This window comes from Bacillus sp. Brlt_9, from assembly GCF_051948935.1.
Taxonomy (GTDB): domain Bacteria; phylum Bacillota; class Bacilli; order Bacillales; family Bacillaceae_G; genus Bacillus_A.
In genome coordinates this window covers 1,153,181-1,210,305 of the sequence record NZ_JAYJLO010000001.1, presented here as the reverse complement: position 1 = coordinate 1,210,305, position 57,125 = coordinate 1,153,181, and the positions used below count along the sequence as shown (strand labels likewise).

Annotated in this window: 51 protein-coding genes, 3 pseudogenes and 1 riboswitch; of the genes and pseudogenes, 11 read left to right on the top strand and 43 right to left on the bottom strand. The window is 34.2% G+C overall.

Translation table 11 applies throughout. The features are described 5' to 3' along the window. Nucleotides 1–289: 289 nt before the first annotated feature. The 3 genes from VF726_RS06140 to VF726_RS06130 form a co-directional block, all read right to left on the bottom strand. Nucleotides 290–997 carry a pseudouridine synthase gene (locus VF726_RS06140; protein WP_016087950.1) on the bottom strand — a complete coding sequence of 236 codons (708 nt, stop codon included), beginning with the start codon at nt 995–997 and terminating at the stop codon, nt 290–292. A 184-nt stretch (nt 998–1,181) separates the two neighbouring features. Continuing rightward, nucleotides 1,182–1,802 (bottom strand): DUF4937 domain-containing protein, encoded by a 621-nt coding sequence (locus tag VF726_RS06135; RefSeq protein WP_440166666.1) that lies wholly within the window; start codon nt 1,800–1,802, stop codon nt 1,182–1,184. 193 nt (nt 1,803–1,995) lie between these two features. Continuing rightward, the gene (locus VF726_RS06130; protein WP_440166664.1) at nt 1,996–2,370 is read right to left on the bottom strand and encodes a hypothetical protein; all 375 of its coding nucleotides are present in this window, start codon (nt 2,368–2,370) and stop codon (nt 1,996–1,998) included. A gap of 132 nt (nt 2,371–2,502) precedes the next feature. Between VF726_RS06130 and VF726_RS06125 the strand changes: the two genes are divergently transcribed. Further along, nucleotides 2,503–3,078: a hypothetical protein gene (locus VF726_RS06125; RefSeq protein ID WP_440166663.1), complete on the top strand. Its 576-nt coding sequence runs from the start codon at nt 2,503–2,505 to the stop codon at nt 3,076–3,078. A gap of 218 nt (nt 3,079–3,296) precedes the next feature. Next, nucleotides 3,297–3,416, top strand: a riboswitch (glycine riboswitch). Nucleotides 3,417–3,523: 107 nt separating this feature from the next. After that, entirely contained in the window at nt 3,524–4,894 is a 1,371-nt protein-coding gene (locus tag VF726_RS06120) for an alanine/glycine:cation symporter family protein (RefSeq protein WP_440166661.1), read from the top strand. Nucleotides 4,895–4,936: 42 nt separating this feature from the next. Here VF726_RS06120 and VF726_RS06115 read toward each other — a convergent pair whose 3' ends face one another. Together VF726_RS06115 and VF726_RS06110 are read right to left on the bottom strand one after the other, a co-directional pair. Further along, complete coding sequence (locus tag VF726_RS06115; protein ID WP_440166659.1) at nt 4,937–5,461, bottom strand: DinB family protein; 525 nt, start codon at nt 5,459–5,461, stop codon at nt 4,937–4,939. Between the two features lie 14 nt (nt 5,462–5,475). Beyond that, nucleotides 5,476–6,243 (bottom strand): DUF3891 family protein, encoded by a 768-nt coding sequence (locus VF726_RS06110; protein WP_440166657.1) that lies wholly within the window; start codon nt 6,241–6,243, stop codon nt 5,476–5,478. Nucleotides 6,244–6,447: 204 nt separating this feature from the next. Here VF726_RS06110 and VF726_RS06105 point away from each other — a divergent pair, with 204 nt between their 5' ends. Continuing rightward, nucleotides 6,448–6,720, top strand: coding sequence for an HU family DNA-binding protein (locus VF726_RS06105; RefSeq protein ID WP_001043907.1), 273 nt, complete (start codon nt 6,448–6,450; stop codon nt 6,718–6,720). Between the two features lie 37 nt (nt 6,721–6,757). On the opposite strand, the gene VF726_RS06100 is transcribed toward VF726_RS06105, so the two are convergent. The 10 genes from VF726_RS06100 to VF726_RS06055 form a co-directional block, all read right to left on the bottom strand. Next, nucleotides 6,758–7,300, bottom strand: coding sequence for a cold-shock protein (locus VF726_RS06100; protein WP_440166655.1), 543 nt, complete (start codon nt 7,298–7,300; stop codon nt 6,758–6,760). Nucleotides 7,301–7,335: 35 nt separating this feature from the next. Further along, nucleotides 7,336–8,085: a 4'-phosphopantetheinyl transferase Sfp gene (sfp, locus tag VF726_RS06095; protein ID WP_440166653.1), complete on the bottom strand. Its 750-nt coding sequence runs from the start codon at nt 8,083–8,085 to the stop codon at nt 7,336–7,338. 33 nt (nt 8,086–8,118) lie between these two features. Next, the gene (locus VF726_RS06090) at nt 8,119–9,561 is read right to left on the bottom strand and encodes an MDR family MFS transporter (RefSeq protein WP_440166650.1); all 1,443 of its coding nucleotides are present in this window, start codon (nt 9,559–9,561) and stop codon (nt 8,119–8,121) included. Continuing rightward, complete coding sequence (locus VF726_RS06085; RefSeq protein ID WP_440166648.1) at nt 9,561–9,785, bottom strand: MbtH family protein; 225 nt, start codon at nt 9,783–9,785, stop codon at nt 9,561–9,563. The genes VF726_RS06090 and VF726_RS06085 overlap by 1 nt, the downstream gene beginning before the upstream one ends. Continuing rightward, nucleotides 9,782–16,930 (bottom strand): amino acid adenylation domain-containing protein, encoded by a 7,149-nt coding sequence (locus VF726_RS06080; protein WP_440166646.1) that lies wholly within the window; start codon nt 16,928–16,930, stop codon nt 9,782–9,784. The genes VF726_RS06085 and VF726_RS06080 overlap by 4 nt, the downstream gene beginning before the upstream one ends. Before the next feature lie 31 nt (nt 16,931–16,961). After that, the gene (locus VF726_RS06075) at nt 16,962–17,855 is read right to left on the bottom strand and encodes an isochorismatase family protein (RefSeq protein ID WP_440166644.1); all 894 of its coding nucleotides are present in this window, start codon (nt 17,853–17,855) and stop codon (nt 16,962–16,964) included. 29 nt (nt 17,856–17,884) lie between these two features. Beyond that, on the bottom strand, nt 17,885–19,501 hold the full coding sequence (locus VF726_RS06070) for a (2,3-dihydroxybenzoyl)adenylate synthase (RefSeq protein WP_440166642.1): 1,617 nt from the start codon (nt 19,499–19,501) through the stop codon (nt 17,885–17,887). An 11-nt stretch (nt 19,502–19,512) separates the two neighbouring features. Then, nucleotides 19,513–20,712: an isochorismate synthase DhbC gene (gene dhbC, locus VF726_RS06065; protein ID WP_440166640.1), complete on the bottom strand. Its 1,200-nt coding sequence runs from the start codon at nt 20,710–20,712 to the stop codon at nt 19,513–19,515. 26 nt (nt 20,713–20,738) lie between these two features. Then, the gene (gene dhbA / locus VF726_RS06060; RefSeq protein ID WP_440166638.1) at nt 20,739–21,509 is read right to left on the bottom strand and encodes a 2,3-dihydro-2,3-dihydroxybenzoate dehydrogenase; all 771 of its coding nucleotides are present in this window, start codon (nt 21,507–21,509) and stop codon (nt 20,739–20,741) included. A 635-nt stretch (nt 21,510–22,144) separates the two neighbouring features. Continuing rightward, complete coding sequence (locus tag VF726_RS06055) at nt 22,145–23,347, bottom strand: L-lactate MFS transporter (RefSeq protein ID WP_440166636.1); 1,203 nt, start codon at nt 23,345–23,347, stop codon at nt 22,145–22,147. Nucleotides 23,348–23,825: 478 nt separating this feature from the next. On the opposite strand from VF726_RS06055, the gene VF726_RS06050 reads away from it, so the two are divergent. After that, on the top strand, nt 23,826–24,011 hold the full coding sequence (locus VF726_RS06050) for a YkvS family protein (RefSeq protein ID WP_440166634.1): 186 nt from the start codon (nt 23,826–23,828) through the stop codon (nt 24,009–24,011). A 210-nt stretch (nt 24,012–24,221) separates the two neighbouring features. On the opposite strand, the gene VF726_RS06045 is transcribed toward VF726_RS06050, so the two are convergent. Next, a complete protein-coding gene (locus VF726_RS06045) occupies nt 24,222–24,521 on the bottom strand; it encodes an ArsR/SmtB family transcription factor (protein WP_000214798.1) in 300 nt (99 codons plus the stop codon). A 330-nt stretch (nt 24,522–24,851) separates the two neighbouring features. Here VF726_RS06045 and VF726_RS06040 point away from each other — a divergent pair. After that, nucleotides 24,852–25,053: pseudogene (locus tag VF726_RS06040) on the top strand (hypothetical protein). 93 nt (nt 25,054–25,146) lie between these two features. Here VF726_RS06040 and VF726_RS06035 read toward each other — a convergent pair. From VF726_RS06035 to VF726_RS06020, 4 genes are all read right to left on the bottom strand, one after another. Then, on the bottom strand, nt 25,147–28,236 hold the full coding sequence (locus tag VF726_RS06035; RefSeq protein ID WP_440166631.1) for an AAA family ATPase: 3,090 nt from the start codon (nt 28,234–28,236) through the stop codon (nt 25,147–25,149). Beyond that, nucleotides 28,233–29,390, bottom strand: coding sequence for an exonuclease SbcCD subunit D (locus VF726_RS06030; protein WP_440166629.1), 1,158 nt, complete (start codon nt 29,388–29,390; stop codon nt 28,233–28,235). The genes VF726_RS06035 and VF726_RS06030 overlap by 4 nt, the downstream gene beginning before the upstream one ends. A gap of 15 nt (nt 29,391–29,405) precedes the next feature. Beyond that, nucleotides 29,406–29,645 carry a DUF2584 family protein gene (locus VF726_RS06025; protein ID WP_000667351.1) on the bottom strand — a complete coding sequence of 80 codons (240 nt, stop codon included), beginning with the start codon at nt 29,643–29,645 and terminating at the stop codon, nt 29,406–29,408. Nucleotides 29,646–29,828: 183 nt separating this feature from the next. After that, nucleotides 29,829–30,086, bottom strand: a complete 258-nt coding sequence (locus VF726_RS06020) for a hypothetical protein (RefSeq protein WP_440166627.1) — start codon at nt 30,084–30,086, stop codon at nt 29,829–29,831. Between the two features lie 306 nt (nt 30,087–30,392). Between VF726_RS06020 and VF726_RS06015 the strand changes: the two genes are divergently transcribed. Together VF726_RS06015 and VF726_RS06010 are read left to right on the top strand one after the other, a co-directional pair. After that, complete coding sequence (locus VF726_RS06015) at nt 30,393–31,448, top strand: enoyl-CoA hydratase/isomerase family protein (protein WP_440166625.1); 1,056 nt, start codon at nt 30,393–30,395, stop codon at nt 31,446–31,448. A gap of 191 nt (nt 31,449–31,639) precedes the next feature. Beyond that, nucleotides 31,640–32,272, top strand: a complete 633-nt coding sequence (locus VF726_RS06010; RefSeq protein WP_440166623.1) for a LysE family translocator — start codon at nt 31,640–31,642, stop codon at nt 32,270–32,272. A 70-nt stretch (nt 32,273–32,342) separates the two neighbouring features. On the opposite strand, the gene VF726_RS06005 is transcribed toward VF726_RS06010, so the two are convergent. From VF726_RS06005 to VF726_RS05975, 7 genes are all read right to left on the bottom strand, one after another. Next, nucleotides 32,343–33,803, bottom strand: coding sequence for a CoA-acylating methylmalonate-semialdehyde dehydrogenase (locus tag VF726_RS06005; protein ID WP_000633357.1), 1,461 nt, complete (start codon nt 33,801–33,803; stop codon nt 32,343–32,345). A gap of 36 nt (nt 33,804–33,839) precedes the next feature. Further along, nucleotides 33,840–34,730, bottom strand: a complete 891-nt coding sequence (locus VF726_RS06000) for an NAD(P)-dependent oxidoreductase (protein WP_440166621.1) — start codon at nt 34,728–34,730, stop codon at nt 33,840–33,842. A gap of 16 nt (nt 34,731–34,746) precedes the next feature. Next, nucleotides 34,747–36,456 carry an acyl-CoA dehydrogenase family protein gene (locus tag VF726_RS05995; protein WP_440166619.1) on the bottom strand — a complete coding sequence of 570 codons (1,710 nt, stop codon included), beginning with the start codon at nt 36,454–36,456 and terminating at the stop codon, nt 34,747–34,749. Between the two features lie 154 nt (nt 36,457–36,610). Further along, entirely contained in the window at nt 36,611–37,519 is a 909-nt protein-coding gene (prpB, locus tag VF726_RS05990) for a methylisocitrate lyase (RefSeq protein WP_440166617.1), read from the bottom strand. Nucleotides 37,520–37,537: 18 nt separating this feature from the next. After that, nucleotides 37,538–38,974, bottom strand: coding sequence for a 2-methylcitrate dehydratase (prpD, locus tag VF726_RS05985; protein ID WP_440166615.1), 1,437 nt, complete (start codon nt 38,972–38,974; stop codon nt 37,538–37,540). A gap of 98 nt (nt 38,975–39,072) precedes the next feature. After that, the gene (gene mmgD, locus VF726_RS05980) at nt 39,073–40,194 is read right to left on the bottom strand and encodes a citrate synthase (protein ID WP_440166613.1); all 1,122 of its coding nucleotides are present in this window, start codon (nt 40,192–40,194) and stop codon (nt 39,073–39,075) included. Between the two features lie 670 nt (nt 40,195–40,864). Further along, nucleotides 40,865–42,010, bottom strand: a complete 1,146-nt coding sequence (locus VF726_RS05975; protein WP_440166611.1) for an MFS transporter — start codon at nt 42,008–42,010, stop codon at nt 40,865–40,867. A 237-nt stretch (nt 42,011–42,247) separates the two neighbouring features. Between VF726_RS05975 and VF726_RS05970 the strand changes: the two are divergent. Next, a pseudogene (locus tag VF726_RS05970) lies at nt 42,248–42,529 on the top strand (hypothetical protein). 70 nt (nt 42,530–42,599) lie between these two features. Here the strand turns inward: VF726_RS05970 and VF726_RS05965 are convergent. Beyond that, nucleotides 42,600–45,107: a PBP1A family penicillin-binding protein gene (locus VF726_RS05965; protein ID WP_440166609.1), complete on the bottom strand. Its 2,508-nt coding sequence runs from the start codon at nt 45,105–45,107 to the stop codon at nt 42,600–42,602. 468 nt (nt 45,108–45,575) lie between these two features. Between VF726_RS05965 and VF726_RS05960 the strand changes: the two genes are divergently transcribed. Further along, entirely contained in the window at nt 45,576–45,782 is a 207-nt protein-coding gene (locus tag VF726_RS05960; RefSeq protein WP_440166608.1) for a KTSC domain-containing protein, read from the top strand. Between the two features lie 64 nt (nt 45,783–45,846). On the opposite strand, the gene VF726_RS05955 is transcribed toward VF726_RS05960, so the two are convergent. The 5 genes from VF726_RS05955 to VF726_RS05935 form a co-directional block, all read right to left on the bottom strand. Then, a complete protein-coding gene (locus VF726_RS05955; RefSeq protein WP_166704328.1) occupies nt 45,847–46,059 on the bottom strand; it encodes a YqaE/Pmp3 family membrane protein in 213 nt (70 codons plus the stop codon). A gap of 187 nt (nt 46,060–46,246) precedes the next feature. After that, nucleotides 46,247–46,906, bottom strand: a complete 660-nt coding sequence (locus tag VF726_RS05950; protein WP_440166607.1) for a DUF6944 family repetitive protein — start codon at nt 46,904–46,906, stop codon at nt 46,247–46,249. 185 nt (nt 46,907–47,091) lie between these two features. Continuing rightward, nucleotides 47,092–47,820, bottom strand: coding sequence for an SDR family oxidoreductase (locus VF726_RS05945; protein ID WP_440166729.1), 729 nt, complete (start codon nt 47,818–47,820; stop codon nt 47,092–47,094). Nucleotides 47,821–47,931: 111 nt separating this feature from the next. After that, on the bottom strand, nt 47,932–48,132 hold the full coding sequence (locus VF726_RS05940) for a hypothetical protein (protein ID WP_440166605.1): 201 nt from the start codon (nt 48,130–48,132) through the stop codon (nt 47,932–47,934). Between the two features lie 41 nt (nt 48,133–48,173). Further along, nucleotides 48,174–48,509, bottom strand: a complete 336-nt coding sequence (locus tag VF726_RS05935; RefSeq protein WP_097841467.1) for a hypothetical protein — start codon at nt 48,507–48,509, stop codon at nt 48,174–48,176. Between the two features lie 209 nt (nt 48,510–48,718). Here VF726_RS05935 and gerPF point away from each other — a divergent pair, with 209 nt between their 5' ends. Beyond that, nucleotides 48,719–48,934, top strand: a complete 216-nt coding sequence (gene gerPF / locus VF726_RS05930) for a spore germination protein GerPF (protein WP_001141565.1) — start codon at nt 48,719–48,721, stop codon at nt 48,932–48,934. 216 nt (nt 48,935–49,150) lie between these two features. Here gerPF and VF726_RS05925 read toward each other — a convergent pair whose 3' ends face one another. The 5 genes and pseudogenes from VF726_RS05925 to VF726_RS05905 all read right to left on the bottom strand — a co-directional run. Beyond that, nucleotides 49,151–49,486 carry a YolD-like family protein gene (locus tag VF726_RS05925; RefSeq protein WP_440166602.1) on the bottom strand — a complete coding sequence of 112 codons (336 nt, stop codon included), beginning with the start codon at nt 49,484–49,486 and terminating at the stop codon, nt 49,151–49,153. A gap of 394 nt (nt 49,487–49,880) precedes the next feature. Further along, nucleotides 49,881–50,288 carry a hypothetical protein gene (locus tag VF726_RS05920; RefSeq protein WP_440166600.1) on the bottom strand — a complete coding sequence of 136 codons (408 nt, stop codon included), beginning with the start codon at nt 50,286–50,288 and terminating at the stop codon, nt 49,881–49,883. A gap of 232 nt (nt 50,289–50,520) precedes the next feature. After that, the gene (locus tag VF726_RS05915) at nt 50,521–50,739 is read right to left on the bottom strand and encodes a hypothetical protein (protein ID WP_440166598.1); all 219 of its coding nucleotides are present in this window, start codon (nt 50,737–50,739) and stop codon (nt 50,521–50,523) included. Nucleotides 50,740–51,245: 506 nt separating this feature from the next. Continuing rightward, nucleotides 51,246–52,097, bottom strand: coding sequence for a peptidylprolyl isomerase PrsA (locus VF726_RS05910; RefSeq protein WP_440166596.1), 852 nt, complete (start codon nt 52,095–52,097; stop codon nt 51,246–51,248). 221 nt (nt 52,098–52,318) lie between these two features. After that, nucleotides 52,319–52,459, bottom strand: a pseudogene (locus tag VF726_RS05905) (N-acetylmuramoyl-L-alanine amidase); the annotation flags it as partial. A gap of 290 nt (nt 52,460–52,749) precedes the next feature. Between VF726_RS05905 and VF726_RS05900 the strand changes: the two are divergent. Beyond that, nucleotides 52,750–52,944, top strand: coding sequence for a hypothetical protein (locus tag VF726_RS05900; RefSeq protein ID WP_440166594.1), 195 nt, complete (start codon nt 52,750–52,752; stop codon nt 52,942–52,944). Nucleotides 52,945–53,809: 865 nt separating this feature from the next. On the opposite strand, the gene VF726_RS05895 is transcribed toward VF726_RS05900, so the two are convergent. The 5 genes from VF726_RS05895 to VF726_RS05875 all read right to left on the bottom strand — a co-directional run bounded on the left by VF726_RS05895 (nt 53,810) and on the right by VF726_RS05875 (nt 57,103). Beyond that, nucleotides 53,810–54,421, bottom strand: a complete 612-nt coding sequence (locus VF726_RS05895) for a hypothetical protein (protein WP_440166727.1) — start codon at nt 54,419–54,421, stop codon at nt 53,810–53,812. A 106-nt stretch (nt 54,422–54,527) separates the two neighbouring features. After that, the gene (locus tag VF726_RS05890; RefSeq protein ID WP_440166592.1) at nt 54,528–55,064 is read right to left on the bottom strand and encodes a C1q-like domain-containing protein; all 537 of its coding nucleotides are present in this window, start codon (nt 55,062–55,064) and stop codon (nt 54,528–54,530) included. Nucleotides 55,065–55,297: 233 nt separating this feature from the next. After that, on the bottom strand, nt 55,298–55,609 hold the full coding sequence (locus tag VF726_RS05885; protein WP_440166590.1) for a hypothetical protein: 312 nt from the start codon (nt 55,607–55,609) through the stop codon (nt 55,298–55,300). Further along, on the bottom strand, nt 55,591–56,613 hold the full coding sequence (locus VF726_RS05880; protein ID WP_440166588.1) for an anti-sigma factor: 1,023 nt from the start codon (nt 56,611–56,613) through the stop codon (nt 55,591–55,593). The genes VF726_RS05885 and VF726_RS05880 overlap by 19 nt, the downstream gene beginning before the upstream one ends. Further along, entirely contained in the window at nt 56,603–57,103 is a 501-nt protein-coding gene (locus VF726_RS05875; protein WP_440166586.1) for a sigma-70 family RNA polymerase sigma factor, read from the bottom strand. The genes VF726_RS05880 and VF726_RS05875 overlap by 11 nt, the downstream gene beginning before the upstream one ends. Nucleotides 57,104–57,125: the final 22 nt, after the last annotated feature.

The window sequence follows — 57,125 nt, the reverse complement described above, 5'->3', positions numbered from 1 at the left end:
AATGGCTTCTTTTGCGATAACGTCGCTTACACGGCACTAGATACTGTATTTCCCTAGTGCAGCTCTAAGGTGGTAAGTTATTTTTCTGCGTTAGGAAGTTCTCAGCTTTCCTTCCTTCTCTGTATAACCGGGTAAAATAACTCGTGTCCTTTTCTTTGCTTTTATAAGTACATCCATTAATTGTTATTTACTATATCTTATTCATTTTATTTTTGCAAGTGTTTAAAAAAGTTTTTTTATTTAATAAAAAAGAAACCAAAAATAGTTTTTTGGTTTCCCCTTCTCAATTTTACCAATCTTGTGGTTCGTAATTTAAGTCTGAAAATAGACGGCGTTTCTCTTTCTTCGATAAATCTCTCCACTGTCCAACAGGTAAATTATTCAATTCAATATTCATAATTCTCGTACGTTTTAACGTGTATACTTGATAACCTAAAGCTTCACACATACGACGAATTTGGCGATTTAGCCCTTGTGTTAAAATAATTTTGAACTCATATTTTGATAACTGTGTGATCTCACAAGGAAGTGTTTTCGTTCCTAAAATTTTCACACCAGCTGCCATTTTTTCTAAGAAATCAGGTGTAATCGGCTTATCTACTGAAACGATATATTCTTTCTCATGTTTGTTTTCAGCACGTAAAATTTCATTAACAATATCACCATCATTTGTTAACAAAATTAAACCGTCTGAGTCTTTATCAAGACGTCCAATATGACTAATTCGTAAAGGATGATTCACTAAATCGATAATGTTACCTTTTACAGCTTTTTCACTCGTACATGTAATACCTACTGGTTTATTTAAAGCGATATATACGTGATCTCGAGCAATACGAAGTTGCTCTCCATTTACGCGTACATCATCACCTGGATTTACTTGGTCACCAATTTTTGCAACCTTACCGTTTATAATTACTCTTCTCTCATTAATTAATTTATCTGCTCCACGTCGAGACGCTTTTCCAGCTTCACTAATAAATTTATTGATACGCAAATTAGGCACATCCTTTTCAAAAAAATTTCAAGCTCACACTGCTTCTACCGTACAATACAAAAGGGTAAGCCTTCTATTATAACTTAAATATATTAACATGAAAGGGTATATAACGTCTTCTATTAATTACTCATTTATAAGAAAATATCTTTATTATACATTCATTTATGCACGTTTTGTACACTTAATATACAAGCCACTCTTCCTTACATACAGCTTGTTTACCTCTTATATCTTCTAAATCCTCATGAATATTAGCTATTTTATACAACTCTGGGAAAGTCTCTTCTGCATAATTTCGATGCGCCATTTCATCTTTCCAATACGTTAACACGATGTAACGATTTCCATTTTTTAAAGACTTCCCAACAACTCCAGCTAGCATCCCTTTTGCTTTTTCCATTCCTTTATTCCAAATTGTTTCTTGTTTATGTAAAAAATACTTTTCCTTTCCTACCTTTACATCACATATAGCAACTCTTATGAATGTTCCTTCTGTAACAACATCTTTCAAATGCTTATCAGTTATATCATACAACGTTTGAAATAGTTCAATTTCACATGAAAGAAACGTATCCGCTTGATTGCTATTTACATAAATTGTATCGTGTGCACCATTCATAAATGATTGATACGCACTTCTATCTTCCCATAAAGTAAATACACATGCCTCACCCTCATACCATCCACCAAATTGCCCATGAAATCCATCTAGATGCTGTATAGCTTGCCATTTTTCTTGTGCTTTTGAAAATAAGTCCTTTTTCTCTTCTTCTACCTTACAGTAGATTGTTTTTAGTAACATTTTTAACTCCCCCTTAGGATATAATTTATCTTCCACTCACAATTTTTAGTTTACATAATATTTTTATGATCTCTTAAGTACTCTTTATGTGCATATAGAACTAATCATATTTATCACTACATCTATCAAACCATCTATCTGATTTTATTTCAAATAATTCAGAATCAAAAGAAAAGATGTAACCCTTAACGAATTACAGCTTTATCTTATCTCCCTTATTCACCTTTTGTTCAAATACATAATACGTAAGTTCTCCCGGATAATGTAATACAGTTACCTTCCGCTCTCCTTTTTTAAAACTAACAGTATGCCCGTTTTCACCTAAGTTCTCCCATCCACTTACCTTTGTAATAGGCATTACACTTATATATTTATAATCCTCTTCCTTTTCATCGTTAATATGGATTGCTGAAATTGGTACTGGAAAATCTTCAATTTTAGATTCTTTGTCTAAATATATTAGTGTAAATAAACCAACTAATAACATAGCCGTTGAAATATTTGAAACTAGTTTTCTTCTATTCATTTTCACTAAAAACCCTCTTTTCTCACATATTACTTTCATCATTTTACTAATCTTAATTATTTATGTATAGAAAAAATATAATTAAAATCAATTCCAGACTATTTTCTCTATCATTAACAATATTATTGTTATATATTACAATTAAAAGATTTTTATTTTTGGAGGTATTACCTGTTGAAGAAATTATTTTTTAATAAATGGACAATAGTTATTTCTATTTTTATTATTACCTGTACGATTTTCTACGCAACTAAAGATAAAAATAATAATGCAAAAACTACCGTAGAAACAGTTGATACAAAAAGTTTTAAAACTAAATTACAACCAAAAATTGATGAATTGACTACTAATTATAATGACATCATCGAAAAAGATTGGCTGCCTGCTTGGGAAGAAATTAACACGAACGGAGATTCAGTAAATAGAGATAAACTATTAGTTACAATGACTGCTGTTTCCAAACAATATGAAAACATTTTGAACGAAATAGACACTTTGAAAATTAAAGAAAATATATCGGAAGTACAAATACAAGAACAACTAGTTTATTTCACAACTGAGTTTAAGGCTGCTTCTAAATTTATGAAAAATGCAGCAGATTTAATTATAGACGGAGGCATTAACTCTACTCCAAACAGTGCAACAATTGAAAATACTAAACATGCTTTAGGGCTTGCAGATCAACATATTGTCATCGCTTTATCTACTTTAACTGAAGTTGAAGAGAAATTAGGACTTTCGAAAAAATAGAATTCTTTACTATTTTAAAATAAAAAATGATTGCATTTCATTAATTGTATATCTATAATGTTTTTATTGATTCTATACACATTCAATGCGTATAGGTTATTAATTTTATAATTCGGATGAACCATTCAGGAGAAGATCTATTGATCTACCGACGGGGCAAAAAGTTGTAAAACCAACTTTGAAACTCTCAGGTCTTGGTTACAAGTAGAACTGCATGGGGACGAATCTCTGGAGAGACTCCCTCTCGCTATATATAGCGCGGAGGAAAACGAGCACCGAAGGAGCAAATCCGCTACTATAGCGGATAATCTCTCAGGTAAAAGGACAGAGACAAGCGAAAGAAAAAGCCGATTTGTATCGGTTTATTTTTCTATCCCTTGTTTCTCCAGAGACCATTTCATTTACTTGAAGTGGTTTTTATTTTTTCATAAAAAGGAGAATACAGATGGAGACAGTAAGTAAAGTATTAGAACAAATGAATCACTATGTGTGGGGATTACCAACGTTGTTGTTACTCGTTGGTACTGGTATCATTCTCACAGTGCGTTTAAAAGGTTTACAATTTAGTAAACTATTATACGCTCACAAACTAGCATTTAAAAAATCAGAAGATACATCTTCCTCTGGAGATATTAGCCACTTCCAAGCTCTTATGACAGCTATGGCGGCAACCATTGGAATGGGAAATATAGCTGGTGTTGCAACTGCTGTGACGATCGGTGGTCCCGGTGCAATCTTTTGGATGTGGATTACTGCTTTGTTCGGAATGGCAACAAAATATGCCGAAGCCATTCTGGCGGTGAAATACCGTGTTAGTAATGAAAATGGAGAATATTCAGGTGGACCAATGTACTATTTAGAACGTGGTTTAGGTAAGAAATGGCTTGCTATTTTATTTGCGATATTCGGTACAACTGCTTCTTTTGGTATCGGTAATATGGTGCAATCTAACTCAGTTGCAGAGGCCATGCGAATTAATTTCTCTTTCCCTCCTGCTTTAACTGGTATATTAATGTCGTTTCTAATCGCCATTGTTATTTTAGGTGGTGTGAAAAAAATCGGGAAAGTGACAGGATACATCGTTCCTATTAAAGCTTTCTTTTATATCATTGCTGGTCTTATTATTATTTTCTATCACTACGATCAAATTCCAGAAGCATTTTCACTTATTTTTTCTGGTGCATTTAATGGTACTGCAGCTGCTGGCGGTTTTATCGGTGCGACAGTTGCATCAGCTATCCAAATTGGAATGGCACGTGGTGTATTTGCGAACGAAGCTGGGTTAGGGAGTGCCCCTATTGCAGCAGCGGCTGCAAAAACAGATTCACCTGCAAAACAAGCTTTAGTTTCAATGACTGGTACTTTTCTAGATACGTTTATTGTATGTACCATTACAGGACTTGTATTAATTACTACAGGTGCATGGAAATCTGGTAAAACTGGCGTTGAAGCTACAACACTTGCGTTCCAATCTGTATTTGGCACTGCTGGTAGTATGATTCTCGGTATCGCAATTATATTATTTGCCTACTCTACTATTTTAGGATGGTCGTATTACGGTGAGAAGTGTGTAGCTTATTTATTCGGTGAAGGAGCTGTACGATATTATAAAGCAATCTTTATTGTTATGATTGCTATTGGTGCGAATTTAAAATTAGGCATCGTATGGACATTTGCTGATATTGCAAATGGACTTATGGCGATTCCAAACTTAATTGGCCTTATTGGATTAAGTGGTATTGTTGTAGCTGAAACGAATCGATTTTTACAAGAAGAGAAATTGAAAGAAAATCATAAAAAGCAAGTTAATCAATAAAAAAAGAATGGCTTATCTATAGTAAGCCATTCTTTTTTTCACCTATTTCACTTCCTTCTGCACCATATGTAAATACAGCACAAAGTCCGTCATTGTCGATGAATGACCAAGTTGACGAATCATTGCTGTTATATTTCCTCTATGATATGTCCCATGATTTACGACATGTTGTACTAACTCTAAAATTGACGTTTCTAATTTCCCTACATATGGATTCTCGATAACAAATACAGCATTCACATCTTGTATTGTACTTAAAAATTCTTTATATTGATCTGCCATGTTTTCAAACATTTTTTCTAATTCATGTAACGATTTGTTTTCGATTTCTGTTCGTAAATCTTCTCGGTCTTGTATTGCTTCATTCATACCTTTACCATGCAATATGTGTAACCACACTTGATCTGTAATATAAATATGCGCAAACGTATCCTTAATTGATGGAAATACACTCTGTATCTGTTCAGTAAAAATAGTCTCATAGTTTGATAATTCTTTTAGTCGATTGAATAATCGTATATTAGCCCAAGCATGGTAATCCACTTGTTTTAACATGTACTCTTTCAATCAAAATCGCCTCCTTATTGTATGAAACGAATAGTTTGTTTCTTCATTTCTGATTCTCTATCAGTCTTTACAACTCCTTTTTCTTCCATTTCATATTTATTTATAGTTTTATATTTTACATACGTATGAAATTCCGTTTGAAATGGAAACGGTGTGATCCGAATTGTTTCCTCGTCCACCCACTCTGCTTGAACAGGTTTCTCCTCCTTACTATTAAACATTTCTGTTCCTTCAAAACCATCTTTAAACAAATCAATTTCATCTTTCTTTTCTACACCAGGTTTATTCATACATACGTATAAAGAAAGTTCATCGCAAAATTTTAATAATCTATAATGTTTATCAAACATCGCAAATTGTTCTTTTGTTAACGTTTTCAATATTCTTTTTTGTCGTTTCAACTCCCCTGTATAAAATGACATCATCTCTTCATCTTCCTCATTTAATGGAAAGGATAAAAAATGCTTACTACAAAGTAATGCTCCGTATGGATTGGCATCTTCAATTTCATTCAAACCAATCGTATAAAAGACAAAGCGTAATGAACTTGGACAATCCATAAAAGTATATGGAATATTTTTAGCATCATTTAAAATTGGTACTTTATCAAGTTCTATCCATCCTCTATCATGCTCATATATTGCATCAATTGTCTCTTTTAAATATGTGTCAGCTTCAAAAAAATCTTCTTTTATATGCTTCGCAATCTCTCCAGCTAAAAAACCGTGATCTTGTTGACGAATTAATATACTTTCTTTCTCATCTTTTTCACGAAAAATCATCCGTATACTCCCCCTCATCCTCATATTACAGTGTTTTCTATGCATCAATTCTTAATTAATCCCTAATTATTAGCAGGGATTCAGTTTCTTGCAACGAAATTAACATAACTATATAGCATTCTTTCTAACAATATAAATAGCTTTATCTTTACTATCCATTATACTAAATCATTCATTCCAAAAAAATTTTTATGAGGTGAAAACATGAACAAAACAGAATTAATTAAAAACGTAGCGCAATCAGCTGATATTTCTCAAAAGGATGCTTCTGCAGCTGTACAATCTGTTTTTGACACAATTGCTACTGCATTACAATCTGGCGATAAAGTTCAATTGATTGGCTTTGGAACTTTTGAAGTGCGCGAAAGATCTGCTCGTACAGGACGTAACCCACAAACTGGTGAAGAAATTCAAATTGCTGCTGGTAAAGTCCCAGCATTTAAAGCAGGTAAAGAGTTAAAAGAAGCTGTGAAATAAACAAGAAACCAGCCATTTTATAGGCTGGTTTCTTGTTTTAAATAAGTAATTCTTTTATATTTTCTGCATGATATACTTCACAAATATAAAACATACATTTGCAGTTACTTACAATTTGATATTTTCTAGTTGGATACACATTCGCTGTAACAGAACATCCATCAAACAATTCAATAATATTTCCAGATGGCTGATATCCTTCATATAATACGTTCCTTCTTACTTCCATCTTTTCTATAAGTTTTTCAACTGGAATGTTTCCACTCTCTAACTCACTCTTTATTGTATTTGGTAAAAACGAAGTATCCGCAAAAATGAGATTTTCAGATAATATTTTTCCTTTATAACTAACATTGGATACACGGTAAAGAAATGTTCCGTTTTTATCGAAGAAATTCTTTGCTTCTTTCGGGATATACTGTCTATCAATTACCTCTTGTTCAAGAACATCAAACTGGACTGTATCATTCAAAAGCTTTTCTAAAGCATGAATAGATGATGAATCTCTAGAAAATAAAATACTTTTAATTGCTTGTACATTATAAGTGAATTCATTTGTTCTATTTTCCGCTACTAACATGAGGAACACCTCTTCTATAAGATATTTTATTAAACCTATTTATAATTTAAAAGCGCTACTGCGTCTAACTGTGTGATTTTAGTTACTTCTTTACTAAATATTGCAATGGAAGCTAAATAATCTATACTTGGTCTTATATCTTCCATCATTGTATGTTCTACTAACTCTTCTCTATCCTTAAAATCCAACAAATTTGGAGGATCATTTGGAGCTGACACGGTAATATCCATTGGTGGAATCATTAGTCCTTCACCTGTTGCTTTTAACACTGCTTCTTTTCGAGTCCAATATGTTAAAAAACCTTCAATTTTCTGTTCATCTCGTAATTTCATAATTTGCGCTATTTCAATGTCCGTTAATACACCTTCTGCCATTTTCATAACATCTACATTTAGATTCATTTGTTCAACATCAACGCCTACAGGTGCAGATTTTGTAAATGCAACAACAACCCATTCACCCGAATGAGAAACAGATAACTGTGGCATGCCTTCTGGTAATTGTGGTCTGCCATGTTGTAACTTACATACTGGGCACATTCTATCAATCGGTACTTGAACTGGCGACATAGAAAGTATCTTTCCAAGAACTAATCTACTAATTACACAACCTATTATAAATCGTGCACGATCTGCCAAATGGTGATATGAATTTGCTTTCTCTCGTTCAACGTCATTTAGTAAATTGTAATGCCATGATTGTAAATCTGAAATTCTTCCCCACCATATTTGACAATCATTCTCATTAAGAGTTGGTATAGAATCTACAACTTTACTTTCTATCATGTAAACTCTCCTTTATACAACGAATATCAATTGTTATTCATTGACAAGTGCTTTCTGTTTTTTTGATACGGATAACATTTTTTCTTTCTTCTTTGACATTACCTCTTTATCAGAAATACGTAAAGAAAATAGTAATGCTGCGAGTAAAAACATTGCTGATCCAATTAATGCAGCTTGATATGGTAAGAAATCTGACTGTGTATTTTTCTGTATTTCATTACTTCCAAACCCAGATAATATGCTAGCTAAAACAGCAACTCCTATCGCTGAACCTAATCGATTTTGCACATTAAATATAGTCGTCGCCCTCCCCATAGAAGGTGGCGTAATATTGTTAAATGCAGAAAATTGGACTGCTCCAACAGACTGACCTAAGAAAATACCTATGCCAAACAATAATGCCCGTATTTGCCATGGATTCGTATCGTGATTTACAAAACTTAATAAAACGAAGATAATCGCCGTACAAATTAAGCCAATAGAAATTACTTTACGAGCTCCTAATTTCTTATATGACCATGGTATAATCTGTGAAGATATTATTAATCCAATCGCCTCTGGGAATGTCGTAAGACCTGATTCCAATGCTGAAACTCCTATTACATTTTGATACATAAGCGGAAAAACAAATAACATTCCTAGCAAACCAGCGGATGAAAACAATGAAATAAGGCTCATTTTTCTAAAGACTGGCTCTTTTAATAAGCGTAAATCTAACATCGGTTGCTTTACTCTAAGTTCTACAATGATAAACAATATAATGAATACAATCCCAGCTATTCCAGTACTTATAATCTCTGGAGAACCCCAGCCTTTTGACGGCCCTTGACTAAGTGCATAGATAAGCATCGCGAATCCTGGTGCTGAAAGAATAAAACCGAGAGAATCAAAGCGACCAGCTGATTTTTCAATATGCTCTTTTAAAAATAGTAGACCGAATAGTAACGCTACGATTCCAAACGGTAAATTAATATAAAACGCCCAGCGCCAAGACATTTGATCTACAAAGAAACCGCCAATAATTGGTCCAACTGCCGGTGCGACAGCAATTGGTAACACAATAAACCGAGAAATTTTCGGTCTTTCCTCTGGTGAAAATGTTCGGAATAACATCGCCATCCCGACTGGTGTTAAAAGTCCCCCACCAGCACCTTGCATGATACGAAAAATATTCAATGAAGTAATATCGTTCGCTATTCCACATAATGCAGACGCAGTTGTAAATACGAAAAGAGCGGTTAGAAATACTCTTTTCGTACCGAAGCGATCTCCTAACCAACCAGAAATCGGAAGGAAAACAGCTAAGCTAACTAAATACCCAACATTAACTGTCCCCATTGCAGATGGAGGCACTTGTAGTTCTTTACTTATCGTTTGGAGTGCTACATTCACAATCGTTGCATCCATCGCAGCCATAAACATCGCTGTTATATATACGATGCTTACAACTACTTTCGGATTTATTTTTGCCTTCATTATCGTTTTCCTACTAATATTTTTTCGCCAACTTGATTACTTTTTGGATTCAAATCTGTCCAGTTTTTTTCAACATATTGTAAGCAATCGTTCCTGCTAGCTTCTTCATGTACGACATTCCAACCAATAGGTACATCAAGAAAGACAGGCCAGAGAGAATACTGGCCCTCCTCATTTTTTAATACTTTATATGTGTAATTATCATTTTCAAATGGATTCGTCATACTGTACTTACCCCTTTCTTATTCTGCAAATATTTCGCTAATACTTGTCCAATTTCTGTAAGTGGCCCTGGTTGACATAAATCTTTATGTCTACAATCAATATCGTGTTGCACTATTTCCCCGTCTAAATAATTTAGCCACGTATTTGGCGAAATAGGATCAAACCAGTCTGGTATAACAGTAGATCTAAAGAATAATATATCTCCGTTATAAACTTTCGGTACATATCTCCCTAACAATCCAACTGAATTCACATATGTTTCTTTCAAATTTAAAATCGTCTCTTCTTCAAGACTTGCTAATGCACTTCCATCTTTACGAAGTATTTCAACCGCACTTTCCATCGTAAGTGGTTTACCATCCATGTTATCTGGATCATATCCCCCTAAAGCAAGTAATGCGATTAACGCTTCTTCTTCAGTAGGTGCTTCCGTATTCGGTAAGAAGTGACCAGGGTAAGAATCTAGCATAACGAGTAATTCTACTTCTTCCCCTTCATTTTGCAGTTGCGCCGCCATTGCATGCACAACATTTCCCCCAAGCGACCAACCGAGTAAACGATATGGTCCGTGAGGCTGTACTTCACGAACATGTTTTAAATAATCCACCGCCATCTCCTCTAAACTTTTTGGAAGTTCTTCATTTTTAGCGATACCACGTGCTTGTACACCGTAGATTGGATAATCTGTTCCTAAAGATTTCATAAGTCCGGCATAGCACCAACTTAATCCACCTGCTGGGTGCACACAAAATAGTGGTAATTGGTCTCCGCTTGCTCGTAATGGAAGCAACACATCAAGTGCACTTTGACCATTTCCCATTTCAAGTCTTTCCGCAAGCCCAGCAACAGTAGGTGCTGCAAATAAAGTTCCAATATTTAATTCCACACCAAGCGCTTCTTTAATTCGGCTCATAAGCTGCACCGCAAGAAGTGAATGACCACCAAGATCAAAGAATCTGTCATCAATTCCAATTTGAGATACACTTAAAATCTCTGTAAATAAGTCACATAACATTTCTTCTTGCGGTGTTCTTGGTCCACGACTAGAAGATGATGCGATAAATTCTGGAGCTGGCAATGCCTTTCTATCTAATTTACCGTTTGGAGTTAAAGGTAACTCATGTACTACTACAAAAGCATACGGAACCATGTAATCTGGTAAACTACCTCCAGCATATTGACGCATTTCATTCGTATCGATTGTTTCATGATTAGATGCGACGATATAAGAAACTAACCGTTTATCCCCTGGTTGATCTTCCCGTACAATAACGGCTACTTGCTCGACTTTAGGGTGTTTCATTATGACCGCTTCTATTTCACCTAATTCAATTCGGAATCCACGAATTTTTATTTGGTGATCTGCACGCCCTATATAATCTAGCGTCCCATCTTTACGCCAACGCGCTAAGTCTCCTGTACGATACATTCTTGTACCTGGCTTACCAAATGGATCTGCGATAAAGCGTTCTGCAGTTAAGCCCGCCCTTCCTAAATAGCCACGAGCAAGCCCAGCTCCTGCAACGTACATTTCTCCAACTACTCCAGGTGGTACTGGTTGTAAGTAGTTGTCTAATACGTATACTTTAAGGTCTGGTATACTGCAACCAATTAAACTATTCGCGCGTAAAGAAACAATATTCTCATCTAACTCAATATAACTAACATGTACTGTCGTCTCTGTAATACCGTACATATTAATCAGCTTCGGTGCGTTATGAGGATGTCGACTATACCAATCTTCTAATCTACTTAGTTCAAGTGCTTCTCCTCCAAAAACAACATATCGTAAAGATAATGTTTGACCAATCTCTTCATTTTCACGATCCGCTTGCATCAATTGATAGAACGCTGATGGAGTTTGGTTTAATACAGTAACCTTTTCCTTAACTAGAAGTTGTAAAAATTCTTTTGGCGAACGACTTACAGTATGTGGTACTACGACTAGACGCCCTCCATATAATAAAGGTCCCCAAATTTCCCAAACCGAGAAATCAAAAGCATATGAATGGAACATCGTCCACACATCGTTCGCGTCAAACTGGAACCAATGATCAGTTGCTCCTAAAAGTCTTACTACGTTTTGATGAGGTATCATAACACCTTTCGGTCTACCTGTTGAGCCTGACGTATAAATAACGTATGCAATATGTGAAGGAGTTAGTGGCTTCACACGCTCCATTTCATCAATATTGTCCTCACTATATTTCTCAATTTCTTTTATTACTTTTTCATCATCAACTAAAATTTTCAGTTCCTCATCACATTCAATTTCCACATCTGAATTTGTTAAAACACATGATGGTTTCGCATCTTGAAGCATAAATGAAATACGATCAGACGGGTAATCTGGATCTAATGGAAGATAACCTGCTCCTGCTTTAAGAACTGCAAGTAAACTTACAACCATATTTAAAGAGCTCGGCATTGCTAAAGCAACGAGTTGATCAGGACCGATTCCGTTTGCAATTAACAAACGAGCTATTTTATTCGCTTTTTCATTTAACTCTTCATAAGTTAACTTTTCATCTTCAAAGACGACAGCAATAGCATTTGGATTTATATGAGTCTGCTTTTCAAATAATTGTGATAATGTCATTTCTGGTACAATTTGAAAACCACCATTCCACTTTTCTAACACTGTATTTTTCTCTGCTAACGTTAAAATTTCTAATCTACCAATTGATTGATTAGGATTCTCTGCTGCATCATCTAATAACAAAATGTATCGTTCTATTAATTTTTGCACCGTTTCACGTTTATATAAATCAGTACTAAACTCTAATAATCCGTGTAAACCTTTTGGAGTACCATCAACGCCGTTACTCTCGCTAATTTCAAATGTTAAATCAAATTTTGCAGAGCCAACGCTTTGAATTTCAAGGCTCGCTTCTATATCAGGAGCATCAAAAGTTGCTTCTGGCGTATTTTGGAAAGCTAACATAACTTGAAACAGCGGATGACTATTTCGAGTACGTACTGGGTTTAACAATTCAACGAGACGTTCAAATGGGACATCTTGATTTTCATAAGCTGCAAGATTTACTTGCTTCACTCTATTCAATAATTCTTTAAAACTTGGATCTCCTGATGTACTTGTACGTAACACTAATGTATTTACAAATAAACCGACTATATCAGTGAGAGCATCATCGTTCCTTCCAGCAATCGGACTTCCTATTGGTATGTCAGTACCTGCACCTAATCTTGTAAATAGCGCACTAAGTCCCGCTTGCAACACCATAAACAAACTAACTCCGTTTTTCCGTGCAAGCTCTACTAACCTACTATGCATACCCGCATCTATTTGAAAATGAATTGTTTCTCCTTGGTAACTCGTTTCAATTGGACGCTGGTAATCTGTAGGTAACTCCAATTGATCTGGTAGTCCTTTTAGCTCTTTCTTCCAAAACTCCAATTGTGTTGAAATGAGACTCTTTTCTGTAGTTTCATCACCTAACAATTGCTGTTGCCAAAGTGCATAATCTGCGTATTGCACTGGAAGTGTTTCCAGCTGTGCTCTTTCACCTTGACATCGTGCTTTATATGCCGTTGTAAAATCTCTCGTTAACGGTTGTAATGACCAGCCATCCCCTACAATATGGTGCAGTAGAATTAGCAATACATGTTCGTTTTCATTTACTGTAAATAGTTGCAAACGAACTGCTGGTTCAACATCGAGGCTAAAGCTATATCTTACCGCCTCTGCAAGCACATTTTCTAATTCCTCTTTACATGTTTTTGTTTTAATCATTTCTAGATTTAAATTTTCTATATCTAAAATTTTCTGATAGGAACTACCTAATACGTTAGGGAAAATTGTTCTTAGTGTTTCATGTTTCTCGACTACATCATAAAAAGCACCTTGCAATGCTTCCTCGTTCAACTTTCCAGACAAACGAATGACTAATGGAATATTATAAGTAGGGCTTGGACCTTCTAGACAATTTAAGAACCATAACCTACGCTGTGCAAATGAAAGTGGAACTTCACTTGGTCTATTTACTTTCTGAATAGCTGGTCTTGCACTTTTTGCTCCATCCAGTTGCTTCGCTAGTTCAGCAACAGTTGGCGATTCGAATAGTTTTCCAATTCCTAATTCGACACTTAACGTTTCACGAATTCTTGCCATTAAACGAGATGCAAGAAGCGAATGGCCTCCCATTTCAAAGAAATTATCATCAATGCTAATACGAGAAACACCAAGTACTTCTGCAAATAAATCACATAATATTTCTTCTTTCGGATTTCTAGCAACTCTCTCCTTATTCATTTCATTAAAATCAGGAGCTGGTAATTTCTTTCTATCAACTTTTCCATTTGGTGTTAATGGTAATTCTTCTAACAATACAAACGCTGATGGTACCATATAATTTGCTAAACTTTCTGAAACAAAAGAACGAATTTCGGAAAGATTAATCATTTCCTTCTCTTTGGCAACGATATACGCAATGATTCGTTTATCATTTGGGCGGTCTTCTCGTACCATTACTACTGCTTGCTTAATAATTTCATGGCGTTGTAATACCGTTTCAATTTCAGCTAATTCAATTCGGAAACCACGAATTTTAATTTGATGATCTGCACGGCTCACATATTCTAGCACACCATCATTGCGCCATTTTACAAGATCACCAGTACGGTACATGCGCTCCCCTTGCTCTCCATAAGGATTTGCAACAAACCGTTCAGCCGTTAACTCTGTTTTTCCTAAATATCCGCTTGCAAGCCCTTCTCCTGCAATATATAGTTCACCAATTACTCCAGGTGGTACTGGTTGTAATCCTGCGTCTAATACATATACAGCTGTACTCCAAATCGGTTTCCCGACAGGAGGCATAACACTTTCTCTTTCATCGATGTTCATGACAGTAGACCAAATCGTCGTTTCAGTTGGTCCATATAAGTTTGTAATAGTACAACCTAATTCTTTTAATGTTTTTGCTAAATGGGCTGGAAGTGCTTCACCACCTACGAGTACATTTAGTCCTTGTAGCTTCTCTGGATATTCCGTTACTAACGCCTGCCAAAGCGTCGGTGTAGCTTGCATAATTGTCACTCTTTCTTCTTGTAACAATGCCGTTAACGCAGAAGGTTCTTGAATTACTTCTTTTTGTGCGATTGTTAAACTTGCTCCACTAATAAGAGGTAAATAAATTTCGAGAGCTGAAATATCAAACGCAAATGTAGTAACTGCTAATAAATGATCGTTTTCATTTAGTGAAAACATATCGTCCATAGCCAATAAAAAATTACTTAAAGCTTTCATAGGAACAATTACACCTTTTGGATTGCCGGTTGAGCCTGAAGTGTAAATTGTATAAGCTGGGTTTAAAAGTGATTCATCATTTCTAAATGGTAGATTCATATGAGAATATGCTTTTAACGCTTGTTCTGTTTCTTCACGATCTAATTCAATTTTTTTCATACCATTTTCTATAACTAATGTAGATGAATGTGTGATGATACACACTGGTTTTGCATCATTTACAATATAATTGATTCGCTCAGCTGGATATTCAGGATCTATCGGTAAATACGCTGCACCAGCCTTTAAAACTGCTAGCATACTAACTACCATTTCCGTTGATCTTGGAAATACTAAAGCTACAAACTGATTTGGCCCTATTCCTTCTTCTACTAAATAGTGTGCTAGTTCATTCGCTCGTTCATTTAACTCTCTATACGTAAGTTTTATTCCGTTACAAGTAACTGCTATTTTATTTGGATTTTTTTGTACTTGTTTTTCAAATAATATAGGTAGAGAAATTAACTCTTCAGCTTCTTTAGTTTCATTCCATTCGAATAAAACTTTTTGATTTTCTTCAGGAAGAGTAATGTTTATGCTTCCAATCGACGCATCTTTTTCATAATCATTTATCACTAATTCTAATACATTCATAAATCTTTCTTTATGCAATGCTAGCTCCGCGCCATTATATACTTCTGGGTTCGCATCAAAATGAATCATTAATTCATTTTCATCGAAACGTTTATATACATTTATCGATAAATCATCGACAGGTCCTGCTGATAAATTATGTGTAATACCACGATTCCCAGCAAAATTAAGTCCATAATCAAAAGGCATCACATTCACTAACGGCCCAAATAATCTTTGGTTTTCACCTAGTAACTTTAAGTCTCTTCTTAATTCCTCATGACGGTATTTATGATGACGACGTATGTCTCGAATTTCTTTAGAAACTTGCTGTAATAATTCCGCAACAGTTATATTTGGAGTTACAGTGAGACGAAGTGGTACTAAATTCATTACCATACTCGGTGTATAAATAGATGCAGAACCGAGACGCCCCATCATCGGTAAGCCTAAAACAATATCGTTTGCACCTGTTAACTTATGCATATAAATACTTGTTACAGCGACAATAAATTCTGGCCAACTTGTTAGTGAAATATTGATATCTTCTAGTAAAGTTTTCGTGCTAGAACTGGATAAATAAGCTGTTTCTCGTAAAAATCCATTTGATGTTCGCGGCGCTCGTTCTGCTAAGCTTACAACTTCCGGTTCATCTGCAAATTTTTCTAACCAAAAAGTACGATCTTCCTGAAATTGTTTAGACTCACGATACTCCATATCTTCTTGCGCAACTTTTGCAAGAGAACCAAATGGCTTTTCATTCTTGTTTGTTTCTTCTATAAGTGATGTATACTCATTCGCTACCTTTTGGCTAAGAAGTGAAAATCCATAGCCATCCATCATGATGTGATGGATGCGCTGATACCAAAAGAAACGATTATTTTCAACTTGAATAAGTGCTTCAGTAAATAAATTATCTTTTTTCAAATCGACTGGCATAGATAAATCATTTTTCATCCATACTTTAGCAGCTTTTTCAGGATTTTCTTCTTTACGAACGTCAATAAAATGCATATGAAACTGTAATTCTTCAATAACTTGCCATGGTCCAATTTCATCCTCTTCGAAGCGAACATGAAGCGCTTCTGCTTCTGTTACAGCATTACGTACTGCTAACTCGAAAATTTCTTGATTAATATTTCCGCTTATTTCAACATACTCCCCAGTATTATAAATCGGATTCAGCGGATCTAATTGCTGTGCAAACCACATACCAGTTTGCGCAGATGATAACGAATGGCGAACCTTTTGGCTATTAGGCATTCTTTACTACCCCTTTATTATGTAGTCTATATTAAAGTACATGTTCTGTTTGCGGAGATAATAAGCGGTACCACTCAACAATGGTTGGGTTCTCTGCTAAATCCGCAAAAGTGATTTCTTTCCCTTCGCGACGCCACTTCTCCACTAAACTCATAATTCTGACCGAATCAAGTCCTCTATTTAATAAATCTTCATCAGTCTCAACACTTTCTACTGGTTCACGAAGTAATTGAGCAACTAGTTCATGTACTTCCTGTAAAGTGATCCCTTCACTCTTATCGCCTTTTACATTTTTTAAATCTTTTAACAGTAAGTTGGTTGATGTCGTTACTGCACATCTATTAGATGCATACTCTAACGCTTGTTTATGATGCTCTAATGAAAAATCAGCAACTGCATCTGCTACAAAGAACGGTTCTATACCATCCATAAACGCTTCACAAGCTGTTAAAAGGCAGCCAATATGCGCATAAATACCGCAAATAATGAGTTGATCTCTTCCTTGTTCATTTAAAATATCTAATAGATTTGTCTTTTTAAATGCACTATATCTCCATTTTGTTAAGAATATATCATTCTCATCAGGAGTAAGTTCATCAACAATTTTCTTTTTATCTGGTCCAGCAGGAATACCATCACCCCAGAAGTCTTGTAATAATCCGCGTTGTTCTAGTGTTTGTCCACCTGGCTGTGCTGTATAAACAACTGGTATACCAAGTTCCTTACATTTTTCTCTTATTACCTTAATATTTGAAATGAGTTCTACTTTTGGTGATTCTTTATCGCTATATGCATCAAGAAAATATTCTTGCATGTCATGGATTAAAAGAACCGCACGTTTTGGATCTGGCGTCCAGTTCACTTTATTTTTTGGTAGTTCGGATTCAACTGGCATTTTATATACTGAAATAGATGGGATAGCCATCTAATCACTTCCTTCCAATTTTTATATTTTTATCGTTTTACCGTAATAAGTTTTTTAGCAATGACTTTACGTAATTCTTTTTTGCTTACTTTTCCAACACCTGTTTGCGGGAATGAATCAATAAATTCAATTCGATCTGGAATCTTATATGCTGCTATACCGCGTTCTCTTAAAAACATTTTCAATTCACTTACTGCTGGAGCTTGTCCGCGTGCTATTACAAATGCACAAGTCCGTTCTCCTAAATAATCATCAGGCATAGATACAATTGCTGCATCATGTACTGCATCATGTGCTAATAGATGGTTTTCAACTTCTTCCGCAGCAACTTTCTCACCACCACGGTTAATTTGATCTTTATCTCTTCCTTCTACTATGATATAACCTTGTTCATTTACTTTTACAAGATCTCCTGTACGATAAAATCCATCCTTTGTAAATGATCTAGCATTATGCTCTGCTGCTTTATAATAACCACGAATTGTATAGGGCCCTCGTGTTAATAAACTACCTACTTCTCCAGGTTTTACATCGTTATCATTTTCATCAACGACCCTTACTTCATCAAATGTAGACATCGGTCTACCTTGCGTATGAATAATGATTTCTTCAGGATCATTTAATCTTGTGTAATTTACTAACCCTTCTGCCATACCGAACACTTGCTGTAATATACAACCAAATGTAGGGCGTATACGTTTCGCAACCTCAGCGCTAAATTTCGCACCACCTACTTGAATCACCTCTAGGCTCGATAAATCATTATTACGAGAAGATGCAGCATCAAGCCATATCATTGCTAATGGCGGTACGAGAGCAGTAATCGTAACTTTTTCTTTTTCAATAAGTGCAAATGCCTCATCTGGACTACCTCCAGTTGCGAGCACAACTTTTCCACCCGCATAAAAAGTTCCAAATGTCCCAGGAGAGCTCATCGGGTAATTATGTGCTACTGGAAGGACTGCCATATAGACGCTATCCCTATTCAAATTACAAATTTCAGCACTAACACGTAAACTGTAAATATAATCATCATGCGTTCTAGGAATTAATTTAGAAAGTCCTGTTGTCCCTCCTGATAATTGGAGAAACGCAACATCACTTGGCTGAACGTCTGGTAATAAAACGGGATCCATATACAGATCATTTATGTTAAGAAACTCTTCTTCTTCTCCCGCTACAATTACATGTTGTAAAGTTGGCACATTCTCTTTCACTTCTCTTGCTAGTTTTCGATAATCAAAGCCGAGAGCCTTATCTGAAATAACGTAAGCACTCGCCTCACCAAACTCACAAAAATAACTAATTTCACTGCTTCGATGTGAAGGTAGTGCAAAAACAGGAAGTGCCCCAATTCGAAATAGCGCAAAACATACTTCGAAAAACTCGATAACGTTAGGTAGCTGGATTACAACTCGATCCTCTTGTTTTAATCCTAAATTCAGTAATCCTGAAGCTAAGCGATCTACTTTTTTATCAAGCTCACTATATGTTATATGTGCATTACCACTTACAACCGCAATTTGATCTCCATATTTTTCAGCACGCTCCCTTAACACTTCGCCAAATGTTTCACCTAGCCAACATTCTTCCTCTCGATAGTGATCGGCAAATTCTTTTGGCCATCCCGTATAACCTGTTATCATTCTTTCTCCCCCTATTCTTCATTCAATGAGTTATCATTCAAACCTAAAGCTTTCAGCATCGTTTGGAATTTAGCTGAAGTTTCTGCTAACTCATCTTCTGGTTTTGACTCAGCTACAACTCCCGCTCCTGCAAATAATCGAAGTGTATTTTCTTGCACTTCCGCACAGCGAATTGTAACAATCCATTCACCGTCCCCATTTAAATCGCTCCACCCTAGCATTCCTGTAAAGAATTCACGGTCAAATGGCTCAATTTTTTGAATCGCCTCTCTCGCTTCTTCCATCGGCGTTCCGCAAACTGCTGGCGTAGGATGAAGAGCAATTGCTAATTCTAAAGAAGTAGTATTTGGATCCTTTAGTTCCCCTTTCACTTCAGTAGATAAATGCCACATCGCTTCACTATGAATAACGGATGGCTTTTCTGGAACATGTAATGTATGACAGTACGGACGAAGTGCTGAGGCAACCGCTTCCACTACTACCGCATGTTCATGTAAATCTTTTGGAGAAGAAAGTAATTCCTCTGCCCTTCTTTTATCTTCCACTGGATCATCACTACGTGGTCTTGAACCCGCTAATGGATTAGAAGTAACTTGCATACCATTACGTGAAACGAGTAATTCAGGGCTTGCTCCAATTAATGTCTTACTATCCTCGTTTTCCTCTTTCGGTAAATTCACAGCAAATGTATAACCGTGCTTATTATGCTCTGCTAATTCTCGAAGAAGTTTTTGCTTATCAATCTTTTCGGAAGATTTTACATCTAACGATCTAGATAGAACGATTTTTTTAAAATCACCGTCTTGTATTTTTTGAATTCCTTGCTTCACACCATTCATATACACTCCAGGATCTGGTACAGGCGTCATTTCAAAAGTTAAGTTCTCGTTTGTTTCAAACTGATTTGTTGTTTCCAATTGTAAACGCTCAGAAATTCTGCTATCTTCTGGTATGATAAGTTGAACTTCTTTTCTACGATCAAATGGCAAGGCACCAACAACGATAGGATTCGGATTTCCAGCTTGTTTTGCATTACGTAATAACGCCTGTACTAGTTCTGGAAAACTTTCAATTTCACGATGCTTTACTGTAGTAAACTCTCCTTCTGTCAATATTGTTCGTGTTGGTGAAGCGAAAAAGAATGAAGATTCAGTCTTATATTCTTCTAGTAATTTTTCTGACAGTTCCTTTACAGCCGTAAATTCATTCATAGTATAGTGACCCCCTGAATTTTTTATTAAACGCCTAATGTAGCTCCGCCATCGACACATAAATTATGCATTGTAATATGGCTCGCTTTATCTGAAGCTAAAAACAATACCGCTTCAGCAACTTCTGAAGGCTGTGCAATTTTTTGTAACGGTATACCGAGTCTATATGTACTTTGAGAACCAGCAATTATATTTTTTGCTCCATTCTCATCAGCCCATAGTAACCTTTGCATTTCAGTTTCAGTAGAACCCGGAGAAACTAAGTTACAGCGAATGTTATACGCTGCAAGTTCTAATCCTAAACATTTCATAAACATCGTCGTTGCAGCTTTTGATGCAGCATACGCAGCCATCTCGATTCTCGGGGTATTTGCTGCATTTGAACCAACTGTAACTATTGCCCCTGAATTTCTTTGCATCATACGTTTACTTACTGCTCGGGACATATAGAAAACGCCTGTAGAATTTACAGAGAATGTTTTATTCCAATCTTCATCACTTAAAGAGTGAATCGCTCCCATACGTAAAACCCCAGCAACATTTACTAATATATCTATTGGCGCTATATCATTTTCAATATCATTTACCATCTGTTCAACTGTGGTACTATCGCTCACATCTAAACGAAACGTTTTCATACGTGTTTCATTTAAGAGCTCGTTTAACCCCTCTTCATTTTGATCAACCGCAATAACTGTAGCTCCTCTTTCTAAAAACATTTTGGCAACAACACTGCCTATACCTTGGGCTGCACCTGTAACCAAAACCGTTTTCCCATCAAATTCCCCTAAGTTCATTTCCTCTATCCTTTCATTTGAAAATTAATCTAATTAAACAAATAATGATAATGATTATCATTATCGATGTAAAAAATAATACACTTACTAAACTAATTGGTCAAGTGTACTTTTCATCAAATTATTATTTATTGATAATGTTTTTCATTTAATATTGTTACAACGAAATGATAATCTTTCTCAATAAACTTGTCAACCTATTTTTATTTTTCAGATAAAATATTTTAGTGCTTCTCCAAACAATCACATCTAAAAGCATTACTAAGTACTTACATTAAAAATTTAATTCATACTCGTCTTTTTAAAATTGAAGAAGATTAAGTGTAGATGCATTCATTTATAAAGGCTTACCAAAAATTTAAGTATATATTTTCTCAACATTTTTCTGAAAATACCGGAAAAATATATCTTGCAATTAATGATGTATGTCGTGTTTATAATTTAAGATTTAATAAATAGTTCGAATATAATGTATCATTTTTAATATTCCAATATAATCCAAATAGATATTTCACTCATTTTTTTGTCTCAAAAAATTCCAAAGATTATATTACCTATTTAAAATAACTCAAAAAAAGCACCCTATTTAGCAGGATGCTTTTTTGTAATCATAGTGTAATAGAAAATTTATACCCTTATGCTACGCTGCGATACTCTTCTTCCTGTTCTTTTGTCTGCTTAGGTGCTTGAATTACAATCGCGATAATAAATGATACGACACATAAAACACCGATTACCATGAATGTCGGCTTGAATCCACCTAGAAGTGCACCGATAAAGGAACCTGCAAGTGCTCCAAATCCAAATCCTTGATACACAATACCGTAGTTCTTACTATGGTTTTTCATACCGAAGAAATCACCAACGATAGCTGGGAAAATAGTGATATTTCCACCAAAGCAAAACGCTACACTTGCTACACATACGAAGTAGATACCATAATTTAAATCTACGAAACTTAAAACTAAGACTGAACTCGCCATAACAACAAAAGTACCAGTAACGATTTTTAAACGGCCGATTTTATCTGATAACGGTCCTAGAATGATACGACCTAATGTATTGAAGATGGCAACCATAGCAACCGCATTAGCTGCTGTTGCTGCGCTAAGACCTACAAGTTGAACACCAATGTCTTTTACCATACCAATTAAGTATAAACCACTCATACATGATGTAAATAACATAATAAATAATAAGTATACTTGTTTTGTACGTAACATTTCTTTCGTTGTATATTCATGTGTTTTTGTTTCATGAACTGCACCTTGATCAGCAGCTTGATGGATTAAACAAGCTCCAAGGACAATCATAGCTGTAACAATTAAACCCCAGTATATAAATGCTTGTGATACACCAACTGTTTCAATCAACTGTGCGTTAACATATTTAAAGATTAAGCTACCCGAACCATACGCAGAGACAGAAATACCAGCTATTAAACCTTTACGCTCTGGAAACCACTTTATTAAATTGGATAATGAAGTAATATATGCTGTACCATCTGCATAACCTACAACAACTCCTGCTAGTACATAAAGCAATATTAACGAAGAAGCTTGTGAACTAAGTACTAATCCTAGTCCTAATGCTAACCCAGCTATCATAATAAGCTTACGAAGTCCCCATTTTTCTTGCAATTTACTCGCAAATAAAGTTGAAAATGCTAAGGAAAGACTCGTAATTGAGAAAGTTATAGCAACCGCGTTAAGACTCCAACCGTATTTACTAACTAAAGGCTGATTAAATAAACTCCATGTATATATCGTTCCAAGTCCCATTTGAACTATGACTGTACCGAGAACAACAAGCCATGGATTAACATTTGATTTTTTCATACCTTTCCGCCTCCTCTTTCTATTTCAATGCTGTTCGCTAAATTTACTTTTTTTATGTTCATATTGACCACCTCTTTTGATTTAACACCTTCATTGTATAAGATGTTTCCGGTTATGTAAGCACTTACAAGATAGAGCGTCAAAAACATGGAATCAGTTACAGAAAACGAAGGACGAAATACAAAAAAACAATTATTAAATACGTAAGTAGCTATTATAATGTTTTGCATCAATACGACTTACTGCTGTTTTATCATCTTTTTTTATAAAAATTATGTCTTATGTTATACAATTGCTAGATTGCAAGATTTTAATTTTCCAATTAAAATAGAAAAACTTTTTCACACTACGATGTACTTTATTTTTTATAAAACTACAAATTTTTTTTGATAAATAAAACTAAATATTCACTAATATATCTATCCGTGGTTTAATATATATAATAAAAAAATATTTCTGTTTTTAATGAGGAGGTACTATGAAAGCAAACGTAGGGGATACTATACTTTTTCAACGAAATAATTTAAAGATTACAGGAGCTGTACTAAAACTTTATACTGAATCGGTCTTAGTTGAAATTACAAATGTAAGCGGTGGTACTTTTGAATTCGATCGAACAATTGTAAATCATAAAAACTATAAAATTTTAAATGCGAATACATAAAGTGAAACTTTAATCAGTGGGGGTTTTGTTCATCCCCCACTGATTATTAGTTGAACCAATCGGACGTTTACGGACAGCCCGACTCCCACCTAACTTCTTTGCTCCAACTGAATTTTGAGGTGGGAGTTTTACTGTCCGTTAACGCGGGATAAAACAACACAAAATAGCCCCTGCTCATCAGCAGCGGCTATTTTATATGAAAATACTTCATTAGTTTATATATCCTAAAACACTTACAATCTTACTCGCCTTTAAATTATTAATGTGATAATAAATTTCTAATCCTCTTCGCTCAGCTCGTAACACTTTACCTTTCATTTTTGATAAATGTTGTGAAACAGTCGATTGTGGAATATTTAGTAATTCTGTTAATTGTGTTACATTACAAGTTTTTCTCGTACTTAATTCATTTACAATTTGTAAGCGGATTGGGTGCGCCATAATTTTTAAAATATCTACATCTTCTTCTGAAACTAAACTTTTTCTCATCTCACTCGTATATGTTGTCATAAGACATTCCCCTTTTATATGAATTTCTCTTATTTTGATCTATTTCCAAAATATTTAAAACTCTGATGTGAAACCTTTATATAAAAATAATAGAATTTTAAATTTTTGAAAACAGAACGAAATACAATTCACTTTATTTATTTGGTACATATACATAATACAATGTTAATATGTGCTCTATGTGAAGTTAGCATAAATTTATAATGAAGATTTTTCAAATAATTCACATCTAACTATATACTTCCTCAAAACACTATCCAGTGATTTTAACATATTTTAGGCATTTGTATATACTATCTACAAAATAAATGTTGTTTAGGAGAAGTTCAAATGCCAACAATATTACAAGAAGAAGTTGAAGAAGCAAGTGAAACATATGTCAGTCATATCATGGTAGTCAGTGAATCGCTCTATTTTTAGTAGATGGTGTTATATCGGCAATTTCGCCTTTAAAACTTATAATCGCTCGGAAAATACACCGCCTTCTCCAGATAACTTGTGGGTAAATTGTCTAATTCTGAATAACAAATAAATGCCACCTCTATAAAGAAATGGCATTTGTGTTCTATAAGTTCTATACTAGAAAAATTGCAAACAATACTTTGAGAATGAATTATAATTGAACTTACTTCACCACAAACCTCGTCTGACTACACCCATCCTTCTGCTTCGTTACTTCTAATACAGCTGGCATTGCGTTTTTCAGCTCTTGAACGTGTGAGATGACACCGATAAATCGGCCTGATTTTTGTAAGTCAATTAAGGCGTCAACCGCTTTTGTTAATGACTCCTCATCTAATGAACCGAATCCTTCGTCGATAAACATCGTTTCGATGGAAATACCGCCTTCATACGCTTGAATGACGTCTGCCATTCCGAGCGCTAAGCAAAGCGATGCGTTAAATTTCTCACCGCCAGATAATGTTTTTACATCACGTGTTTGGCCAGTGTATGCGTCGTATACATCTAAGCCTAATCCACTTTGACGATTTCTCTTTTCAACTCGTTCGCTTCGTTTTAAATAAAATTGTCCATTTGATAATTTACGTAATCGTTCGTTTGCAATTTGAACAATTTGTTCTAAATACTCTATTAAGATGTAACGTTCAAATGATATACGGCTTTCGTTATCACCTTTCATTACTTCATATAAATCAACAAGTTCTTGGAAAGCTTTTTCTTCCTCATGAATTTGTTCATCAATTCGTCTAATATTTTCATGTAAATCAGAAATATATGTTACCGCAGTTTGCGCACGTTGGCGTTTTTCTTTAATGATATCAAGATTAATTTCTAAATCTTTTATATGTTCACCTAATGCAGTAATATCCATATACTCTTTATCTTTTAATTCAACATGTAACTCTTCAATTTGTTTTGCAAGCACTTCAAGAGATGAATAATAACTTTGAATTTCTTTTTGTAACATATCCATCTGGGCATTACTTAATTTAGCCTCTTTATACGTAATTTGATCTGAAAATCCGCTCTGTTCAAGCTCTTTCATAAAGCGCGTAAAAGTCTCTTCTTTCTTCAATTTTGCACTTTCAAATTGAGTAGAAGCACCTTCCTGTTCTGCTTGAATACGTATATTTTCATTTTGCCAATGTTGATACGCTTCCTGCACTTTCTTCCATTCTTCCTCCATTAACTTGAGTTCCTGCATAGCTTGGTCAAACTGTACTTTCCAAGCTTGGACTGTTTGTAAGTTTTCAGGAATATTTTTCTTATCATGTTCATATGACGTACGAAGCTGCATACACTCTATTTCTATACGGTGCTGCTCTGTTTCTACCTCACGCTTTTGTTTCTGAAGTACATCTACTTTTTCTTCTACGCTTTTTATATACACAGCAGTTTGCTTACGCGTTTCTTCGCTTGTTTTTAACGTATTCACTTCAGTTGCTAATTGTTTTCCCTTTTGAACAAGCGCACTATATGTTTCAGCTAATTCTTCCGAGCGATAGCCTCGCTTCTTAACCTCTTCTATTACCCGTTCATATTGAAGATGATAGAAATTCCATTTCTCCTCTAATTGAACATATAATTTTTCAGCACTATTTTTCTTGTCTCTTAAATCATTTAACACTTTTTCATCGATCGCATCACTTTGCTCTGTAGCTTTTTTCGGATGGTTCGTACTACCACATACTGGACAAGATTCACCATCATGTAAATGAAGAGCTAATATACCAGCTTGTTCACTTAACCAGCGGCGTTCCATATTTTCATATGCATTTACTGCCAAATGCATCTTATTATATGCCGCTTCTTTTTCTTGCTCGAATTTTTGTTTTTCTTGCCAAACATCATATGCTTGCTTTAAAACTTTTGCATCTTCTCGCATATTCGTTAGTTCTTCCACTTTAGTTACATATTGCTCAAGCGCTCGTTCTAACTGTTGTAATTCACCAGACATTAGCTGTTTTTGATTTGTATGCTCTTCTAATTGTCGATCTAAGTTTTGCATACTCTCTTTGAGTTTCCCTACTTGAAGTTCTGCATTTTGTAAATTCAACTGTTTCTCAGCTAATGATGCAATAATCGGTTGTAACTCTTCTAATCTTTGAACAAGTTTTTTTGCATTTTCTCTCTCAGGCTCTTTATTTTTTACTGCTTCATATTTCTCCTGAGCTAGTTCAAAGCTATTCGTTATATTATCTTTTTTGGCGATTATTTGTTTCAACAAACTTTCAGCCTTCTGCTCATTTTGTATTGCTTCTTCGTACCATTGTTCAAATGGTAATAAGCGCTTCGCTTCTTCCGCACGTTTAAAAGATGTTTCTTTCATTTCAATAACTGTACGGTTTTCTTGTAAAGTATTATATTTCTCATTCTTTTGTTGTAAATCTATAAATTTCTCATTTAAAGATTTCGCTGCATGAAAACGTGTTTCAGCATCTTTTAATTGCTTCGTTTGAACTTCTTGTTCTACTTGTAATTGCTCAACTTCTGCCTTATACACATCTGTTTCTTGTTCTAATGCTTCTACTACTTGATGCGTATTTACATGTTCTTGTTCCACTAATGTCTCTAATAATGATCCATCTCGGATTGGTAATTTAAAAACATTACGGAAGTATAACTCTCGCTCTTTCTGTTTTTCTTGTAAGACGTCTTTCCATTGTTTTCGTTTTTGATCAAGTAATTCACGCATTAACTTATAACGATTCGTTTTAAAAATACGACGCAAAATTTCTTCTTTGTTTTCTGTCTCAGATGTTAATAGTTTTCGGAATTCCCCTTGCGGTAACATAACAATTTGGCTAAATTGATGTTTACTTAAACCAATTAAATCTTCCACTTTTTTATTTACATCCGTTACATGAAAACGATCAACGGCTGGAACCTTCTCTTCACCCATCACTTCATATAATTCTACTGCATGTCCCGTAATCGTCTTGTTTCCTTGTTTTTTATGTCCAAGTTGTCGTTTTATTTCATAACGTTTCCCTTTTAGTTGAAAGGTTAGTTCTACACTAGTATACGTATTATCATCAGCAAATTGACTGCGCAGCATGCTCGTATCACTACGTTCTTCTCCACTTGCCTCACCATATAACACATAACAAATTGCATCAAAAATCGTTGTCTTTCCAGCCCCTGTATTACCAGAAATGGCGAAGATACGATGATCTCCAAGATCGTTAAAATCGATTACTTCTTTCTGTTTATATGGCCCAAATGCTGTCATAATAAGCTGAATCGGTCTCATCCTCGTTCACCTTCCCGTTCTTGCACTGTTTGTAGTACCTCTACAAATAGACGTTCTTTCTCTTCTGATAAATCTAAGCCTTTCATTTCTTTATAAAAAGCCTTTAATAGCGATAAATCATCCGTTTTATGTCTTGAAACTGTTACTTCATTTGACTCTGTGAACTCTCGTCTTTGAATAGATCTTTCAACATGCATTGCATTTGGATATACAGAGCGTATTTTTTCCATTGGCTGCAAGACAGGATTTTCATCTAATAATTTTACAAACACGTAATCTTCACTTATTGGATGTTGTAATAATTCATCTATTTTTGCTTCTACTGTTCGCATTTTACGGCGTGGTGTAAGTAACCTTTTTTCAATTGTTACTTCACCTTGCTCGTCTAGTTCTACAATATAATATCCTTTTTTATGTTTTTCTTCAGAAATAGAATATGCAAGTGGCGAACCTGAATATCGAATTGTCTCATTACGTACGAAATGCGCTTGATGTAAATGTCCAAGCGCTGTGTAATGAAACTTATCAAAATAATGACTATTTACGTATTCAGCACCACCAATTGAAAGTGGTCGTTCTGCATCACTTGTATTCTCCTCAGCTTCTCCCGCAGAAGTTACAAATGCATGACCTACAAATATATGTCTAGCTTCTTGATCCATCGTTTCAGAAAGCTCATTCATAAAAATACGCATCGCATCATCATGAGAACGTACGTCTTCATTTTTCAATACATGTCTAACTATGCTTGGATCAGCATATGGAACGAGATGGAAGTGAACCTCACCATGTTCATCATTTAATATAATTGGATCATATGGAAATTGAAATTGCCCCACAATAAATAAACCTTGTTTCTTCATTAAACTACTACCAAAGTGAATACGATCAGGACTATCATGGTTACCTGCAACCGCAATAACTGGTGTTTGTAAATCAATCACTATTTTTTGTAACACATCATTTAATAAGTCTACTGCTTCTGTTGGTGGAATTGCTCGGTCGTATAAATCGCCTGCAATAATTACAGCATCTGGTTTTTCTTCTTCAACAGCTTGTACAAACTGATCTAATACAATCTTTTGATCTTCAGTCATATACACGCCATGAACAAGTTTTCCTAAATGCCAATCCGCTGTATGAAATAACTTCATATTTTCTTTCTCCTTTTAATTTACTGATTTAAGTGATACGAGTTGATAGTTTATTGTAGTTTTTCCGTTCTCCCACTCTAACTTTTGTATCATTGCACTACCAATTCTTTCTTCATTTGATTTATATAAAGGTAATATTTCTTGAACTGTAAATAAGTGATAACCATCCAATGTTAATTGAAATATATTTTCTTCTATATGTAATCTTACTTCTTTTTCATTTGAAATAATTTTTGTATGCATCTCAAATTTCATGATAGATACAACCCCTTTTTCTAATCTCTACATTATTAATAGTATATTGGCAGTGCAAGATTGACAAGTAAATACACGGTGAAGTGCTTACTTTTCTATTGCTATATGTTTTCTATTTTTACATAAAATACGGTATGTGAAATTTTATTAGATTCAAAAATAAAAATGCCTCTTGCGACATCTTTATTTTTGTATAAAGTCTTTCATTACATAATATAAAACTGTAATGAAAACGATCGCTACAAAAAATGAAAATACTGCGACAATGTACCCATCCTTATTTAATAGAAGACAAAAAGAAATAGATATGATAAAAATCGGAAATACAAGTCGTACTTTATCCTTCACTTCCTCTGTCGTATCTGTATGATGAAAATACTGAGTTATTCCTATCATTAAAGAAGACAAAATAATCACCGACAATAGTAAAGGTACTGGCATTCCGATTTCTCCTTTCTCTATTTCTAATGAAAAGCAATTTTTCTTTCATCGTAATACTCTTTTTGAAGTGATTATACACAGTTTACACATATATAATAGCGTGTTTATTATGATAACTTCAAATAATTACAATTACAGTAATGTTGTAATATTCATTTTCAACCTCCAAAATCCTGCAAATATAACTCGTCAAAATATGCGGTGTACAAATTAACACGTACCGCCAACTTTAGACAAATTTTATAAAGGACATTTCAGTACGTATCAAGAATTAAGAATAAGAAGATATGTAAGGGAGGATGAATTATGACTGAACACGTTTTATTTTCTGTTAGTGAAAACGGAGTTGCATCAATTACTTTAAACCGCCCAAAAGCACTTAATTCTTTATCTTATGACATGTTGCAACCAATTGGGCAAAAACTGAAAGAGTGGGAACATGATGAGCGAATTGCGCTTATCGTATTAAAAGGCGCTGGTACAAAAGGTTTTTGTGCAGGTGGCGACATTAAAACTCTTTATGAAGCACGTTCAAATGAAGCTGCACTACAGCATGCGGAACGTTTCTTTGAAGAAGAGTATGAAATTGATACATATATTTATCAATATAAAAAACCGATTATCGCTTGTTTAGATGGAATTGTAATGGGCGGTGGTGTCGGTATTACGAATGGTGCGAAATATCGAATTGTAACTGAGCGTACGAAATGGGCAATGCCAGAAATGAATATCGGCTTCTTCCCAGATGTCGGTGCTGCTTATTTCTTAAATAAAGCTCCAGGTTTTGCTGGCCGATATGTTGCTTTAACAGCATCTATTTTAAAAGCTGCTGACGTATTATTTATAAACGCTGCTGATTACTTTATGACATCTGATTCATTACCAAATTTCCTTACTGAACTTGAAAGTGTAAATTGGCATAAAGAAGATGATGTACATACTAATTTAAAAGAAATTATTCGTACATTTGCAACTGCTCCAAACTTAGAAAGCGAGCTTGCTCCTTCATTAGAAGAAATAAATTCTCATTTTGCTTTCGATACAATTGAAGAAATCATCCATTCATTGGAGAAAGACGAAAGTTCCTTTGCTTTAAAAACGAAAGAAACACTATTATCCAAATCCCCTGTTTCATTAAAAGTAACATTAAAACAGTTTATTGATGGAAAAGATAAGTCCGTTGAAGAATGTTTCGCTACCGACCTTGTACTTGCTAAAAATTTCATGAGACATGCAGATTTCTTCGAAGGAGTACGTTCTGTTGTCGTTGATAAAGATCAAAATCCGAATTATAAATATAAGCTGTTAAGTGATGTTTCAGAAGAAGATGTAAATCGATTCTTTAACTTACTGAACGCATAAGTGGTGGTTTACCCCTCACCAATAGCCCGTTCATTCGGGATAAACCTGAGGCTATATATTCGTGTAATTACGCGAATGTATAGCCTCTTTCCTGTTTAATAATTTTTAATAAAATTTAATTTTATTAAATCGAAATATGTGCTACACTATTTTTAATCAAATATTCTAAAAATAAAAAAGGAGGAGCGACTATGATTGAAAATTTTTTTCTTTTCATCATTATGTCTATTTGTCTTATTATTTTACCCGGTCCAGATACAGCAATGGCCACAAAAAACACATTAGTTGCCGGTAAGCTGGGCGGAGTAAAAACAGTGTTCGGCACATGTATTGCACTTTTGATTCATACGTTAGCAGCAGTAATCGGACTATCCGCACTTATTGTAAAGTCAGCTCTTTTATTCTCTATTTTCAAGTACGTTGGAGCTCTATATTTAATTTATATTGGTATTAAAGCCCTTTTAGCAGTAAGAAATAAAGAAGGCGTTGATACGAGCGATTTACCTTTGAATAATGAAGATGAACACACTTCTTGCTTTCGCCAAGGGTTTCTTACGAATTTATTAAACCCTAAAGTTGCAGTTTTCTTTTTAACGTTTTTACCGCAATTTTTAAATCCAAATCATAATACGTTTATCCAACTTCTCGTAATGGGCCTTACTTATCTCGTTTTAACAGTTATTTGGTTCGCTTTTTATATATTTTTAATTGATAAAATTAGTGCTTTTATGAAGAAACCGAAGACGCAACGTTATATTCAAGGGTTAACGGGAATCGTCTTAATTGGTTTTGGCATCAAACTTGCTTTTGAAAAAAGTAATTAACAAAACGAAAACCACCACTAGAAATAGTGGTGGTTTTCATTTAATAACTGATTTGACTGTTTACTCTTTATTAAAACCAGCGCTCAGTTACAACTTTTTTACGTGTATAGAATTGAACGCCATCTGTACCATTTGTACCTAAATCACCAAAGAATGAAGCTTTATTTCCTGCAAATGCGAAGAATGCCATTGGTGCTGGAACGTTTACGTTTACACCGATCATACCAGCATCGATATTATCACGGAACGTTTGTGCATGCTTACCATTTGACGTATAAATTACCGCACCATTTGCAAATTTAGATTGATTTGTTAGTTTAATACCTTCTTCTAAATCTTTAACACGTACAATGCTTAATACTGGTGCAAAAATCTCATCTTGCCAAATTTTCATTTCTTGATTTACACCATCAAAGATTGTCGCACCTACAAAGTAACCTTCTCCAACTTCTTCCTTAATTTTACGGCCATCTACTAATAAAGTAGCTCCATCTGCTACACCGCTATTAATATAGCCTAATACACGCTCTTTATGAGATTCACGAATTAATGGTCCAACATAGTTATCTTCGTGGAAACCATCACCTACTTTTAATTTCTTCGTCTCTGCTACTAGTACGTCGATGAATTCATCTGCAATTTCATCAACTACTGCTACTACTGAACATGCCATGCAGCGCTCTCCACTACTTGCGAATGCAGACCCAATTACACCTTGCACTGTTTTCTCAAGATTGCAATCTGGCATTACAATCGCATGGTTTTTCGCACCAGCTAACGCTTGTACACGTTTCCCATGTTTCGTACCTGTTTCATATACGTAACGAGCTACCGGCTCAGATCCAACGAATGAAACAGCTTGAATATCTTTATTTTCTAAAATGCTATTTACAACATCTTTGCCACCTTGTACTAAATTTAATACACCTTTTGGGAAACCAGCTTCATAGAATAACTCTACAAGTCGCTCTGCTAAAAGTGGCGTTCTTTCAGATGTTTTTAATACGAACGTATTACCGCAAGCAATTGCAAGTGGGAACATCCATAATGGAATCATCATCGGGAAGTTAAATGGTGTAATACCAGCAACAACTCCAATTGGATAGCGCCAAATCGACCCATCAATACCGCTAGCAATATTTGGTAGAGCTTGTCCCATCATTAAATTTGGCGTAGATGTTGCAAGTTCTACTGCTTCAATACCACGCTGTACTTCACCAGTTGCATCCGTTAATGTTTTACCATTTTCGAGCGTAATGATTTTAGCAAGCTCTTCTTTGTTTTCTTGTAAAAGCTGTAAATATTTATACAATTGTCTTGAACGATTCGGAACTGGTACTTTAGACCATGTTTCGTATGCTGCTTTTGCCGCTTCAACAGCTTTTTCAACATCTTCTTTCGGAGATAGCGGAACGTAAGCGATAATTTTTCCAGTCGCCGGATTTGGAACTGCTTCTACTTCTGTACCAGTAGATTCTACCCACTCACCATTAATATGATTTTTTACTCGTTTAATTTCAGTTGTAATCATTATATTCTCTCCTTTTTTATGATGTTTATAAGTCTATTATTTTTGATTAGAAATTAATTGTTCACTAATTTTCTTATATAAAGCAGCCATATCGTTTTCACCATAACCAGCTTCACTTGCTTCTTCATATACATTCAATAGCATTTCGCTTACCGGTAAGTGAAGTTCGCTTTCTTTCGCTAAATCTACTGCAAATCCTAAATCTTTCTTTAATAAATTCACAGTAAAGCCTGGCTCGTAGTTTTCTGATGCAACGAAACTTTTATAATTGCGCTCATAAATTCTACTTTGACCATAACTTACATTTAAAATATCAAACATTTTATCTAAATCCATATTATTCTTTTTCGCCAATGTTAAAGCTTCACTCACACCAGCTGTATAAAAACCAATTAATAGGTTATTAATTAATTTAACAGTTGTACCACTATCAATTTGCTCACTAACATGGAAAATGTTCGCGCCTAGTACACCCATGATAGATTCCGTTTTCTCATATACATCTTTTGATCCACCAACCATAAACGTTAATGTACGGTTTTCGGCTCCAATTACACCACCACTAACAGGTGCTGCTAAAAAGTCTACTTTCTTTTCCTTTGCAGCTTCCTCCAACTGTTTGTTTAATTGTGGAGATACAGTACTTGTATCAATTAAAACTACATTCGAGTGACTATTTTCAAATAATCCTTCTTCTCCAAAATATACCGCTTCAACAGCTCGAGGTGAAGGTAAACTTGTAAAAATCACATCGCATGTTTCTGCTAGCTTTGAGATTGATAAGCCTATAATTCCTCCTTCACTTTCAAAGGAAGCTTCAGCCTCTTTATTTAAATCCACACCGTATACTGTGTAACTTGATTTAACTAAATTTTTAGACATCGGAAGACCCATGTTACCTAAACCGATAAAACCAATCTTTTTCATATCGCTTTCCTCCTATTTACACAAAATACTTTCCGCGATTTATAATAGCTTTCGCAATTTCCCTCTTTTTTGTAAATACGTTCGTGTATAAAGGCACTAATAATTGACGAATTTCAGTTAAAATCACGTGTCTATCTTTTTCTTCTGTGACAGCCGCTGAAAGTATAGAAATCGCCGCTTCTTCTACTTTGCGATAGCCTTCTTCACAAATAACGTCAGTTATCATTTGTTTCGTACGCTCTTTCTCTTCACCATTTTTACTAATTACTTTACTCGTACGTAAAAATGCTGATTCCATGACGTACACGTCCGTTAACATATTTGATAATACACGTGAGTATTCTTGCTCTTGATCAATTTTTAAACCCGGAGTTTTAGAGAGCGTTTTCAAAGATTGTTTCAACAATTTTTTCGCTAATAAAATGTAACGATGGTTTCTTTCTACATTCGCTAAATCAATTTCTACTTCAGTATCTTCTATTTGCTCGATTTGCTTCATTAACATTTTGGCAACTGTTAATCTATTAATTTCGTTCGTTCCTTCAAAAATACGACTAATTCTAGCATCACGATATAATCGTTCTACTTCATATTCTTGCATATAACCGTAACCGCCATGAATTTGTACAGCTTCATCTACAATATAAGCAAGTGTTTCAGAAGCGTTCACTTTATTCAGTGCACATTCGACTGCAAATTGAGACATTTTCTTCATAAGATCTTCATCACTCTCGTGAATTGCTTCATCAATTACACCTGCTGTACGGTAGGCTGCACTTTCTGCTCCATATGTAGCAATAATCATATTTGCAATTTTCTCTTGAATCATCGTAAAATCTACTAATTCCGTTTGGAACTGTTTTCGCTCTTTTCCATATTGAACCGACAAACCAATTGCTTGTTTTGCTGTTCCAATATTTCCAAAAGCAAGCTTTAGTCTAGCAAAGTTTAGAATATTTAGAGCTACGTGATGCCCCTTCCCAACTTCCCCTAAAACATTTTCAGCAGGTATTACTACATCTTCTAGAATAAGCGTTGCCGTTGAAGAACCTTTAATTCCCATTTTCTTTTCTTCTAGTCCAATAGATACACCTTTACATGTTCTTTCGACAATAAACGCTGTCATTCCTTTATTTGTCTTCGCAAAAACAACGTATACATCTGCCATATGAGCATTTGTAATCCACTGCTTCTCACCATTTAACTTCCAAGCAGTACCATCTTCATTCAATACTGCGCTCGTTTTTGCACTTAATGCATCAGAACCGGCATTTGGCTCAGTTAAAGCATAAGCACCAACCCATTCTCCTGATGCAATTTTCGGCAAATATTTTTCTTTTTGTTCTTTCGTTCCATAATATATGTAAGGCAATGTACCTACACCAGCGTGTATATTAAATGAAACGCTAAATGCACCAGCGTATCCCATTTTTTCTGCTACAAGCCCTGAAACTGCCTTTCCTAATTCGAAGCCGCCATATTCTTCTGGGACCTCGATACTTAATAATCCAAGTTCTCCAGCTTTCTCAAATAATTGACGAGAAACTTTATAGTTATGTTGTTCAATATTCTCTATTTGTGGAACAATTTCTTGTTTAACGAATTGTTCTGTCGTTTTTGCGATTAAATCTTCATCTCCTGAAAAATCTTCTGGCGTAAAGAAAGCATGATTCACATCTTTATTAAGTGAAAAAAATTCACCCCACGGTAACTTCGTTTTCTCCATCTGAATCCCCCTATCATTTCGACCTTACTTGCTAATACATATGCTCGTCTACGATGAGTGGAATATCTTATTTTTGAAAACAGAAGGCGATGAATTTTCACATCAAGCAGTTCGTTTTGCCAAAGATGTATTCTCATCGCCTTAGTTGTTTTATCTATTGATCCTCTGATAATACTGTTTTTGCAATTCCAGTATCTAGTTCTTCAAAGTCATGATATGAAATTGTTTCATATAACTCACTTCTCGTTTGCATATTAGAAAGTGCATCTTTTTGAGAACCTGTTTCCTTAATTAAAGTAAACACATTCTCATACGCTTTCGCTGCTACGCGAAGTGAAGTTACAGGATAAATAACCATTTGGAAGCCCATATTCGCAAATTCCTCTGCACTATAATAAGGCGTTTTCCCGAATTCAGTCATATTCGCAAGTAAAGGCGCATTTACTTTACTATTAAATAGACGGAACTCTTCTTCTGATTGAAGTGCTTCAGGGAATATCGCATCTGCACCTGCTTTTACATATGCGTTCGCTCTATCGATTGCTTCATCTAAACCTTCTACACCGCGAGCATCTGTGCGCGCTACAATATATAAGCTTGGTGCAACTTCTTTAATCGCTTTTATCTTTTGAACTAATTCTTCTGTAGTAACAAGTTTCTTACCATTTAAATGTCCACATTTCTTTGGTAATTGTTGATCTTCGATTTGAACAGCTGCAACTTTCGCTTCTACCATTTCTACCGCTGTTCTAGCTACGTTTAGGACACCGCCAAATCCTGTATCAATGTCAACAAGGACCGGTAAATCTGTAGCTCTTACTAAATCTCTCGCTCTCTCTGCTACTTCAGTAGACGTCACGATTCCTAAATCTGGTAGCCCTTTACTTGCAGTATAAGCAGCTCCCGATAAATAAAGAGCTGAAAAACCTGTATTTTTCGCAACAAGAGCTGCCATTGCATCATGAGCACCTGGAATTTGCAAAATTTCATTTGCTTCTACTAAAGCTCGGAAGCGATTCGCAAGCTCCTCTTGTGTTGACTGTTTATTCACAACCCAAGCCATTCTAAATTCCCCCTATTATTAAATTAAGAATAGATCTACAAATTCGTTTACATTCATATTTTCTAGTTTCTCTTCATTTAAACAAGCTTCATGAATTTGTTCTTGTTGTTTACTAGAATAATGACCTGCCATATTTGCAGTGAATTTTTGAACAACTTTTGGAATTGCTTCGTCTCTACGGAAACGGTGACCAAGTGGATATTCACATTCTACGTTTTCTGTTACCGTGCCATCTTTGAAATGAACTTGTACAGCGTTGGCGATTGAGCGCTTGTTCGGGTCAAGATAGTCTAAACTGTACTGTTTGTTTTCAACAACAACCATCTTATTACGTAATTCATCTACACGTGGATCATTTGCTACTACATCCTCATAATCGTTCGCGACGATATCTCCTTTTAATAAACCAATTGCCGTAATGTACTGTAAACAATGATCACGATCAGCAGGGTTATTTAATGGACCTTCTTTATCAATAATACGAATTGCTGATTCATGAGTTGTAATTGTAATGCTGTCAATTTCATCTAATCTTTCTTTAATTTCCGGATGTAATTTCACAGCACATTCTGCAGCTGTTTGTGCATGGAATTCTGCTGGATATGAAACTTTAAATAATACATTTTCCATTACATAAGACTCTAGTGGTCTTGCTAATTTTAATTCTTGTTTATTAAATAATACATCTTGGAAGCCCCAGCCCGGTGCAGATAATGCTGTTGGATAACCCATTTCACCTTTTAGAGCAGTCATTGCAAGATGAACACCGCGGCTTGTTGCATCACCTGCTGCCCATGATTTACGTGATCCAGTATTTGGAGCATGACGATATGTACGAAGACTAGAATTATCAATCCACGCATGTGATAATGCATTAAAGATTTCTTCACGTGTTCCACCAAGCATTTTCGCAACTACAGCAGTTGTCGCTACTTTTACATATAATACGTGGTCAAGGCCAACACGGTTTAAGCTGTTTTCTAGAGCAAGTACACCTTGAATTTCATGAGCTTTAATCATCATTTCTAATACTTCACGTACTTTTAACGGTTCTTTTCCTTCTGAAATACGAACTCGGCTAATATAATCTGCAACTGCTAAAATTCCGCCTAAGTTATCAGATGGATGTCCCCATTCTGCTGCAAGCCAAGTATCGTTATAGTCTAACCAACGGATCATACATCCAATATTGAATGCACCTTTCACTGGATCTAGTACGTAAGATGTTCCTGGCACACGTGTACCGTTTGGCACGATTGTTCCTGGTACAACTGGTCCTAATAATTTCGTACACTCTGGGTATTGAAGTGCTAAAATTCCGCATCCAAGTGTATCAAGTAATACGTAACGAGCAGTACTGAATGCTTCTGCACTAGTTACCTCTTTATTTAATACATAATCCGTAATTTCTTCTAATAATGCATCTTTTTGTTTAATTTCGTTTGTTTTAATCATGCTATTCTTCCCTTTCTGTCGAAAATTCGTTATTATTAATGATGGGTGTCGGTCAAACACCCATCCGGCGGGCGGCGCTAACAACTCCCCAGTTGTTCTTATTTACTAAGTACATGTCGCTCGCCAATGTAATTTACACGTGGACGGAACAATCGATTGTTCGTATGTTGTTCAATTACGTGAGCACATAGTCCTACTGTTCTAGAGCTAAAGAAGATTGGTGTATAAAGTTGAATTGGAATACCAAGCATCCAATATACTGGAGCTGCATAATAATCAAGATTCGGATAAATTCCTTTTTCCTTCTCCATAATTTTTTCTCCAGCTTCACACATTTCATATAGTGTATAATCACCTTTTACATCACATAACTGCTTTAAAGCTTCCTTCATCATAAGTGCTCTTGGATCCATCTTCTTCATATACACACGATGTCCAAAGCCCATAATTTTTTCTTTGTTATATAGTTTCTTCTGTAACAACTCCTCAAACTTCTCAACATTACCAGCTTCTAAAAGCATGTACATAACTGCTTCGTTCGCACCGCCGTGTAAGCTGCCTTTTAAAGATGCAACCGCACCTGTTAAAGCACCATATAAGTCGGATTGCGTTGATGCGATTACTCGCGCTGTAAATGTAGAGTTTGGCATTTCATGTTCACTATATAAAACAAGGGAACGATCAAAGATCTTTTCCTCAAGTTCAGTTGGTTTTTTACCTGTTAACATATAGAAGAAATTCGCACTATATGATAATTCTTTAAGTGGTTCGATTGGCTCTTCATTATTTAAAATATGATAGCTATTTGCTACAATGTTTGGTACTTTACTCAATAATTTGTACCCGCGGCTTTTATTTACTTCTAATGAACGGTTTTCAATATCATTATCGTAACCAGCTAATGCGGACACACCTGTACGCAATCCATCCATAGGGTGCGTTTCTTTCGGCAATGCTTTTAATACGTTAAATACACCTTCTGGTACTGCGTATTCTTCTTTTAATTTCTTTTCAAGTATTACTTTTTCATCCTCATTCGGTAGATGTTCTTCCAATAAAAGGTGCACAATGTCTAAATACTCTTTTGTTTTTGAGAGTTCGATTAAATCATACCCTTGAATTACAATTTCACCTTTTACTGTGTCAAGAAACGAGATCTTCGTCTCCGCTGCCACTATACCATCTAATCCCGGGGAAAATTTTTCTTCAGCTTTCATCATTACTTCCTCCAATCCTAATAGATCTTCGTGCACATAATTGTAAGCCTTTACAATACTATGAAACTACATTTCTATTTCAATGTATCAGAGTTTTTAGAAGATTTCAATTTATTTTATAATGATAAGTTTCCTATACTTTTACCGATGTAACAATACAATTTTTCAAAAATAATTTTCATATTTTATAAAGAAAGGACAGACTTCTTTTCGATTTTTATTAAAACAAAATATAAGGATGGTTCAAAAAAACCTACTGAGTATAGAATTCTCTCAATTTTCTTAAGAAAATAAAAAAAAACGAGTTGTATACATATACAACTCGTTTCTACATGATATTTATTTCACTATCTCTTCAATATAATTTTCATATAAAACTTATTTATTTTTAAAAAAGTTATTATTTTACATAATTAAATTAAATTTCTTTCGTTTTCTCGAAGGAACCTTCAACTAAATAATAGTTTTGAAAGTACCAAAGTTCATCAACATCCACAAAAAAGAAACTGATTTCGTACTCAACTGACACAATTTCCTCATCTGGTTTCTAAGAACCTATCCCTAAAGAATATTCATGCTGCATTGAATTACAATCATGTTATATTCGTAATTCTTCCTTAAACCATTGTAGATCGTCATGTTCAATTGAAATTCTCATCTTTTTTACTCCCGTTTATGCAAATTCTTTTTTACCTAATCGCTGTTTAACAAAAAAGACAAAAATAATGAAAGCAAGTAATCCTGAAATTGCACTACTAGCAAATAAAATACGGTAACCAAACATTTGCGAAACAACTCCAAGTAAAATCGCCCCAAGTCCAATCCCTAAATCAAATGCGGTAAAGAACGATGCGTTAGCAACTCCTCTTTTACTCGGATCAACAATTGAAAGCATCGCTGCTTGTAATGCGGGCTGTGCTGAACCGAATCCAACACCGTATAATGCAGCTGCGATAACCACACCCATTAAACTATTTGAAATCGTTAATACAACTATCGCTATAATAGTAATACATAGTGCCGGGAGTATAATAAATACTTCTCCATACTTATCTAATAGTTTTCCTGAAATTGGCCTTACAATTGTTAAAGCAATTGCATATACAAGAAAGAATGTACCAGGATTCACATCAATTGACGATGCAAATAGCGGTAAAAACGTCGTAATCCCTCCATATGCAAATGATAAAAAGAAAACAACAATCGTAATGGATAGAACGGACTTTTCAAATAGTTGTATTTTTCCTTTTTCTTTTTGTGGTGTGAATGGCATTTTCGTCATGAACGATAATAAGACTGCCATAAAGGATAAAAGGGTTGCTAACAAGAATAAGCCGTGAAATGAATAATGTTGTACAACCGATAATCCAATCATCGGGCCGATCGCCATTGCAATTGTCATAGCCATCCCGTACCATCCCATACCTTCACCACGGCGTGAATCTGGAATAATATCAGTTATCGCTGTTCCAACAGCTGTTGTAGAAACAGCCCATGTTACTCCGTGAATAACACGCAAAACAGCTAAAAGGACAATAGTCGTCGCTAAATTATAAGAGTACATCGTTAACCCAAAAAAGATGAGTCCGAAAATAATAAAAGATCTTCTACCATATTGATCCAACATCCCTCCAATAATCGGTCGTATTACAACTGCTGCTATTGTAAACATTCCCATCATGAGCCCGACTTGTGATTCATTGCCACCTATCTCTTTAATAAAAAGCGGAAGCGTTGGAACAAGCAAATAAAATCCTGTAAATAAAAATAACATTGCGAAAGTCATTTGAATAAATGATTTCGTCCATAATCGTTCCATTAATAATCCTCCATAAACACGTAAGTTATTGCAATTAACACCTCTATTTTATATTTTCTCGGTCCCTTTGCCTTCCGTAAATAGACGTATCTTTTTATAATAAATGGTCTACCATCCACTTAAATTGGTCTTACAACTTTATACGTATGTTTTAGCCTAAAGTCCTATCTATATGTACCTTTATATGTGTGAAAAGAATATGCTACTTTATTATCAAAAATTAGGAATGATTATGTTATTTGGGTATCTTCAAGAGTAACTGCCGTAATTCCTTCGACTCCTGAGATACACATTCCTGCAGTTCATACAGCTAGTTCCGATGTCGGTATTGAACTTCCCGCAACTTGGCAACAATACTAAATTCCTAGTCAAGTTTCCCCCTCATTTTGGCATCATGGCGCACATCCAAGTGGTGCTACCTTTCAAAGCCACAGCTTTCCTCCACTACCTCAAGCCCAAGTTTTTTATCATGTCCCTTCCATTTATTCTCAAAATTTCTACGGTACTTTTAACATTTAAACGAAAAAAGCACTTAAGAATGTAATGTTTACAAATCTTAAGTGCTTTTTAATATTTTTATAAAATTTTCTTATTGGCCATTATTTGCAGGAATTTCTCCTGCACTCCCGCCAGTATCTGGTTGCGTGGTCGCTGGAGGTGTCGGATTCCCTTGACCTCCCCCATTATTTGCTGGAGGTGTTGTATTTCCTTGGCCTCCTCCGTTATTTGCTGGAGGTGTTGTATTTCCTTGGCCTCCTCCGTTATTTGCTGGAGGTGTTGTATTTCCTTGGCCTCCTCCGTTATTTGCTGGAGGTGTTGTATTTCCTTGACCTCCTCCATTATTTGCTGGAGGTGTCGTACCTTGGTCATTTCCGTTATTTTGTTCATTTTGTTTCTTTTCTTCTTCTTGTTTCCTTTGCTCTTCTTGTTTCTTTTGTTCTTCTTGCTTCTTAAGTTCCTCTTGTTGCTTTTGTTCTTCTTGTTTTTTAAGCTCTTCTTGTTTCTTTAATTCTTCTTGCTTTTTCTCTTCTTCCGTCTTTTGCTGTTGATCTGGTTTAGGTTGTTCTGTTGTATCCTGTACGCTCGTATTTGGAGAAGAATCACGTTTTTCCCCTTTTATACGTAGCTCACTACCTTCTTGAATAACACTACTTGGCATTTTAAAGCGTGATTTATCAGTAGCCATCTTGCTCATCATTTCTTTAAAGATCAATTGTGCAATTTTCGTATTTTTACTACTAATATACTCGTCTTTACCATCTTTCATATATCCAGTCCATACTGCCATCGTATATTGCGGCGTATAACCTGCAAACCAACTATCACGAGTTGCACTTTCTGGAATTTTATATTGAGCTAATTGTTTTGCAGCATAGTTTGTTGTACCTGTTTTACCAGCTACATCTAAAGAACTTATATTTGCTGCTGTACCAGTACCTGATGTTACTACTGAACGAAGCATATCAGTAATCATATATGCTGTAGAATCAGCCATTACTTGTTTTGGTTTTTGACCGAAACTTTGTGACTTGCCGTCTGGATAAACTACTTTCTTAACAAAATGCGGCTTCGTATACTTACCATCATTACCAAATGCCGCATAAGCACCCGCCATTTCAGTTGGTGATACTTCGTTTGTACCAATAGCATGCGATTCTTTCGGTGCTGAATTAAATGGAATACCTAATTTCTCAGAGAATTCCTTTGATTTATTAAGTCCTACTTCTTTTGCAGTTTTAACTGCTGGAACGTTACGCGACATTTTTAATGCCTCACGCATAGTAATTGGACCTAAATGAGTTCTGTCCGCATTTCGAACTTCTTGTCCAGTTGAATATTTAAATGGAGAGTCATCAATTTGATGATACGTAGCCCATTTTAAGTATTCAATAGCCGGTGCGTAATCAAAGATTGGCTTCATAGTTGAACCAGCTGCACGATCTAATTCAATTGCCATATTATGCCCTTTAAATACTGCTTTATTTTCACCGCGACCACTACCTATAGCACGAACCTCACCTGTTTTCGTATCCATAAATGTGAAAGCACCTTGGAATTTATCATTTGGATAATTAATAATATTTTCATCTAATATTCTATCAGCAGCATTCTGTGCATCTTTATCTAAAGTTGTATAAATTTCTAAACCGTCAGAACCAATGTTAGCATCTGGCAATTCTTTTTCTACTTCTTTCACAACTGCATCCATAAATGCAGGATATGGCATTGCTTGTACAGTTGCAGTTTTAAGTCCATCTGTTACTTTAACTTTCGAAGCTTCTTCCATTTCCGCTTTCGTAATATAACCATGTCGATTCATTAATTTTAGTACAACATCTCTTCTTTCTGTTGCTCTTTGAATATTGTCCGTTTTCGTTGGATCATAGTTATTTGGTGCTTTCGGTAAACCTGCAAGCATCGCAACTTCTGGTAATGTTAACTCTTTTAATTCTTTACCATAGTAGTTTTGTGCTGCTGTTGCGATACCATATGAACGGTTTCCTAAGTTAATTTTATTTAAATACATTTCTAAAATTTCATGTTTTGAATACTGTTGTTCTAGCTTATACGCTAAATATATTTCCTGAACTTTACGTTTTGATGTTTTTTCCATCGATAAGAAGTAGTTTTTAATAACCTGCTGCGTTATTGTACTTCCACCCTGTGAGCCGTAATCTCCTTTAAGACTCACCAAAACAGCACGGGCAGTACCTTTGAAGTCTACTCCGCTATGCTCATAAAAACGTGCGTCTTCTGTTGCTAAAAATGCATTTTCTACTAATTTAGGAATTTGATCATACGTAACATTCGTCCGTTTCTCTTTCCCGTATTCATATACCAAATCGCCATTTTTATCATAAATTTTTGAGGATAACGGATTAACAAGTTTTGCTTTCTCAAGTTTAGGTGCGTCCTTAATCATTACGAAAAAGGTAGCAACCCCCGCCACTAAACCAACAATACCAAGTAATAAACAAGTAATTAAAAATTTACGAAAGAACGATGTTTTCCCTTTTGGTTTTTGTGTTTTAGAAGCTGGCTGTTTTTTCTTTTTAACTTGTCGTCGCTCCTCTCGAGAACGATAATTTTCTGACATGTTACTTTCTCCTGCCTTTCAATTCTCCCGTTGATTTACTTAAAAATATTGAGGTCACTTTCTAAACTGAAGTTAATTAAGAAAGTATATTGACCTGGAGCATTCAATATTTTCCTAATTCACAGATTATAAATTTTAGAATACTTCTTATACAAACTATTTTCACTTTTATTTTTCCTAATAATGCCGCCCCTTTAAGCATAGAATGTAAAAAGTGAATTTTTATACCTCGTATAAATAATATACCTTTTTTTCAAATGGTCAATATTTTCTTATTTATAAATCAAAGGTGAAATAAAAATAGCACAACGATATGTACTTCGTGTGAACTTCCTTATTATTACGTATAACAAATATTTAATATATTGCGTATAAGTATAATACTTCTTTAATTATAAGGATTTCAACACCACAAACTCAACATCTACAAGAAATAATAAAAAATAAAAAGTGAGGAGTTGCGTAATAATGGAGCTATCTCCCGTGATTTCAAAAAATTTAGTTGCTGTTGGTTATAATCCACTTTCTATGATTTTGCGTATTCAATTAAAGAATGGAATGTATGATTTCTTTAACGTGCCTGAAAACATTTACACCGGTTTATTAAACGCACACTCTAAAACTAATTATCACAATACTTATATTAAAAATTCTTTCCGCTATACTAAAATTTAAACTTAAACAAAATGAAAAAAGAAAGGAGGTAATCCCCCTTTCTTTTTTTCATTTCACGACTCAACTATCTTCTATTTCTCTTATTCATTTCATCATATGCTTGAATTTGTTTTTTTAATCGCCGATCTGCTTTTTGATCATGTACAACTAATATCGCATGTATAACGCCTGGAACCCAAAAAATTAATGTTAATATGAAGTTAATTATAGCTTGAAATGGCTTTCCACAAAATAATACGGCTACAGGTGGAAGAAGAATTGCCAACAAATACATCATCTCTTGAAAACTCCTTGCTTTATATTTTTTCTCTCTCTTCGTACGCTAATAGGACCAATTATTTTTATTTACTCCTAATATCTTTTCTACTGCTATATATTCTATTCTAATACTAAAAAACCTATCACTTCAACTTTTCTATTTATGTAAAATTGAAATTTTACACATCTCCTTTATATGAACAATTTCATATGATTATTTTTTCTAACCTTTCTTCTTTCTCTATTAAAGTTAGTCCAATCGCAGAAATAGCAGTTCCAATCGCTTGTATCCAAACACCAATGAGTGCTATTATTCTCTCATTTTTCTTATCAACCGTACTGTCCTCCTTTTCAATTTCGTTATTTGATATATTAATAATACCTTGATATGCTTGAAGTCCAGCACCTAAACTTTGCAGAGAATTACCTAATATTATAATTCTCTGTACTGCTTTCATCTGAAGCAAAGCTGCTTCTACTCCTAAAAATGCTCCAATCGATTGTAAACTGTTCCCGACAATTATAAGATAATCATTCTCTTTCAATTTTTCATTTATATTAAAATATGTTCCTATTACATTTGATATATTCCCTAATGCTAATAACTCAATGCCCATTTTATCAAGCATTTCACTTTTATTTTTCAAACACGTATTTTGATTTTCTCTGTCACCTTCATCTTCAGTTTCATTACTCGCTATAATTTGCAATATATATCCGAGTGCTTGTAATAAGCTTCCTACAATTACAATCTTCGATTCAACTTTCTCTTCTCCGATAAATCCTCTTGTCGTCCCAATTGCCGCTGTAAGATTTCCGCCTACTTGAAACCATGCTCCTGTCACTTTTAAACCGCTTGTATTCATTTTTATCACCTATTTAGAAATTTTCTATTACTTTCGAAATACATAAATGGCATCCTTTAACTCATATTTATTTTCTATATGTAATTTTGTGCATTCTATAATGTGCTAATCATACAAAAAAGCACCTTAAAGGTACTTTTTTAGACAAAGTGTGTACCACTAAAATATGACAATTCAATATATATTTACGTAAATTCTGGGCATGTCAATGAAGCTCCATTTTTATCTATTGTTATCTTTAATATATATGGAATTGCATGTTGTGACCACATTTCAGGTGTGGGTGACTCGTTTACATACTGTGGTGCACATGAATATAGCATCGGGGTGCTAATACTTCCGCCCGGGTCTAAAGCAACAACAGCCATACCATAAGGCAATTCCAGTGCCAAAGATTTCGTGATGCCTTCAATTGCAAACTTTGAGGCACAATATGGCGCAAGCTCAGCTTCTCCTTCTCTCCCCCAACTAGAACTCATATTAATAATCATTCCTTCTTTCCTAGCTATCATTGCTGGGACAAATGCTCTTATGACATTTACTACACCGTTCACGTTTACATTCATTACATTTTCGAATTCTTGAGCAGTTACTTTCCAGATTGGCGCATTTTTATTAACAATTGATGCATTATTTATTAACAAATCAGGTGCTCTATTTCTATGAAGTATATAATTTGCCCAATCGCTTACTTGCTGAGAATCTGAAACATCAATTATTTGAAAATCATGTGTATTACCATAATATTTTTTCAATTCTTCAATTTTATCTTTTGAACGTCCACAGCCATATATATTCCATCCCAATTCATGAAATCGATCAACCATTGCACGACCTAACCCTTGCGTCACTCCTGTAATAATTACACTTTTCCCACTGTTATTTCGTTTCAAGCCTCTCTCCTCCTTTACAATATTTTATTATCTTCTTTTTTATTCAGCCAATTACTAAAGTATCAACTCATTTCATACTTTAGAAGGAGTTTTTATATAAGTAAAAAGAGTAACGATAACGGTTACTCTTTTTTATGTATCAAAAAAATCATTATTTATTTCGTTATTGTTTTTAAATTTCAGCTTCTCTTTCCCGCATTTCTTACACCGATACACATAAGCTACACCTAGCTTACCACTTTTATAATCTTCATTATCCTGCATCTTAATAAAACTATATTTATGTTTACAGTGAGATTCATTCAAAAAATTTCCAAACCATTTTTTCAACATAGAACAGTTCACCTCTATGATAGAATCTTCATTTAGTCTGATTACATACTTTTCTTTAAGTTCTCAATCTCATGCTGCAACTTTTTAAATTGCTCAAAATGCATAGTAATAGATTGACTGTTACCATACTCAACACTATGCTTCACAAATAAAACACCAGTGTCATGAAAAATTGCTTCCAGTTCTTTTCTGATGGATACTTTCATTATATGTGCTGTTTTAATGGCAGATAAAATTGCAATTTCATTAAACTTTAATTTTATTTCATTTGGACAAAATGCTTCTTCAACCAATATAACTTCATTGCTATAAATTAGTGCAACAAGATTACTTGATTTTGCATCTGTTAAATCTACTTTTTTTATAACATTATTCATTACATTTTGCCTCCTTTTATTTCACATATATTAATTATACAATTTCCAGAAAAAATTAATCGACCTTACATTAATTTTAACATACTTTTATTGTAGGATTAAGCTACACTTCAAACGTTTTACTATTCCACAATTTTTGCTACATGAACCATTTGGACTATAAGACCATATAGTAGTGTTAACAAATGATTGTAAAGCGGGTGAAAACCATGCCCTCAGTTGTAGGGAATTTAGTTGTACAAAATAGTAACGGTTCATTTAACTTAGGTGATTTCTACAACGTTTCTCCGAAAGAAAATACGAAGGCTTATAATGGATCTGGTGCTTCAAACGTTGGTTTTGTTGTTAATACTTTTAATGGCGTGAGCGCGACTAATACGTTTGATTCTGACCTTGCAGATCAAAACCAAGTGGGTACAGCCTAATCCTATTTTTCATCGTTCTGTTTAGGAATTTTAAATCTGTCTATACTATAATCAGGCTGTTACACAGCTATTGTTGATTTTTGGAGTACCCTATCTTTTTCTCCCTTTCCCTGGGGCTAAGCAGCTAGTATGAAGCTAGCTGCTTTTTCGTTTCATTTTTTATGTCCCTCATCTAACATAACGTAAAGGAAGCAAAAATTTAATTTTCAGCTTCCTTTACGTTATTTCAATAATATCCGAAGTATTAAATACGTAAGTTTTATAAAATGCGTCAGTACATATTACAATGCGCTTTAGCGGGTTTATATGCACAACTGTCATATAGCTTGTAAGTATGTATCCATCTTCAAAATATGTCACCAATATTTCTTTTTCAGACAATAATGACGTTAATAATTTATCAGAAATTCTCTCTTTTGCTTCGTTTGTTACGAGCGGTTTTTGAACTTTAAACTTCTCTCCAACAACCTTTCGCATACTTAGCAACTGTTCCGACATTACTGTAAATGGAACCCATTCTCTTTCTACTTTCTGCACCTTTACATCATTCATTTCTTTATCTCCTTGATCATTTATCCATTTGATTTCATACATATTGTTCTTTCATAATTGCTTGGCTCATATTTATCCCACATTAATAGACAGTAAAGATCATACCTCAATATTCGCTACAGGCGAGGAAAGTAAATTGAAAATCAACTGTCCGTAAATAAAGTTTCGCGTTCTTTCTAAATCGTATACTATCCACATCACAAGAACATTCGTTCTAATTATACACGAACCTACGTTCTTTTGGAATGATTTAAATTATATTTTTATCCATCATTTATTTTTTCTTCATCAAATGAGCTTTTCACTTCTTATTTAATAGGACGTTCAAATATCAACAAAAAAGCGACTTCATACAAGTTGAAGTCACTTTTTCTCATAACATATATTTCTATATTTATTTTTCTATTCTAACTAGAGTTCTTTCCGGAATACAAATCTCATCTATATTAAAATGATTTATTTTTAATTTTAATTCTCCCACTCTTTCCTTATCTTCATCACCAACCCAACAACTGAATAATTCAAAATAGTCCCCATCATTTAAATAGCCTTCCATAATTGAGCATAAAGCTAATAGCTTTTTTTTAGCTTCTTTCTTCTCCTTTTCAGTTTGCCACTCATCAAGTTCCATGCCCCAACTCGTTGAAACTTCATACGTGTAACTTGTTTGGAATTGAAACTCTTGTACAATTTCGAGCATACTTTCATCTGAAAAACACGATCCAAAAACAATTACATCATTAGAATCTGGATCTGTTAACGGAATTTCTACATTGCAGCCTATATAACTTGCTAAACTCATTTTTACTCCTCCAATATTCTACAAAATATCTTATATGAACATTTATCTACTCAAATATAAAATCCCTTCCTAAACCAAAAAGTTTTAATTTTCAAGTTTATTAACCATCTATAAATGAAAGCATATATTATAAAGAACGAACTCAAAAAATTTCTATGAAAAGAGAGCAATGTAAACACTCTCTTTTCGTACATACGATATAAGACTATCTATAAATAATTACTCATAATTATTAAATATATTTTGGTTGTACTATTATATGTAACTCCCTCTCTGTTACTGCTTTTTTTGGGTTACGAAAATACTCTAATTCGTATTTTAATACTTTATAGTCAACCATCCCAATCTTAATCCCTTTCGTTTCTTTTAAAATGGCTAATAAGTCACTTATATTTTCATCATGTGATTCAAAAATTTTTCCTCCGCCTTCTCTTTGAAAAATTACTTTCATATTTTCTCCTCCTACGTAATATATTTATCTATTAAATAATTCGTGTAAAAGAATTATTTCTTTATCCTAAAAATTTCATAATAAAAAGAACATCCTATTTTAGTAGAATGTTCTGCTTTTCACTTCATTTAGCATCAATATTTTTTCACTAATATTGTATGTTTCATTCTGCAAATTATGTTTATCCACTTCAATATAGTAAAACTTAAATCAATTAGGATGTTGTTTATCCCCCACTAAAAATTAGCCCACGCCAATCAAAATACCCGCAAATAGTGGAATAAAATTAATAAATTTACTTTATATTTAATAAAATTAAGCAAACAAAACATTATAATATCAACATTATATGAACCATTAATCATTCCAATTTTTAAAAATACATAAATTCCCATTGTAATTCTTAATATTTATATGTAATATTGTATTGTCTTACTATCTATTTATAACTCACACACTAACTAGAAAAGGGAACCTATATAGGTTCCCTTTTCTAATTACAGTCATTATTTCTTTTCTAGAAATTCAAATGTATTTTTAAATTCTTTATCATTCACCTTAATATCAGCATCTTTCAATAAATCATTGACTACTTGTTGTTTCCATTTCCCTGTCGTATCTTGTAGTCTTTGCTGTTCTAAGTCTTTACGAATGCTATCTTTCACTTCATCAAATGGCTTCAATTCTTTTTTATCTGTCACTTTAATAATATGATAACCGTAAGTTGTCTTTACCGGATCACTTACTTGTCCTGCATCTAATTTATATGCAGCTTCCTCAAATTCTTTCACCGTTTGCCCTGGAGCAAAACCAGTTATTTCTCCGCCTTGTTCTTTTGAACCAGTATCCTCTGAATATTGCTTCGCTAAAGCCGCAAAGTCTTCACCGTTACTTACTTTCTCTTTCACTTCTTTAGCAGTCTTTTCATCTTTCACTAAAATGTGACTTACTTTCAGTTCTGGTTTATAGTTATCTTTTACATCTTTTTCTGTGACAGTCGCTTTAATTGCTTTCTCAAATGCAATTTCTGGCTTCATTTTTTCTTTTAATTCATCTTCATTTTTCAATCCAACTTGCTCTAAAGTCGATTTGAAGTTGTCACCCATTTTATCTTTTGCTTCTTCTACTTGTTTTTTTGCTTCCTCATCTGAAACTTTATATTTATCTAGCAATGCCTTACTTAACACCATTTGATATAAAGTACTTTCCCCATATTTTTGTCTTAACTCTTTACTTAACTCTTTCTCTGTAACATTTCCTACTTTTGATGTTACTACGTTGCCTGAGGAGCCACATGCAGATAATGCCAGTACTACGCATGAAATAATCGTTCCTAAAAATAACTTTTTCTTTTTCAATCCCAAATACCTCACTTTTATTATTATATAAGAATAACTATACAATGTTGTTGTGTAAACAATGTGTTTTCCACATGTAATTCATTTCATTTGAATAAACTAAGTATCATATTCCTTTTGTTCAAATATTAAAGGTCATCTTACTATGTATCTGTAATATGACCCTTTACGTATTCTTAAAAACATGCAACTACTTATTGCGAATTAATAGTTACATGTTCTTCAAGTATCCAATTATTTTGCCCGATATCTACCGTATTCGAACCATCTTGAACTCTAGCAATAACTAAATCTAGCTGAGATGCTGCAAGATCCCACTCAATAGTTCCATTCCATTTTGAAATATCGATAATATACCCCAGTACAATTCATCTCCTTTTTATAATCATATTTAAAGCTTGTTTTATTGAAAGTCCCTTATATCTAATACTAGCTAGCTAGCTACCTATAATATAAATAAAGAAAATCTATATTGTTTTTCAAAACATACAATCTTTTAATTAATTTTCTACTAATTTTTTTACAATCTGATCACACCATAAAACTCCATATCATTATCAACTCAACTAAAAATTTCATATTATATATTCATACGTCTTTACAAACTAAATAAAAACACAGTATACAATACTGCGTTTTAGGAGCTGATTTCATGAAAGAAAAACCTATCGTGGTCAAAGTTCCACCAAATTCAAAACTAAAAATTACATTTTTCGGCCCTTGTAACGAGGTAATTACAAATGTTTCTATAATTAATCAACTTTCCACACCAAAGTGTCAAACTATTACGCAATATCCAGACTATAAGAAATACGAAACTGAAGTGCGATCATTATCCGGTTGTTAATCTGTTCCATTCATAATCCTAGCTATTTAGTTAAACAACTTCGGTAAAAGACTACAATTACTCATTTCATGATATTTCATTGATAATCTATTGATTTTTTACACGTTTTTATAAACTGAGCATATATTATCGTATGGAGATTATCCACTCATAAAACCTATCTTTCTTTAGAGCATACCGTTTGTGTATGCTCTTTTTTTATTTATCCCTCATCCTCTACATATAAACCTGTTCACTTTTATATTTCATTAGTGGTAAACCCACCTGCTACTTATAAGAATCTAATCAATGTGTACTGAACAATACTCCTGTATTTATTGTACTTTCACCCCTCTGTTACATTAGTGTATTCATTCAAGCGTGATTCATCTAATTTCCCTTCTAAATTGACCATAGATGTATTAAAATCTTTATATACTCAAGGAGGTCAAATATGTTCAAGTTACATCCAATACTACTCATCTTAGGATTTATTTTATTTTTATATAGTGTAATCACCTTAATGTTATTCCTATCCATTCAATAGCAATCCCTACACAAACCAATGTTAAATATGTAATTTCTATATAGTAAAGAAAAAGCCCGTTATTATACGGACATAAATTAAGATATTTTTTCTATTCCGTTAGACTGCTAGCAAATGTAACACCAAATAACTTTTACAACCATCTTACTCGTTTCGTTGTATGCTTTTTATTACTTGCAGAATATCTAATACTCATAATAAGCTAGCACTTTCAACTTTACTTCCTAACATGTGAAATTCTCATGAGACAAACTATAATTTTAGAAAAACAATAATAATCCCCCACCATTTGGTAAAGGGGATTAACTAAACCTACTGAAAAGTATTTTATTCTATTCGTTATTTAAGTGGAGAAGGAAATCTTGCAGCTTCAAAATGAACAGTATTCAAACCATTAACATTTTGAACAATTACTCCAGCAACACTGCTCTCAGCAAAAACTTCAACTGAATCTCCTGCTTCTAATTGAAGAATAGACGTTACTGAAACATCATTATTAAAAAATACCCCGGTCCCAAAGAAATCATTATCTATTGCTATTGCTGGATTTCCATTCACACGAATTTCAACTCTAGCTCTGTAATTTACATTAAAATCATTTGGAGAGAATGTTATATTCCCTAATACACTATATACCCCTTTCGTCTTTGGAATAAAAATAGATGTTGCTGGATTATATTCATTCGCTAGATCAAACTGTTCATTTTGAAATAATACTTTAACAGGAGTATTTTCCGGAACAGGTTGATTCATTGTATTTACAGCTCTAAATGCTGACGCTCTTACAAGCTTTTCTTTTTTATCATCACAAAAATTCACTTTTACATACTTTCTATCACATTGACTATTTTCTCTAAAGCAATCATGACTTTTCTTTTTGTAATCTTTACAATACTTACAGTAATAATAAGACGTAGTAAGTCCCCCTTTAAACTTATTATTGTATACTATGCTACATAGATTAGAATAGATTGGACAAACAGTTACTATTTTCAATAGAATAAAACATCCCCACCATTTTGGTGAGGATTAACCTATATTTTTGGTATACTGGACTTTATTTAATTGGAGAAGGGAATCTTGCAGCTTCAAAATGCGAACCGTCTTCTGAAGGACTTAAAACTCCATCTACGCTACTTTGTGCATAAATTTCAACTTGATCCCCTTCATTCAATTCAATAATCGTCGAAACACTTACTACATTTCCAAAACTTATTGGACCGAAAAAGTCATTATCTATAGCTATTGCTGCGTTTCCATTCACACGAATTTCTACACGAGCTCTATAATTTAAGCTAGGATCGTTTGGAAAGAAACCAATCGTTCCAATAATAGAATAAACTCCCCTAGTCTTCGGAATAAATATAGACGTTACTGGATTATACTCATTTGCTAAATCAAATTGTTCATTTTGAAACAATACCTTTACAAAAGTATTGGCAGGAACCGTTTGATTCACCGTATTTCTAGCCCTAAATGCTGATGCCCTAACAAGGTTATCCTTGTTGTCATTACACTTACTCGTGTTCTTACAACAATCATGCTGTTTCTTTTTATACTCTTTACAATACTTACAGTAGTAATAACAAGACATACTAGTCCCCCTTTCATGCTTATTACTATATATTATGCAAGGAGGATTCTTACTGTTTGGACGAGCTATTGTTTTAGTCCAAAATTTGCGCCTATTTATATATACGTGGGTGGAAAACATATCAATAAAACTTCAACCTAGATGTATAATGCGTAATTCAAATTTGATAAGTTCTTCTCTTATCTAGTTTACTTTTATACATAAAAAAGAGCGAATGTACATTCGCTCTTTTTTTATGGCCCATAGCTTATCATCCAGCCTAGCATAAATCCAAATACAGAAAACAGCATCATAAAAACAAATAAACTACATGCCCACAATGCATATTTTCGACTTTTTCTTTTTGTGATCATACCTATGACTGAGCACACCACTCCAATACCAACTATTTGCAGAAAACCTTTACCTATAAATGTTTCTTGAATAAGCAATATAATATTCAAATACAATAACGCTAGAAAGGCAATAATTAATGAAATAGTCCCCATCCACGTTTCCTGTTTATAAATATGATTCTTTCTTTTTTTTAAGAATGCCAATTCCATAACCTCACTTCACCTACTTTCAAGTTTCTAACTTTTTCGTGGCTCATCAATTTTTCAATTTCTACTTTAGGCCCAGTTACAACTGCCCCGTATGTTTTTACTCCATTTTTTTCAAGGAAAGAAATACGCTTTGACAACTCTAATACTTTCGCTCTAGATAGCTTCACTGCTAAATTTTCATGCTTCTGTAATGACTTTAACACATCAATAAATTGTTCCTCATGAGGTGAATCACTTGCAAAAGCACCACTTGGCCTTGAAATTATATCTGCTGGAAAACCAATCGGAGCTACATACATCCCCTCATTATTCATTTGCTTCTCCTCTAATCCTGTATTAACGGCATACCACACAATATCAATAGTAGGAAACATATTTGTTACCTCTTGTACACTTAATAATTCTCTAAAAGACACAAATGCTTCTACAACAGATTCTTGCGGCAGACCCTTTAATACTTGCGCTTCTTCGCTACTATTATAGGACGCATTATAATTATTAGGATGAGACAACACTTCGTTATCTACATATGGGATTTCTGGAATTTTTTCATCTGTTGTATATTCACGGCTTACTTTTGTCGCTCTACTAAATATATAATCTGTTTTCTCTTCCCCTATTCGAATATCTTTCTTGCCTACTCTTTTATACAAATCAAAATGCAATTGCAAACTAAGAGGCAACAATGTTTGCTCCATATCCCTATCTTTCAAAAATACATTTGGTTCTGTTACACTTAACGTTTGATTTACTACATTCCGTATCTCCATTGCGTTTGTAGGTGCCAACGTATAATATAAGAGTGTAGATATATATAAAATAGGTTGAATAAGTAATAAAAAAGTAAATACAATTAAAACATTCGTAATACGTGCTCTTTTTTTACCTATTTTCAACACTTGCTCCTGTTTTCCATCAGGAAGTGAAGCCGGTCTTTGATGAAGAGCTTCTTGTAACAATTCTTTATAATCATCTTGTTCAGAATGAGATTTATCATTTGTCATTTTGACTCTTTTCCTCCTTTAACAACTCTTTTAATCTCTTTCTCCCACGAAATACGTGGCTTTTATACGTGTTTAACTTTAAATCTAATACAGACGCACCCTCTTCGTACGTTAATTGATGTACGTCACATAATAAAATAGCTTGTGCCTCCACCACCGGCAAAGTATGAATAATCTGAATTAATTTTTCGTAACTATTTTTTGCAACTACGTACTCTTCTGTAGATTCCTCCGCTTGTATTGTCTCTAATTCCTCTGTTCCTACAAAAGTTACTTTTTTCTCTTTCCTAACAAAATCAATAAACGTATGATATGCCACTTTAAAAAGCCATGATTTTACCTTTTGATTTTCATAGTCTTCTAAATAAAGATACGCTCGATAAAAAGTCTCTTGCATCAAGTCCTCCGCTACGTGATGGCTGCGAGAAAGGGAAAATAAATACCGATACACATCGTTTATATAAACCTTATATATTTCTTCAATCTCCATCCCCCTCCTCCTTTCATATATA

Coding starts and splice junctions, on each gene's coding strand:
- VF726_RS06135 (WP_440166666.1), bottom strand. CDS start 1,802: ATGTTACTAAAAACAATCTACTGTAAGGTAGAAGAAGAGAAAAAGGAC.
- VF726_RS06130 (WP_440166664.1), bottom strand. CDS start 2,370: ATGATGAAAGTAATATGTGAGAAAAGAGGGTTTTTAGTGAAAATGAAT.
- VF726_RS06120 (WP_440166661.1), top strand. CDS start 3,524: ATGGAGACAGTAAGTAAAGTATTAGAACAAATGAATCACTATGTGTGG.
- VF726_RS06110 (WP_440166657.1), bottom strand. CDS start 6,243: ATGATTTTTCGTGAAAAAGATGAGAAAGAAAGTATATTAATTCGTCAA.
- VF726_RS06105 (WP_001043907.1), top strand. CDS start 6,448: ATGAACAAAACAGAATTAATTAAAAACGTAGCGCAATCAGCTGATATT.
- VF726_RS06100 (WP_440166655.1), bottom strand. CDS start 7,300: ATGTTAGTAGCGGAAAATAGAACAAATGAATTCACTTATAATGTACAA.
- sfp (WP_440166653.1), bottom strand. CDS start 8,085: ATGATAGAAAGTAAAGTTGTAGATTCTATACCAACTCTTAATGAGAAT.
- VF726_RS06090 (WP_440166650.1), bottom strand. CDS start 9,561: ATGAAGGCAAAAATAAATCCGAAAGTAGTTGTAAGCATCGTATATATA.
- VF726_RS06085 (WP_440166648.1), bottom strand. CDS start 9,785: ATGACGAATCCATTTGAAAATGATAATTACACATATAAAGTATTAAAA.
- VF726_RS06080 (WP_440166646.1), bottom strand. CDS start 16,930: ATGCCTAATAGCCAAAAGGTTCGCCATTCGTTATCATCTGCGCAAACT.
- VF726_RS06075 (WP_440166644.1), bottom strand. CDS start 17,855: ATGGCTATCCCATCTATTTCAGTATATAAAATGCCAGTTGAATCCGAA.
- VF726_RS06070 (WP_440166642.1), bottom strand. CDS start 19,501: ATGATAACAGGTTATACGGGATGGCCAAAAGAATTTGCCGATCACTAT.
- dhbC (WP_440166640.1), bottom strand. CDS start 20,712: ATGAATGAATTTACGGCTGTAAAGGAACTGTCAGAAAAATTACTAGAA.
- dhbA (WP_440166638.1), bottom strand. CDS start 21,509: ATGAACTTAGGGGAATTTGATGGGAAAACGGTTTTGGTTACAGGTGCA.
- VF726_RS06055 (WP_440166636.1), bottom strand. CDS start 23,347: ATGAAAAAATCAAATGTTAATCCATGGCTTGTTGTTCTCGGTACAGTC.
- VF726_RS06050 (WP_440166634.1), top strand. CDS start 23,826: ATGAAAGCAAACGTAGGGGATACTATACTTTTTCAACGAAATAATTTA.
- VF726_RS06045 (WP_000214798.1), bottom strand. CDS start 24,521: ATGACAACATATACGAGTGAGATGAGAAAAAGTTTAGTTTCAGAAGAA.
- VF726_RS06035 (WP_440166631.1), bottom strand. CDS start 28,236: ATGAGACCGATTCAGCTTATTATGACAGCATTTGGGCCATATAAACAG.
- VF726_RS06030 (WP_440166629.1), bottom strand. CDS start 29,390: ATGAAGTTATTTCATACAGCGGATTGGCATTTAGGAAAACTTGTTCAT.
- VF726_RS06025 (WP_000667351.1), bottom strand. CDS start 29,645: ATGAAATTTGAGATGCATACAAAAATTATTTCAAATGAAAAAGAAGTA.
- VF726_RS06020 (WP_440166627.1), bottom strand. CDS start 30,086: ATGCCAGTACCTTTACTATTGTCGGTGATTATTTTGTCTTCTTTAATG.
- VF726_RS06015 (WP_440166625.1), top strand. CDS start 30,393: ATGACTGAACACGTTTTATTTTCTGTTAGTGAAAACGGAGTTGCATCA.
- VF726_RS06010 (WP_440166623.1), top strand. CDS start 31,640: ATGATTGAAAATTTTTTTCTTTTCATCATTATGTCTATTTGTCTTATT.
- VF726_RS06005 (WP_000633357.1), bottom strand. CDS start 33,803: ATGATTACAACTGAAATTAAACGAGTAAAAAATCATATTAATGGTGAG.
- VF726_RS06000 (WP_440166621.1), bottom strand. CDS start 34,730: ATGAAAAAGATTGGTTTTATCGGTTTAGGTAACATGGGTCTTCCGATG.
- VF726_RS05995 (WP_440166619.1), bottom strand. CDS start 36,456: ATGGAGAAAACGAAGTTACCGTGGGGTGAATTTTTTTCACTTAATAAA.
- prpB (WP_440166617.1), bottom strand. CDS start 37,519: ATGGCTTGGGTTGTGAATAAACAGTCAACACAAGAGGAGCTTGCGAAT.
- prpD (WP_440166615.1), bottom strand. CDS start 38,974: ATGATTAAAACAAACGAAATTAAACAAAAAGATGCATTATTAGAAGAA.
- mmgD (WP_440166613.1), bottom strand. CDS start 40,194: ATGATGAAAGCTGAAGAAAAATTTTCCCCGGGATTAGATGGTATAGTG.
- VF726_RS05975 (WP_440166611.1), bottom strand. CDS start 42,010: ATGGAACGATTATGGACGAAATCATTTATTCAAATGACTTTCGCAATG.
- VF726_RS05965 (WP_440166609.1), bottom strand. CDS start 45,107: ATGTCAGAAAATTATCGTTCTCGAGAGGAGCGACGACAAGTTAAAAAG.
- VF726_RS05960 (WP_440166608.1), top strand. CDS start 45,576: ATGGAGCTATCTCCCGTGATTTCAAAAAATTTAGTTGCTGTTGGTTAT.
- VF726_RS05955 (WP_166704328.1), bottom strand. CDS start 46,059: ATGATGTATTTGTTGGCAATTCTTCTTCCACCTGTAGCCGTATTATTT.
- VF726_RS05950 (WP_440166607.1), bottom strand. CDS start 46,906: ATGAATACAAGCGGTTTAAAAGTGACAGGAGCATGGTTTCAAGTAGGC.
- VF726_RS05940 (WP_440166605.1), bottom strand. CDS start 48,132: ATGTTGAAAAAATGGTTTGGAAATTTTTTGAATGAATCTCACTGTAAA.
- VF726_RS05935 (WP_097841467.1), bottom strand. CDS start 48,509: ATGAATAATGTTATAAAAAAAGTAGATTTAACAGATGCAAAATCAAGT.
- gerPF (WP_001141565.1), top strand. CDS start 48,719: ATGCCCTCAGTTGTAGGGAATTTAGTTGTACAAAATAGTAACGGTTCA.
- VF726_RS05925 (WP_440166602.1), bottom strand. CDS start 49,486: ATGAATGATGTAAAGGTGCAGAAAGTAGAAAGAGAATGGGTTCCATTT.
- VF726_RS05920 (WP_440166600.1), bottom strand. CDS start 50,288: ATGAGTTTAGCAAGTTATATAGGCTGCAATGTAGAAATTCCGTTAACA.
- VF726_RS05915 (WP_440166598.1), bottom strand. CDS start 50,739: ATGAAAGTAATTTTTCAAAGAGAAGGCGGAGGAAAAATTTTTGAATCA.
- VF726_RS05900 (WP_440166594.1), top strand. CDS start 52,750: ATGAAAGAAAAACCTATCGTGGTCAAAGTTCCACCAAATTCAAAACTA.
- VF726_RS05890 (WP_440166592.1), bottom strand. CDS start 55,064: ATGTCTTGTTATTACTACTGTAAGTATTGTAAAGAGTATAAAAAGAAA.
- VF726_RS05885 (WP_440166590.1), bottom strand. CDS start 55,609: ATGGAATTGGCATTCTTAAAAAAAAGAAAGAATCATATTTATAAACAG.
- VF726_RS05880 (WP_440166588.1), bottom strand. CDS start 56,613: ATGACAAATGATAAATCTCATTCTGAACAAGATGATTATAAAGAATTG.
- VF726_RS05875 (WP_440166586.1), bottom strand. CDS start 57,103: ATGGAGATTGAAGAAATATATAAGGTTTATATAAACGATGTGTATCGG.